This is a genomic window from Rhizobium sp. 01N48, assembly GCF_056399145.1.
Window position 1 is genome coordinate 1 of sequence record NZ_JBFTQT010000006.1, and the last position, 54,722, is coordinate 54,722.

Below are 54,722 nucleotides of genomic sequence, written 5' to 3' on the forward strand. Positions count from 1 at the left end.
TCGCTGACCTGGTGGTTATGGCGGGGCGGCTGCACCCGTTCCCATTCCGAACACGGCCGTGAAACGCCCCTGCGCCTATGGTACTTCGTCTTAAGACGCGGGAGAGTCGGTCGCTGCCAGGTCTGCTAAACGCAACATAAAATCTTCTCTGATCGAAACTTCGGCCCAGCCGAAAACATCGGGCCGCGCAAGCGGCCTTTTGCTTTTGAAGGGCCAATTGAAATTTAAGGGAACCAACGCCAAATATATGGTGCGTCCCTTACAGGAACAAAACCCAATAGGGTTTTGCTCCTGATGTAAGAGCAAACCGCTTCGCGGTTTACTCAAGCGCGATAAAACCCAAAGGGTTTTACGCTGGCGCGGGGTGGAGCAGCCCGGTAGCTCGTCAGGCTCATAACCTGAAGGCCGCAGGTTCAAATCCTGCCCCCGCAACCAATCTTTCCCCCACGCAGACCAACATCTATCGATGACGCCAAGACTTCAGCTTCGCTGGCGCATGGTAGCTCGTCGTCTGCAGGACCATCACCTGAACGCCGGACGACTGTTCAAAGCCCGACAGCGCGCCTAAATTCTCCCGGAATGATATAAGACAAGTACGAACCAAGCCCGCTTCACGCGGGCTTTTTGGCGTTTGCAGCACACACATTGACAACGCCGCACGAGGCGCCACGATTGGAGCAGATTCCCAGCTCGATATGAGTTCTCTGGCGACAGTTCTGACGTCTGAGATCAGGCCCAGCGACCACCAGCGTCACTGCGTCAGCTGCTGTTCCCTGAGGTCGCCCTGCAGCGTCTCGTCGGCTGTGGTCGGCTTCTTCTTCTTCTTCGGTTGGTGCATCATCGGCGCCTCGATGATCGTAGCCGGCACCGCCACAGCGGTGGCGGCCACGGTGCCGATATTGGTGACCGTTCCGCCGACCACCGCCGTGATGCCCTGTCCGAGCGTCACGTTGCTGTCGGTGAGCGGCTGGCCGGTCATTAGGCGTTGGCCGATCAACTGCACGATCTCCGGGCTCTCGGCGAACTTACCGTGGTTCAGCCGGTCGTTGCTATTGACCTTGGTGAGGTCGATGGCGGTGATGCCAGCCTCTTCCAGCTTGGTGCGATAGGGTTCGACCGTCGGGTCGATCGCGCCCAGGCGCGAGACGCGGCCGGTGATGAAGCTCGAGAAGGCGAGCGCCCGGTCGTCCTGCGAGACGAAGATCGTGAACTTCGGCCGCGGCGTGCCCATCTCGGCATATTGCTTCGCGAAGACCTGGATGTCGATATCTGGCGAGGCCAGGATGACGTCGCGGATCTTGCTGTTCAGATGTCCGTCGCGAATGCCCATCTGCCTGAGCGATTCCATCGTCAGCCAAGTGCCCATGGAGTGCGCGAGAATCGTGATGTCCTTGACATTGGGATCGTTGACCAGTGTCCGGAGCGCCTGCTCGAGCGCCGTGCGCGAATAGTTGGTGCTTTCCTTGTCGTATTCGTAAGCGGTGATCTGCGCGCGCGACGGCCATGTGAAGAGGATCGGCGTAGCGTCCATCTTGCTGTCGTGGACGATCTGCGCCAGGCGGAAGACCGAATCCTCGTACTTGTTGTTGAAGCCGTGGATGAAGACCAGCGCGTGGCCGTTGTGCATGTGCTGGCTGAGCCATGAGCGCCCCTCCTTCACAGTGCCGATCTGCTGGACGCCAGTGACGGCGAAGTCGGTGGCCGGGTTCGGCGGCAGGCGCTTTGGCCATTGCACGGTGCCTGATTTGCGGTTCGGCGGAATGGAGACTTCGACGGCCGTCAGCGATGGCTTTGGGCTGCGCTCGCCGTTAAACAGCGTCGCCGGATCGCCCGAGGGTTCGCGTGTGGTTGCCACCAGCATGTCGACCCGGGTCGTCTTCGGGGTCGCCGCCGTCAGCGCCACGGGCGTCATCACGCCGCTTGGGTGGCCACAACTGGTCAGCAGCAGCATGACAACGAGAAACCGTACGCGCATGAACCCCTCCGGTCTGATGGACGCACCATAGAGCAACCGGCGCCGGAGGGAAGCCCGCAACACTACGCAGTGACCACAGTATGGTGCTTGAGCAGGTGATGATATGCGCGCTGTTGCAGGACGCACACGGTTTGCGGGAAGCGGGCGGCCACGCACCAAGGTCGTGGCCGCCCGGATATCAACGCTCGATATGATAGCAGGCGGCCGTCTGGCCGGGCCTGACCTCTTCGCTGAGTGGCATCTCGGTCCGACAGATGTCGGTCGCCTTCCAGCAGCGTGGCGAGAAGACGCAACCCTTCGGCGGGTTCAGCGGCGATGGCGGATCGCCCTGCAGGCGGATGCGCTGGCGTCCTCGCGCCAGTTTCGGATCCGGGATCGGTGCCGCCGAAAACAGCGCCTGCGTATAGGGATGCGCCGGCTTGTCGAACACCGTCGCGCAGTCGCCGGCTTCGACCACCTTGCCGAGATAAAGCACCAGCACGTCGTCGGAGATCAGCCGCACGACCGAGAGATCGTGGCTGATGAAGATCAGCGTCAGGCCGAACTCCTTGCGCAGCTTGCGCAACAGCGTGATCACCTGGCCCTGGATCGACACGTCGAGGGCCGAGACCGGCTCGTCGCAGATGATCAGCTTCGGCCGCGTGATGACGGCCCGGGCAATGCCGATGCGCTGCGCCTGGCCGCCCGAGAACTCGTGCGGATAGCGGTTGATCATTTCAGGCACGAGGCCGACGGCGGCCATGATCTCCTGCACCCGCTCGGCGCGCTGAGCGCGGTTGAGCTTCGGTTCGAACACCGTCAGCGGCTCGGCGATGATATCGCCAACCGTCATGCGCGGGTCGAGCGAGGCGATCGGATCCTGGAAGATGATCTGCATGTCGCGGCGTGCGGCCCGCATCTCCTCGTCCGAGAGGTCGAGCAGGTTGCGACCCTGCCAGAGAATGCGGCCCTTCTGCGCCTTCAGGAGCCTGAGGATCGAGCGCCCGAGGGTCGACTTGCCGCAGCCAGATTCCCCGACGATACCGAGCGTGCGGCCCTCGCTGAGATCGAAGCTGACATTGTTGACCGCAGTCAGCGTCAGCGGCGGCTTGAAGAACCCCTTGGTGGGAACGTCGAACTGGGTCGTCAGGTTCTTGACCCTGAGAAGTGATCGTTCAGCCATTGGTCAGAACCTCCTCGAGGCGTGGAAAGGCATGGAAACAGGCCGCGAGATGGCGCGGCGCCTGCACGTCGAGGCGTGGCGCCGCGTCGATGCAGTCGTTCTGCACGAGCGGACAGCGCGGCGAGAAGCTGCATCCTTTCGGCAGATGCTGCAGGTTCGGCGGCCGGCCGGGAATGACGGCGAGCTGGTCGACGTCCTGGTCCGGGCGCGGGATCGAGGCGTGGAGTGCCGCCGTATAGGGGTGCGCCGGGTTCTCGAACAGCTCGTCCACCGGCGCCTCCTCGACGATGCGGCCCGCATACATGACCGCCACGCGGTCGGCGAGCCCGGCGACAACGCCGAGATCGTGGGTGATCATCACCAGCGCCGTGTTCATCTCGGCCGTCAGATCGTTGAAGAGATCGAGGATCTGCGCCTGGATCGTCACATCGAGCGCGGTGGTCGGCTCGTCGGCGATCAGGAGCTTCGGCTTCGTCAGCAGCGCCATGGCAATGACGATGCGCTGGCGCATGCCGCCGGATAGCTCGTGCGGATAGAGGTTGAAGCGCCTGGATGGGTCGGGGATCCCGACACGCTTCAGCATGTCCAGCGCTTCGGCCGAGGCCGCACGCGCGGTAAAGCCCCGATGCACCTCGAGCTGCTCCGTCAGCTGTCGGGAGATCTTGAGCGAGGGATTGAGCGCGGTCATGGGGTCCTGAAACACCATGGCCATGTCCTTGCCGCGCACATGGTCCAGCTCGCGCGGCTTCAGCGCCAGCACGTCGCGCCCTTCGAGAAGCGCCTGTCCGCTGGTCCGGCCGTTTTTCGCCAGCAATCCCATGATGCCGAGAAAGGTCTGGCTCTTGCCCGAGCCGCTTTCTCCGACGATCGCGATGCGCTCGCCGCGCTTGACGGTGAGGTTCATGTTGGAAACGGCCTTCACCTCGCCCTCGGGCGTGCGAAAGCTGATCGAATAGTCCTTCAGTTCCAGAAGGGTGTCGTTTTTGATGTCTTTTTGCATGTCAGCGATCCCTTCAGCGGTCCCTTGGGTCGAATGCATCGCGCAGCCCATCGCCGATAAACAGCAGGCTGAGCAGCAGGGCGACGAGGAAGCCGGCCGGGAAGACGAGCAGCCAGGGCATGCTCTCCATGGCGTCCGTGCCCTCGGAGATCAGCGTTCCCAATGAGGTCAGTGGTTCCTGAACGCCGAAGCCGAGATAGGAGAGGAAGCTCTCCGTCGCGATGATTTCGGGCACGGTCAGCGCCGCGAAGATGACGACGGGGCCGACGAGATTGGGAATGATGTGCCGGGTAATGATCTTCAGCGGCTTCTGGCCGGAGGCGCGCGCCGCCTCGATGAATTCGCGCTGCTTGAGCGACAATGTCTGCCCTCGCACGATGCGCGCCATGGTCAGCCACTCGAGCGCGCCGATCGCCGCGAAGAGCAGATAGACGTTACGGCCGAAGATCACCATCAGCAGGATGACGAAGAGGATGTAGGGGAAGGCGTACATGATGTCGACGAAGCGCATCATGACGGCATCCACACGTCCACCCATATAGCCCGATATCGCGCCATAGAGCACGCCGATGACGACGGAGACGAGCGTCGCCGTCAGCGCCACAGCCAGCGAGACGCGGGTGCCGTAAAGCACGCGGGCAAGCAGGTCGCGGCCATTCGGATCAGTCCCGAAATAATGGCCGTCGGCAAACGAAGGCGGCGAGCGGAAGGCGGCCCAATCCGGATCTTCGTAGCCGAAGGGAATGAGGTAGGGGCCGATAAAGGCGACAAGCACGAGCAGCGTCAGCACGATGATCGAGGCCACGGCCGCCTTGTTGCGACAGAGGCGTCGCAGCGCGTCACGGGTGAGCGAACGGCTGACGGGGCTGAGACCTTCAGCCTCCAGCAGTTCGGCCGCGAGCAGCTCTCTCTTTGCGGGGTTGAGGATCATCGGTTTCTCACTTTCGGATCGAGCCAGGCATAGGCGATGTCGACGAGAAGGTTCAGGAACACGATCAGCACCATGTAGAAGATGACCGTGCCGAGAACCATGCCGTAGTCGCGGTTCAATGCGGCGTTGACGAAGTAGCGGCCGATACCGGGCAGGCCGAAGACGCTTTCGACGACCAGCGAGCCGGTCAAGAGATAGCTGGCCGCCGGGCCGAGATAGGAAACGACGGGCATCATCGCCGGCCGCAGGGCATGGCGCATGACGGTCAGTCGCGGGCCAATGCCCTTGGCCTTGGCGGTGCGGATGAAGTTCTGGCCCATCACCTCGATCATCGACCCGCGGGTGATGCGCGAGATGCGCCCGGCATGCGGCAGTGCCAGCACGACGACGGGCAGCACCAGGAACTTCAGCGATCCATTGCCCCAGCCGCCGACAGGCAGCCATTGCAGGTGAATGCCGAAGACCAGCTGCAGGATCGGCGCGATCAGGAAGTTCGGCAGCACGACGCCCACCAGGATCAGCGCGCCCAGAATGTAGTCCGGCGCCTTGTTCTGGTAGAGCGCCCCAAGACAGCCGACGGCGACACCGATGACGATCGCCAGCAGAAAGGCCGCCGTGCCGATGATGAAGGTGTAGGGCAGGCCGATCATGATCTGCTGCGCGACGGTGAAGTCCTCGGACGCGAAGGAGGGACCGAGATCGCCCTTCAGGAGGTCGCCGACGTAATAGAGATATTGCTGGATCAGCGGCTTATCGAGATTGTAGTGGGCCGCCAGATTCTGGAGGATCACCGGTGGCAACGGTCTTTCGCCATCGAACGGCCCGCCTGGGGCCAATCTCAAAACGAAGAAGCAGGCTGTCACGGCGATCCACATAACGGGGATCGTCGACAGCAATCGACGGAATGCATAATTGATCATGGTGGTGACGGTCTTTCCTGCGCCGGGTCTTTCGCATCATCGTGATCAGTCGAAACTGGTTCGGGAGCATGCGAAGGCAATAGTGTGGGAAAAGACCCCCTCTGGCCTGCCGGCCATCTCCCCCACAAGGGGGGAGAAAACCTGCCGCGCCCGCCTGCCCCAATGTGGCTCGGCGGTTTGGCTGGGTTAAGCCCTCCCCCTTGTGGGGAGGGTTGGGAGGGGTCTTGACCTGTTGCAATCACCCCCGGGCAGGGTGAAGACAATGCCTCTCTTTATTCCTTGATGGACAGCCAGCGGGTACGGTGGATGTCCTGGATGTTGTCGACGAAGCCTTCGATCTTCGGCGAGACCACGTTCTTGGAAACGTAGTAGTAGATCGGCAGCGCGGCGCTGTCGTCGAGTGCGATCTGCTCGGCCTTCTTGAACATCTCCGCACGCTTCGTCAGATCGGTTTCGGCATTGCCGTCCTTGATCAGCTTGTCGTAGTCGGCGTTCGACCAGCGGCCATAGTTCATCTGCACGCCGGTGACGAGCAGGTTCAGGAAGTTGTCCGGATCGTTGTAGTCGGCGAGCCAACCGGCGCGGCCAACCTGCACGTCGCCGCGCTGCAGCTGGTCGTAGTGCACCTTGGTTTCGGCGTTGATGAGTTCAACATTGACGCCGAGCGGCTTCCACATGGCGGCGATCGCAACGGCGATACGCTTGTGGTTGTCGTTGGTGTTGTACTTGAGCTGCAGGGTGAGCGGCTTGTCGGGTCCGAATCCGGCTTCCGTCAAGAGCTTCTTGGCCTCTTCGACCTTCTGCTTGTAAGGCTCATCCTTCCAGGAGATATAGGCCGGCTCGCCGTAATTGGCGGTGCCCGGCGGTACCCAGGAATAGGCCGGCAGTTCGCCGGTGCCGAGGATCTGCGGTCCGATGACTTCGCGGTTGATCGCCATGGAGAGCGCCTGGCGCACGCGCTTGTCGGCGGTCGGGCCCTTCTGCGAGTTGATGACGTAGTAGTAGAGGCCGGAGAACGGCGCGACATGCGCCTGGCCCGGCAGGTTCTTCTTCATCCACTCGTACTGGTCGGTCGGAAAGTCTGTGAGGATGTCGAATTCGCCGGCGCGGTAGCGCTTCAGCGCGGCTTCCTGGTCTTCGAGCACGAAGAACTTGGCGCCGTCGATCTTGACGTTCGCGGCATCCCAGTACTTGTCGTTCTTCTTGGTCGTGACGTGCGAGCCGGGAATCCATTCCGTCGGCGTGTACGGACCATTGGTAACGATGTTGCCGATCTTCACCCAGTCGGCGCCCTTGGCGTCCACGACGTGCTTGGGCAGCGGATAGGCCGTGTAGTGCATCAGCGCGTTGAGGAAGTAGGGGGTCGGGTTTTCAAGCGTGATCTCGAGCGTCTTGTCGTCGATCGCCTTGACGCCCAACTGGCTGAAATCGGTGATCTCGCCCTTGTTGATCTTCTCGGCGTTCTTGATGGTGAACTGCAGATAGGCGTAGTCGGCGGCGTTCTTCGGGTCCATCAGGCGCTGGAAGGCGAACACGAAGTCGCCTGCGGTCACCGGGTGGCCATCGGACCACTGGATGCCGTCGCGCAGCTTGAAGGTATAGACCTTACGGTCGTCCGAGATCGTCCAGCTCGCGGCCTGGCCGGCGACAGGATTGTCATGCGCGTCCTCGGTCACCAGACCTTCGAAGATGTCACCGGCAATGCGGTTTTCCCAGTCGCCGGAGAGCTTCTGCGGATCCAGCGATTGCGGGTCGCCGCCATTGTGGATGTTGATCGTCGCCGCGTGGGCGGAGAATGCCAGCAGCGAGCCAAGCACTGCGGAGGCAAGAATTTTCTTTGTGGGGAAGTTCATGTGGGGGCCCACCTTTCTAGGCTTTTTAGCGCCTTTTATTCGTCGTTGTTCCCTTGGTGACCTGTTACGTGCAAGTCAACGCGCAACCTATCGTAAAGGTCGGCCGTTGCAAGCCCCAAAACGAAAGCTGCGAATGGCGGGGAAAACCGGACGAAAACGGCGCCAATTAGCCGGTTAAATGTCGACATATCGCGCCAAGCATAGCGTCGATTTGAATAAATCGGTCGCAAATTCGACCATGTCTAAGTTAGAGAGAAGGCAATTAGGGGTTGAGTATGCCTTTGTTGTCGCCAATGTTCCCCGTCGGTACGGATATGTCGCGGGCACGACAGATTATTTCGCGTTTTCAATGGGGCGGGATGGGCAGCATGCCAACCACCGTCTCGTCCCGCAGGTTGAGAATTTGCAGCAAAGCCGCATTTGTTCGAACGAGCCCCTTCATCTCCGCGCGCCGGGCGCTATCATCTCAACGGGAATAAGGGAGATGGAAATGAGCCAGTTGAATTTGCCGAGCGAGGGCGGCTGCCGCTGCGGTCGCGTGCGATTGAAGATCAGCGCCAAGCCGCTTTTGACCATGGCCTGCCACTGCACCGGCTGCCAGACGATGTCCTCAAGCGCCTATTCGCTGAGCGCCGCGATCCCCACCGATGGCTTCGAGATCACCAGCGGCGAACCTGTCATCGGCGGCCTCCACGGCGCCATGTCGCACCACTATTTCTGCCCGCACTGCATGACCTGGATGTTCACGAAGACGGAAGGCATGGAGTGGTTCGTCAACCTGCGCCCGACCATGCTCGACGATGTCAGCTGGTTCACACCCTTCATCGAGACCTGGACCCGCGAAAAGCTGCCCTTCGCCAAAACCGGTGCCGTGCACAGCTACGAAGCGCTGCCGGAGATGCAGGATTACGAACGGCTGACGAACGACTATATGACGCAGGGCTAGAAGGTATTCGAAGACAGCGAGCGGTTATACAATGCACGACATCGGTTTGAGGCAGTGCGCCTCACGACGGATAGCGTCAAGTAATAGCCTGGAAATATAAACGATGGACTGGTTCCTCATAATCTTCCTTCCGTTCAAAATCATCGTGCTGGGAACGGGCATGTTCTTCGCCATCAAGTGGCACCGCGATCAAGAGAAGAACAAAAAATAACAAGACCGGCGGACCTTAAGCGTCCGCCGACCTGCTGCCGATGCAGGATCACGAAAGATATATCGAAAACGACGCCTAGAAGCCCTGGAAGAGGAAATCCAGCGCTGCCGTGATGTCGTCGCTTCGCGACGAGAGATCAGCCACTTCCGCGCCGATCTCCGACAGCGGAATGGACGCCATGCGCTGGGTCGCCATCACATAGGTTCGGCCATTGACTGTAACGCGTGGATTGAGCCGCGAAATCGCCCAGGACATGCCTTCGATATTGTGAAGCGGTGCCATCACGCGCGAGGGAAGGCCCTCAAGAAAATCGCTTTGCAGATCGATCGCAAGAGCGTCGTACTCCTTGAGCCGGTAGACGCGGAAGCGCGCCATTCAGAACTGCCGGTACTTGGCAAAGGGCAGACCGTGCTTCTCGACATAGGCGTTTTCTTCCGCGATCGCGTCGGCGTTCTCGATCAGCCACAGCCGTTCGCGCTCGCTCTTGATGGCGAGCCTGAGGCCGTCTTCGGCGGCCTTGGAAACATTGAGGTTCAGTTCACGCGCCTGCGAGACGAGCTCGCTGTCGAGCGACAGGTTGGCGGCCTTGCGACGGGTCTGAGGCATGATCGGTCTCCTGATATGCGCATATGATATGCGCATATCAGGCAGAAGCAAAGAGCCTCAGTCGTCCTTCATCTTCAGTGCGGCAATGAAGGCTTCCTGCGGGATATCGACCTTGCCGAACTGCCGCATGCGCTTCTTGCCTTCCTTCTGCTTGTCGAGCAGCTTGCGCTTGCGTGATGCGTCGCCGCCGTAGCACTTGGCGGTCACGTCCTTGCGCATCGCCGAGATCGTCTCACGGGCGATCACGTTGCCGCCGATCGCAGCCTGGATCGGGATCTTGAACATGTGCCTGGGGATCAGGTCCTTCAGCTTCTCGCACATGTCACGGCCGCGCTTTTCGGCCGCCGTGCGGTGCACCAGCATGGAGAGCGCGTCGACCGGCTCGCCATTGACCATGATCGACATCTTCACGAGGTTGCCCTCGCGGTAGTCGGCCAGGTGATAATCGAACGAGGCATAGCCCTTGGAGATCGACTTCAGGCGGTCGTAGAAATCGAACACCACTTCGTTGAGCGGCAGCTCGTAGGTGAGCATGGCGCGCTTGCCGACATAGGTAAGTTCCGTCTGGATGCCGCGACGGTCCTGACAGAGCTTGAGGATACCGCCGAGATAATCGTCCGGCGTCAGGATGGTGGCCTTGATCCAGGGTTCGCGGATCTCGGAAATCTTGACGACATCGGGCATGTCGGCCGGGTTGTGCAGCTCGCGCTCCGAACCGTCGGTCATCGTCAGCTGATAGACGACCGAAGGGGCGGTGGCGATGAGGTCGAGATCGAACTCGCGCTCCAGGCGCTCCTGGATGATTTCGAGGTGCAGCAGGCCGAGGAAGCCGCAGCGGAAACCGAAGCCGAGAGCCGCCGAGCTTTCCATTTCAAACGAGAAGGACGCGTCGTTGAGGCGCAGCTTGCCCATGGCAGCGCGCAGGTCCTCGAAGTCGGCCGCATCGACAGGGAAGAGACCGCAGAACACCACAGGCTGCGCCGGCTTGAAGCCCGGCAGCGCCGTCGCCGTCGGCTTCTTGTCTTCTGTGATGGTATCGCCGACGCGGGTATCGGCCACTTCCTTGATCGAGCCGGTGAAGAAGCCGATCTCGCCCGGGCCGAGTGAATCGACCGCCAGCATCTTCGGCGTCAGCACGCCCACGCGCTCGACCTGATACTTGGCATCAGTGCCCATCATGCGGATGGTCATGCCCTTGGAAAGTACGCCGTCGAGAATGCGCACCAAAACCATGACGCCGAGATAGGTGTCGTACCAGCTGTCGACGAGCAGCGCCTTCAGCGGGCCCTTCTCGCCGGCTTCGCTCTTCGGCGCCGGCAGCTGGTGCACGATCGCTTCGAGCACGTCGGGAATGCCGAGACCGGTCTTTGCCGAAATCAGCACGGCCTGGGAAGCGTCGATGCCGATCACTTCCTCGATCTGTTCCTTGATTCGGTCGGGCTCGGCTGCCGGCAGGTCGATCTTGTTGAGGACCGTGACCAGCTCGTGATTGTTGTCGATCGCCTGGTAGACGTTGGCAAGCGTCTGCGCCTCGACGCCCTGGGAGGCGTCGACGACGAGCAGCGAGCCCTCGCAGGCCGACAGCGAACGCGAGACTTCATAGGCGAAGTCGACGTGGCCGGGCGTGTCGATCAGGTTCAGGATATAGGTTTCGCCGTCATTGGCCTTGTAGTGCAGGCGAACGGTCTGTGCCTTGATGGTGATGCCGCGCTCGCGCTCGATATCCATCGAATCCAGCACCTGCTCCGACATGTCGCGCTCGGCAAGGCCGCCGGTCGACTGAATCAGGCGGTCGGCCAGCGTCGACTTGCCGTGGTCGATATGGGCCACGATCGAGAAGTTGCGGATATGGTCGAGGGGCGTGCGGGTCGAATTGGTGCTCATGCGCCGCATATAGCAGCGCATCCCCTTGCCGCAAAGCGGAAAAGCAGGGTTTCGTTTACGATAAGTCGCTCCGTCAGGCGGCGAAAATAGCGCTTGATTCCACGATTGAACCATGCATTTCTATTATAGTAGAAATTTGGATCGGACAATGGAACAGGAACTCGAAACCGCGATCGGCATTAGGATTCGCAGGCTCAGAACCGACAGAAACCTGAAGCTCGACGATCTCGCGACCGCCTCGGGTGTCAGCCGGGCGATGATCTCGCGCATCGAGCGTGGAGAGGCGAGCCCGACCGCGGCCCTGCTTGCCCGCGTCTGTGCAGCACTCGGCCTGTCGCTCTCGGCCTTCTTCGCCGAGGAGGGCGAGGCCGCGCCGCTGCTGCGCCGCCAAGACCAGCAGGTCTGGCGCGATCCAGAAACCGGCTACATCAGGCGCGCCGTCTCGCCGCCGGGCACCACATCGGATGTCGATATCGTCGATGTCGAATTCCCGGCCGGCGCCCGCGTCAGTTTCCCGCCGCATGCGGCCGCCAGCGGCATGACCCAGCATATCTGGCTGTTCGATGGCGAGATGGAGATGACGACGGGCGACAACACCGTGCATCGCCTGCTCCCCGGCGATTGCCTGTTCATTCCCGTTGCCGAAGGCCATGTCTTCCATAACCCCGGCCCCGCGCCGGCCCGCTATTGCGTCGTGCTCGACCGCCGCCGTCACTAGCGCATCGGCCCGAAAATCGGAATCGATTTTCGGAAAGCTCGATGCGTAGATTCAAAGAGTTAGAGCGTCCTTTGTGCTTCCATTCGGGCGCAAGGCGCTCCAGTCAATCTCAGGAGACCCCATGACCACCATCCGCCTGCTCGACGCGACAGAGGCGCGCGCCGCAATACCCGATCTTTGCGATGTGCTCGTCGATTGCGTCGACGGCGGCGCCTCCGTCGGCTTCATGCAGCCCTATACGCGTGAGGATGCAGAACCCTACTGGCAGGCCGTCGCCGAGAGCGTCGCCTCAGGAGCCACCCTACTGTTTGTGGCAGAGATTGAGGGCAAGGCGCTCGGCACCGTGCAGATCGGCGCCGCCCAGATGCCGAACCAGCCGCACCGCGCCGATCTGAAGAAGCTCCTCGTCCACCGCGCCGCCCGCGGCAAGGGCCTCGCGCGCCTCCTGATGCGCGCCGCCGAAGAGGAAGCCGCGCGTCGCGGCAAGACCATTCTCGTGCTGGACACAGCGACCGGTAGCGATGCCGAGGCGATCTATCCCCGGCTTGGCTGGGAGCGCGTCGGCGTCATACCGGATTACGCTCTCTGGCCGGAAGGCGGCTTCTGCGCCTCCACCTTCTTCTACAAGCGCATCGCCTGATCTCGGGCAGGCCCGTCGATCTCAGCCCTTCTTCAGCCTGGGATCGTCGAGCGCTGGATTGTAGAACAGCGACAGCGTCAGGCTCCGGGCAATCCGCTCAGCCGTCGCCATGAACCAGGCCTTCGCCTCGTCGGAAGGAGCGATATCGTCAAGCGTCGCGGAAAACAGCGCCAGCCATTGCGGAAAGAGCTCCGGCGTCATGTTGGCCACGCCGACATGCGCCTGCACCGGCTTGCCGCCGTATGCGCCGCTGCGAAAGGCGACGGACGACCAAAAACTCTTCATCTTCTCCATATGCTCCGGCCACCGCCCGGAAAGCCTGGCGTCGAACACCGGCCCAAGCGTGGGATGCGCAAGCACACGCCCATAAAACGTCTCGACCAGAAGATCGATAAACGCCGCATCGACCCCCATGCCCGCCATCTCCGCCTCGGCCCGCTCCCTGATCGCCGCCGAATGCGCCGCCCGTCCCTGTATCTCGCTATCCATCGCAAAATCCGTTCCGCCGCTTCTTGCGGCACGCCTCATATAAGCGCTCGCCCGCTGCCGCGAAAGCCGCTGCGACGCAATGCCCTCGCCGTGTATGATGCGGCTTCGAGCGAGGGGATGTCGGAGATGATGCGAGCATTGACGATCAACCACTTACGCAAAATCCAGGCGCTGATTTTCCCCGCGTCGAACCCCCCCCTACACTATCGGCGTCCCGTCATCGGATACACCGGCAGGCGTGCCGGCGAGGCGGGATCGGCGCGGAGCGTGAGGGTAAGACGCAAAACCTCGCGATCCGGGTCCGCGGAAAATGATCTCCCTCCGGTGACGGCGGGTTCTGTCGCAAGACGGGCCTGAGTTGAGCCCGGACGTGCCTGTGAGGCACACATGGTCTCGCCGCGAAGTTGGGCGAGAAGGCAGAGAGATCGGAGTCGCGGATAAAAACCGCCGAACGGGGCGCTGGGGAGCGCCATATTCTACTTACTCAATCGAGGTGATTTCCAGCGCCCCGTCCGAGTGAAGTGCATGGTGGAGACACGGGCTTTCGGGCGGCGTGGGGTTTTGGTGTGTCTTTCAATTGCGGCCTGACGGTCGAGAGATTGTGCCGTGTGTTACCCCCCTCTGCCCTGCCGGGCATCTCCCCCACAAGGGGGGAGATCGGCAAGCGGCTTGCTCCCCAATCAAACAATGAAGGTAGAGCGAGCGGTCGCGCCCAGCCAATCTCCCCACCGGTGGGGGAGATGCCCGGCAGGGCAGAGGGGGGTAAACCACGGCACGACGCTCAATACCTGACCGCCACACTACAGGCCGCCAACATCACCTCTCACTCCGCGCCACATCCCACGCACCGCACCCCCCACCCTTGCCATCCGCGCCCATAGCGCTTAGCTCTCAGCCGTCACGAATCCGGATAAAGCATGCCCCACAAGGTTTCCCTGTTCCGTCTCAAGCTCACCGACTTTCGCAATTATGCGTCGGCCGGTTTGCAGCTGGATGGCCGGCATGTGGTGCTGGTGGGGGATAACGGCGCCGGCAAGACCAATCTGATGGAGGCGGTGTCGTTTCTGTCGCCGGGCCGGGGCATGCGCCGCGCCACCTATGGCGATGTCACCCGCGTCGGCGCCCATGGCGGCTTCACGATCTTCGCGGCGCTCGACGGCATGGACGGCGAGGTCGAGATCGGTACCGGCGTCGACGGCAACGACGAGAGCACGTCGCGCCGCCTGCGCATCAACGGCACGCCGGCCAAGACCGCCGACGAACTCACCGATCACCTGCGCCTTCTCTGGCTGACACCCTCGATGGACGGCCTCTTCACCGGCGGTTCGTCCGAGCGCCGCCGCTTCCTCGATCGCCTCGTGCTGTCGCTCGATCCCGCCCATGGCCGCCGCGCCAGCGATTTCGAGCGCGCCATGCGCAGCCGCAACAAGCTGCTCGACGAGCGCCGCTTCGATCCCTCCTGGCTGTCAGGCATCGAGGAACAGATGGCAACGCTCGGCATCGCCATGGCCATGGCCCGCCAAGAGATGCTGGGCCTCCTCGTTCGCCTCATCGAGGAAACCCGCGAGACCTCGCCATTCCCCTCGGCCTCGCTCGATCTCGCCGGCTTCATGGATGGCCAGTTCGATCGCCCCGCTGTCGATCTAGAGGACGAATACGCGGCACAGCTCGCCGAAAGCCGCTATCGCGACGCCGCCGCCGGCCGCACGCTGGAGGGCCCACACCGCGCCGACCTGCTCGTCCGCCACCGCGACAAGCGCATGGAAGCGGCCCGCTGCTCGACCGGCGAGCAGAAGGCGCTGTTGGTTGGCCTCATCATGGCCCATGCCCGCCTTGTCGCCAATCTTACCGGCCATGCGCCGATCCTGCTGCTTGACGAGATCGCCGCCCATCTCGACGAAAACAGGCGCGCCGCGCTTTTTGATCTGATCGATGCGCTCGGCGGCCAAGCCTTCATGACCGGCACCGACCGCTCGATGTTCTCGGCCCTCGGCGACCGGACGCAATTCTTCACCGTTGCCGATGGAAAGATATTCGAATGAGCGACACTTTCCCCGCCGCCAAGGGCCATGCTAGCATCGCGCCCATGGAACCGTTGAGCCCGGAAGAAATCGCCCGCTACCAGCGCCACATCCTGCTGCCGGAGATCGGCGGCGCCGGCCAGCAGAAGCTGAAGGCAGCGCGCGTGCTCGTCATCGGCGCCGGCGGTCTCGGCGCCCCAATCCTGCAATATCTCGCGGCAGCCGGCGTCGGCACGCTCGGCATTTCAGACGACGACCGCGTATCACTCTCCAATCTGCAGCGCCAGGTCATCCATGATTCCGGCACGATCGGCGAATTGAAGACGGAAAGTGCCGCCTTCGCCATCGCGAGGCTCAATCCGCATGTCCGCGTCATCCGCTTCGAGGAGCGCTTCTCCTCAGACAGCGCCCGCCGCCATCTCTCCGGCTTCGATCTCGTCATCGATGGCTCCGACAATTTCGACACGCGCTATACCGCGGCCGATGCCGCCGWAGCGGCGCAACTGCCGCTGGTAACCGGTGCCGTCGGCCGGTTCGATGGTTCGGTCACCGTGCTGAAGCCATATGAGGCCGCCGCCGATGGCGTGCTCAACCCCACTTACCGCGACCTCTTCCCGGAAAAGCCGCCGGAAGGCCTCATCCCGGTTTGCGCCGAGACCGGCGTCATCGGCGCGCTCACGGGCGTCATCGGCACGCTGATGGCGATGGAAGCGATCAAGCTCATAACCGGCACCGGCGAGCCGCTGGTCGGCCGTCTGCTGCTCTATGATGCCCTTGCGGCGCGCTTCGACACCATCCGCTACAAGCGTCGGCGCGCCCGAGAGAGTCAAAGCCAGAGCCAGGCATCGTGACCATCCTTCGTCTCGGTGCCGGTTTCTCCCGCTGGGACGAGCTTCTCGCGCTCATCCTGTCGTCCTTCGCTTACATGAACGGCCGCATCGACCCGCCATCCTCGGCGCTCGGGCTGACGGTTGACTCGCTGGCCGCCAAGGCGCAAGCCGAGATCGCCTATGTCGTGATCGAAGAGGGCGCGCTTGTCGGCTGCATTTTCCTGCGGCCCGAGGCGGATTGCCTCTATGTGGGCAAGCTGGCGGTAGCGCCGACTGCCGAACGGCGCGGCATCGGTCGGAAACTGCTTGGCATCGCGGAGGACACCGCGCGCGCACTTTCGCTGCCGGCGCTGCGGTTGGAAACGCGCATCGAGCTCACCGAAAACCACGCGGTCTTCGCCCGCTGGGGCTTCGAAAAGACCGCGGAGAACGCCCATCCGGGCTTCACCCGCATAACCTCGATCGAGATGCGCAAGCGACTCGCTTCTTAACGCCCCGGCAGAACGCGGTTCGGCGGGCGGTGGCCGTCCATGAAGGCGCGGATGTTGATGATCACCTTGTCGCCCATGTCGATGCGGCCCTCGATCGTGGCCGAGCTCATATGCGGCAGAAGCACCACCTTGCCCTCGTTGGCGAGCTTGATCAGCTTCGGATTGACCGCCGGCTCGTTCTCGAACACGTCGAGCCCGGCGCCGGCAAGCTTGCCTTCCCTGAGCGACTTGATCAGCGCCGCCTCGTCGATCACGTCGCCGCGCGCGGTGTTGACGAGATAGGCCGTCGGCTGCAGCAGCGCGAGGCGCCGTGCCGACAGCAGATGGAAGGTCGCCGGCGTCGACGGGCAGTTGACCGAGACGATATCGACGCGCGCCAGCATCTGGTCGAGGCTTTCCCAATAGGTCGCTTCGAGCTCGTCTTCCGTCGTCGCCGTCACCCGCTTGCGGTTGTGATAGTGAATGGAGAGGCCGAAGGCCTTGGCGCGGCGGGCAACGGCGGTGCCGATCCGGCCCATGCCGACAATGCCGATCCGCTTGCCGTGAATGCGCCGTCCGAGCATCCAGGTGGGCGACCATCCGGCCCATTCCCCGGGCCTGTCGGTCAGCACACGCGCACCTTCGCCCAGCCGGCGCGGCACGGCGAGGATCAGCGCCATCGTCATGTCGGCGGTATCCTCGGTGAGCACGTTGGGTGTGTTGGTCACGGTGATGCCCTTGCGGGCGGCCGCCTCCACATCGATGTGATCGGTGCCGTTGGAGAAGCTGGCGATCAGCTTCAGCTGCGGCCCCGCCTCTTCGATCAACGCGGCGTCGATCCGGTCGGTCACCGTCGGCACCAGCACGTCGGCGGTCTTCATCGCAGCGGCAAGTTGGGCTGCGCTGCGTGGCGTGTCGTCGATATTGAGCTCGGCGTCGAACAATTCGCGCATGCGCGTTTCGACGGCATCCGGCAGCTTGCGGGTAATGTAGACCTTCGTTTTTTTCTTTGTCGTCATATCCTGGAGCTGCTGCCTTGTTCAGAGGTCCTTAACCAAGACGCGGGATAATTTTCCCGTTCCGGGGAATTTCTACCAGACCCGTACGCGAAGACAAACAAAACTCGTTGAGCGTACGCGGGAATGTCGAGGTCCGGAAATCAGGCGGAGGAACCGCCTGGGTCATAGCGAACGGAAATCGTCATGCGCAGCACAGTCCTGAAATCATGCCTCGCCCTCGCGTTGGGCTTTGTGCTTTCGGCCGGCACCGCCGAGCTTGGCTATGCCCAGGCGGCGAAGGGTCCGAGCGGCCTGCCGCTGCCGCGCTTCGTCACGCTGAAATCCAAGCGCGTCAATCTGCGCATCGGCCCCGGCACCGATTATGCCGCGTCGTGGATGTATCTGAAAGCTGGGCTGCCGGTGGAAATCATCCAGGAATATGACAACTGGCGCCAGGTGCGCGATGCCGATGGCACCGAGGGCTGGGTCAACCAGTCGCTGCTGTCTGGTTCCCGCGCCGCCATTGCCGCCCCCTGGATGAAGGGCAAGGGCAAGAGCGTCTTCGTCAACGTGCGCCGCGAGGCCCAGCCATCCGCGACTGTCGTCGCCAAGCTGGAGCCCGGTGTGATGATGAACATCGGCGAATGCACCGGCGACTGGTGCCTCGCCAAGATCGACGGCGCCGAAGGCTGGGTGGCGCAGTCGGAAATCTGGGGCGCCTATCCCGGAGAGGCCTTCAAATAAGAGAAGCCTTCAACGAATTGAAGGCTTCCAGATAAGTCAGAGGTAAGTCAGGATTTAGAGAAGACCCGCCTGCTTGCCGGCCTCGGTGAGCGACTTCATCGGACGCGGTCCGATCTGCTGGATGACGATGCCTGCCGCCAGGCAGCCGAGCTTGCCGCAATCCTCAAGCGTCCGCCCCTGCGTGTAGCCGTAAAGGAAACCCGCCGCGAACAGATCGCCGGCGCCGGTCGTGTCGACAAGCTCCTTGATCTCGATGGCGCTGACATAGAAGCGCTCGCTGCCCTTCAAGATGACGGCACCTTCTTCGCTCATCGTCACCGCGGCGATCTTGCAATCCTGCGCGATCTTGATGAGCGCCTCTTCGAAATCCTCGGTCTCGTAAAGCGCCAGCGCCTCCTGCTTGTTGGCGAAGACGATGTCGACGGTGCCCGAGCGCATCAGGTCGAGAAACTCGTCGCGATAGCGGCCGACGCAGAAGCTGTCGGAGAGCGTCATCGACATTTCGCGGCCGTTCTCATGGGCGATGCGGGCGCAGTCGCGGATCGCTTCCTTGGCGCGCGGCGGGTCCCAGAGATAACCTTCGAAATAGGTGACCTTAGACTGGGCCACGACCTCGGGCTCGACATCCTCGGGTCCAAGTTCGACGCAGGCGCCGAGATAGGTGTTCATCGAGCGCTCGCCATCCTCGGTCACGAAGATCATCGAGCGGGCGGTCGGCGGGAACTTGCCTTTCGGCTGCGTCTGGTAGTGCACGCCCTGGGCGCGGATGTCGTGGGCGAAGATTTCACCGAGCTGGTCTTCCGCGACCTTGCCGAAATAGGCGGCCTTGCCGCCGAAATTGGCGATACCGGCCGCCGTGTTGCCGGCGCTGCCGCCCGAGGCTTCCAGCGCCGGGCCCATGTGGTTGTAGAGCAGTTCGGCGCGCTCGGCATCGATCAGGTTCATCGCTGCCTTGGTGATCTTGTGATCAATGAGGAACTGGTCGTCGCAACGCGCGATAATATCGACGATGGCGTTGCCGACAGTCAGTACATCGAATTTGGTCATGAAATGGGAGGTCCCGGTTTTGGTGATAGCCGGTAGTCGGTCTTATCGGATTTTCAGCTCATGGGAAGCAGAAATCCCGGATTTGCGGCCAATCCTTTCGCAAAAATGCCGCGTGGACGTCATTCGCCTGTCATTTTGCCTGGCTATATCTCTCATCAACAAGATCGGCATGGACGGCTTTAGAGCAGTCGCCGATCGAGAAGGGCCCCACAAACAAAACGATGCCCTTCGACGATACCGGTGCGACGCTGACCACGGATGAACTGGCAGCATGACCAACCGGCAATCCGGCAGGACCGGATGCGGAAAAGCGGGCCGAACCCCGCTTTTTTTGCGTTTGCGCCTTGGCCCGGTGTCATTCCGGTTTGTCAGCGCGAACGGTTTGCTGTTAGACCTTTGATATTCCATGCAATAGGCAATCCGTCCCCGATGTCCGCCATCTTTCTCGACGTTCTTCCCATCTTCGTGATGATCCTGATCGGCTGGCTGATCGTCAAAGTGGGGTTGATGAAGGCGGAGGTCGGCGATGCGCTGAGCGACTTCGTCTTCAAGATCGCCGTGCCGTTGCTGCTCTTCCGCACGATCGCCGAAGCGGACTTCAAGGGCGCCTCGCCCTTCCGGCTCTGGATCGCCTATTTCTCCGGCGTCGCCATCACCTGGACCGCCGCCCATATCGCCGCCACGCGCTTCTTCGGTCGTGACGACCGGATCGGCGTGCTTGCCGGCGTGTCGTCAGCCTTCGCCAACACCATCTTCATCGGCCTGCCGCTCGTCCAGCGCACCGTCGGCGACAAGGGCCTCGTGCCGCTGTCGATCCTGATCGCCGTGCACCTGCCTGTTATGATGATCATCGGCACCATTTTGATGGAGCGTGCCGAGCACAAGATCGCCGGCGGCAAGGGCCGCAGCATTGTCGCGGTGCTGCGCCAGATCGCCAGCAATCTCGTGCGCAATCCGCTGGTGATCGGGCTCGCCGGCGGCGCCCTCATGCATCTGCTCGGCTGGACGATGCCGATGCCTGTCGAACTGGTGGTCGATCAGATCGCCGGCGTATCCGGCCCCGTCGCCCTCATCTCGCTCGGCATGGCGCTGCAGCAATACGGCACCTCGGGCAATGTCGGCATCGCCAGCGTCACCTCCGCCTTCAAGCTGCTGCTCTTGCCTGCCTGCGTCTGGACGACCAGCCACCTGCTCGGTCTGGAAAGCGATTGGACCGCCGCACTCGTCCTGATCTCGGCGGTCCCGACAGGCGTCAACGCCTGGCTGATCGCCAACCGCTTCGGCGTCGGCCATAGCCTTGCCGCTTCGACGATCACGCTGACGACCGCGCTCGGTGCCATCACCGTGTCCTTCTGGGCCTACCTGCTCGGATAATCGAAATACCCGAAACGAAAAAGCCCGGCGCATCGGCCGGGCTTTCGTTATTTCATGCAATGCAAGATCTCACTGCGTCGCCGAATCAGGCGCGTTCGGATCCGGCAGCGGCACCGGCGAATCGGCCAGCGTGTGCAGATAGAGGATCACGTTGGCGCGGTCGGTGTCCTTTTGGAGACCGGCAAAGCCCATTGCCGTTCCGGCAATGTACTTCTTCGGCGCGGCCAGGAAGTGGTTCAGGTGATCGAAGGTCCACTTCTCGCTGGCGCCCTTGGAAAAATCCTTCATGGCGGCGGAATAGGCGAAACCTTCATGCGCGCCGATGGGACGATCTACGACACCAAAGAGGTTCGGCCCGACCTTGTTCGGTCCCCCTTTCGTGCCGTCATGACAGGCCTGACACTTCTTGAAGACCGTTTCGCCGGCCTTGGCGTCGGCCTTCGCAAGCAGCTGCGCGATCGGCACGGCGGCAGCCGGAGCAGCGCCACCGGCATCGGCGGCCGAAGCTTCCTCGGCTACAATGGCAAAGCCCTCTTTCTCCGGATTTTCCGAATGAAACAGGCTTTCCGAAGCGATGGATACGGACATCAGGACGAAAACCGTCCCAAGTAGCGCTCCCACCGCCGTATTCACGTAAGAATTCATCTGTGATGCTCCCCCCTCACAGCCGGCAGACATAAAACCGGTCTGTCACTTGAAATCGAGCGAAACCTATGTCTTTTGGCTAGTTCTTGCAACAGCCGAACGCCTCGGCAGCATGAGACTTTTTGACACCTTTCCGCCCGGAAATGAAGGCCTGAGCAATGGCAAGTCCAAATTTAGACAACGTACTCGTCCTCATTCCGGCCCGCATGGCATCCACCCGACTGCCCGGAAAGCCGCTCGCCGACATCTGCGGCAAGCCGATGGTCATCCAGGTGGCTCTTCGAGCGAAGGAGGCCGCGATCGGCCGCGTGGTCGTAGCCGTCGACGAGCAGGAAGTGTTCGACGTGGTCGCCGCCGCCGGTTTCGAGGTCGTCATGACCGCCAAGGCGCATCAATCCGGCTCTGACCGCATTTACGAAGCGCTGACCAAGGTCGATCCCGAAGGCCGCATCGAATATATCGTCAACGTCCAGGGCGACCTGCCGACGATCGAGCCGGAAACGGTGCGCGCATCGCTGCGCCCGCTGGAAGACGCCGTCGTCGATATCGCCACGCTGACGATCGCGATCGACAACGAGGAAGACAAGACGGCGCCGCATATCGTCAAGGTGGTCGGCTCGCCGCTGTCGGAAACCCGCATGCGGGCGCTCTATTTCACGCGGGCAACGGCCCCTTATGGCGAAGGCCCGCTCTATCATCACATCGGCCTCTATACCTATCGCCGCGCGGCGCTGGAGCGCTTCGTATCGCTCGGGCCCTCCACGCTCGAAAAGCGCGAATCGCTGGAGCAACTGCGGGCGCTGGAAGCCGGCATGCGCATCGATGTCGAGATCGTTGACACCGTTCCGCTCGGTGTCGATACTCCCGCCGACCTTGAAAAGGCGCGGCGCATTCTTTCCGCACAATCGAAGTAACGGATCTCTCATGAGCATCAAGACCAACAAAATCGCCTTCCAGGGCGACTTCGGCGCCAATTCCGACATGGCCTGCCGCGACATGTTTCCTGATATGGATCCGCTGCCGTGCCAGACCTTCGAGGATGCCTTCGTGGCGCTCGAAAGCGGCGATGCCGATCTGGCGATGATCCCGATCGAAAACACCATTGCCGGCCGTGTCGCCGACATTCACCACCTGCTGCCGGAATCGCGCCTGCACATCATCGGCGAATATTTCATGCCGATCCGCTTCCAGCTCATGGTGCTGCCCGGTGTGACCAAGGATGAGGTCCGTACCGTCCACAGCCACATCCACGCGCTTGGCCAGTGCCGCAAGATCGTGCGCGCCAATGGCTGGAAGGCCGTGGTCGCCGGCGATACGGCGGGCGCCGCCAAGCTGGTGCAGGAAACCGGCGACCGCTCGATGGCAGCGCTCGCGCCGCGTCTGGCCGCCGACCTCTACAAGCTCGATATCATCGCCGAAAACGTCGAGGACACGGAAGACAACGTCACCCGCTTCGTCATCCTCTCGCGTGATGAGAAGTGGGCCGAGCGCGGGGCGGCCGAAGAGAAGCTGGTCACCACCTTCGTCTTCAACGTCCGTAACATCCCGGCAGCGCTCTACAAGGCGCTCGGCGGTTTTGCCACTAACAGCATCAACATGACCAAGCTGGAAAGCTACCAGCTCGGCGGCAAGTTCGTCGCCACCCAGTTCTACGCCGACATCGAAGGCCACCCCGGCGACGCCAATGTCCGCCGCGCGCTGGAAGAATTGCAGTTCTTCTCCGAGAAGGTCCGCATCCTCGGCGTCTACAAGGGCCACCCGATGCGGGGCCTGTTGCAGAAGTAGGATTGAGGGCGCTTTTCGGTTGCTGCCAATATCGCGAGAAGCCGAGGGCCTGTCATACTCCCCTCATTCCTGTGCTTGTCACAGGAATCCAGCCAGCCCAAGTCCTTGGGCTGGAAGACTCTTTTCGCCTCGCAGACGCGAGGCGGCTGGATCCCTGTGACAAGCACAGGGATGAGGGCGGAGAGGGGCGGCGCAGGGTGCTAACGCGCCAGCGTTGCGCCCCAACTTCGCTTACTTATCCGGCTCACAAACCCGCAGCCGATGCCCATCGGGATCGAGCACCACGAAGGTCGGGCCGAAGTCGAGATCCGTCAGATCCTGGGCGATCGGCAGGTGGCGGTCGCGCCAGTCGCGGTAGAGATTGGAGACGCCGTTTTCGCCCGGAACCATGAAGGCGATCTCGGCGCGGCTGCCGATCGCCGATGGTTGCGGCACGACGCTGCTCAGCCGCCACAGCCCGAGCGTGAAGCCGCCGTCGAGCGCGAAAGCCACGAAATTGGGGGCGGCAGCGACCGGCTCGCGATTGAGTAGCGCCTTGTAGAAGCGGGCACTCTCGGCGGGATCGCGGACATAGAGAATGATGAGATTGGGGCTATTCATGATGGTGTCCCTCTGCGTGAAAATGACGTGATGATGCGAACGCCGCCGGGTTTTCCGGCAGCGGTCAAAAGCGTGATTGAAATGTTAGAGTGTCGGTTACCGCTCGCGGTCGCGGCTGCCCCAGTCGATGACGCCGATATCGCGTCTCAGGTTTTCCGACATCGATTGCGGGTCGAGACGCGGAGCGCCAGTCCGTCCCATGCTATGCGCCATGCCGCGCGATGCATTCTGCATCATTCTCAGCATCAGCGATTGCGGATACCAGGTGTCGGAGCTGGCCTCGTCGGAACGGTGGTTGCCGCGTGTCGTCTGGCCCATGGTGTGGCATGTGTTCAGGCTCGTCATGGCAGGTCCTCCTGTTTCGATAGGACCCATACTAGACTCATATGCTGTCAGTTTATGGCAGTAGTGATTGCCGTTCGCGCGGCACGATTTCGCGGTCACTCCACTCTTGCAGCAGCACGGCGCGGCGGCGCGGATAGCGCGTCTCCTGCGGTATCATCTCGACGATGCGATCGGTGCGGAAATGCCGGTAATCCTGCCTGAGCTCGCACCAGGCAACGATCATCCGGACCTGCTCGGTATAGCTGATGGCGAAGGGCCAGACATTGCGGATGGAGACGGTGCCGCCCTCATCGGTATAGGTGAGCTTCAGCACCCGCTCGCCGCGGATCGCCTTGCGGATCACGCCCATGTCGGCCTTGCTCGATATCGGCGGGCGCATGTGGATGAGGAGTGGGGAGGTCTCGATCTCGTCGCGGATCTCGCGCGGCAAAACGTCGGCGATCTTGGCGAGCGCGTCGGCGCCCGCTGCCGCAAGCCTCGGATCGGCCGCCCGCGCCACCCAGCGCGATCCCAGCACCAGCGCCTCGATCTCGTCTTGCGAAAACATCATCGGCGGCAGCATGAAGCCGGGCCTCAGGATGTAACCAAGCCCCGGCTCGCCCTCGATCAGTGCCCCCTGCGCCTGCAGGCTGGCGATGTCGCGGTAGAGCGTGCGGATACTGACGCCGGTTTCCTCGGCCAGCACCGCGCCGCTCACCGGCCGCCTGTAGCGGCGCAGCGTTTGCAGCAGGGTCAGCAACCTCTCGGAGCGTGCCATTCTATTGGCCTACTTTTTCCACTCCACCCAGTCGCGCATCAGGCGGTGAGCGATCGCGCCCTTCGGCGGCGGGGCGCTGCCGTTGGCGCCGGGACGCTCGAGCATCTCGATCGTCTCCTCGCGGGTAAACCAGCGGCAGTCCTCGAGCTCCTGCTCGTCACGGGTGATGTCGCGTGACTTGGCCTCTGCATAGCAGCCGATCATCAGCGTGTGCGGCATCGGCCAGGGTTGCGAGGCGTGGTAGCGGATGCGGCCGGTGCGGATGCCGGATTCTTCCAGCGTCTCGCGGCGCACGGCATTCTCAATCGTTTCGCCGGGCTCCACGAAGCCGGCGAGACAGGAATACATGCCCGGTGCGAAATGCGGACCGCGCCCGAGCAGGCAGAGATCGCGCTCCTCATCGATGGTGAGCATGATGACGACAGGGTCGGTGCGCGGGAAGATCGTGTGCTGGCAGGCGGAGCAGACGCGCTTGTAGCCGCCGATATGCATGTCCATGCCGGAGCCGCAGCGGCCGCAGAACCGGTTGTCGCTGTTCCAGCGGATCAGGCTGGCGCCCTGCGCGAATTCGCCGAGCAGCACGTCGTCGAGCAGCATGTCGCGATAGAGCGAGCGGCCGTCGGCGGGCTTGTATTGGCTCGAAAGCTGTTCTTCCGGCACGGCGACCGGCACCGCCAGCCTCGGCTCGCCGGTCTTGCGGTAGCCGAGCAGGATCGTCTCGTCCCAATTGGGCTTGAGATCGGTCAGCTCGTAGCGCGCAAACAGCGGGTCGAGCACCTGGCCGTCATGCTTCAATACAAGCTTGTCGCCGGTGAAGGCGAAAATATGGGTTCCATCCTTGGCGAGCGCCTCGTCCACCGAGTTTTCGTTGCGATGCTCGGAATCGCGGATCAGGTCGTTGGCGGCAAATGCCGTCAGATTGCTGGGCTCGGGATGGGGTACATCCGTCTCGAAAAGCGAACGGCTCATGATGAAAGGGCTTCCCGCATCGTCTCTATGAATTGGTCTCGTTTCGCGTCCTCATAGGCCTCCGCCTTGCCGTAGCCCCAGATCGGACCGGGCCAGTTCGGATCACCTTCGAAGCGCGCGACGACATGAACATGAAGCTGGCGGACGATATTGCCAATAGCTGCGACATTGATTTTTGTCGCCCCGGTCACCTTCTTCAGGGCCGTCGATGCCAGTTCCGTCTCGAAGGTCAGCATCACCTGGTCGAGCGGCGTCAGCTCGAAAATCTCGGTGATATCGGCGCGTTGCGGCACGAGGATCAGCCATGGCCAGCGACAGTCCCTGGCCAGCCGGAAGTCGCAGAGGCCCGTTTTCAGGATACTGATGCTGTCATTGGCCAGCCGGTGGTCGAGTTTGAAAGCGTCCAACGGGTATTCCTCCAGAGTTTTCCATAGGCTAGCAGTTTTTTCGGAGCTTGGCTTGCTTTTGATCGCGATATTGCCGATATGTGCCTTCGGGAGGTTGGTGGTGGACGAGCCACTCGCCAACCGGGTCAGGTCCGGAAGGAAGCAGCCCTAACGAGCCAGGCACGGGTCATCGTGCCAGCCTCCCACCCTTCTCTCCATCCTTTGCCCGAAGAGTTCGGGCGTTAAGCAGGGCGATGAGCGACACCGAGCGACAATCACCAGATGCCGCCTCGACGGGCACCGGATACCGGGTGCTGGCACGCAAATACCGCCCCAAGGATTTCACGGATCTGATGGTCGGCCAGGAGCCGATGGTCCAGACTCTGACCAACGCCTTCGAGACCGGCCGTATCGCGCAGGCCTACATGCTGACCGGCGTTCGCGGGGTCGGCAAGACGACGACCGCCCGTATCCTGGCGCGCGCGCTGAATTACAAGACAGCCGAGATCGACAAGCCGACGATCGATCTGCGCATCCCCGGCGACCACTGCCAGGCGATCATGGAAGGCCGCCATGTCGATGTCATCGAGATGGACGCCGCCTCGCATACGGGTATCGACGATATCCGCGAGATCATTGAGCAGGTGCGCTACCGTCCGGTTTCGGCGCGCTACAAGGTCTACATCATCGACGAAGTGCACATGCTCTCGACGCAGGCCTTCAACGGCCTGCTGAAGACGCTCGAAGAGCCGCCGGAGCATGTGAAGTTCATCTTCGCCACCACCGAAATCCGCAAGGTGCCGATCACGGTGCTGTCGCGCTGCCAGCGCTTCGACCTGCGCCGCATCAGCGCGTCCGATCTCGTCGGTCTGTTCACCACGATCGCATCGAAGGAAGGCATCGAGGCCGAGCCCGATGCGCTGGCGATGATCGCCCGTGCCGCCGAAGGCTCGGCGCGCGACGGCCTGTCGCTGCTCGACCAGGCGATTGCCCATGGCGGCGGCGCGGTGCTGGCCGAATCGGTGCGCGGGATGCTCGGTCTTGCTGATCGCGCCCGCATCGTCGATCTCTTCCAGCACGTCATCAAGGGTGACGTCGCCGCAGCCCTCGGCGAATTCGAGAGCCAATACGAGGCCGGCGCCAATCCGGTGGCGGTACTCACCGATCTCGCCGATTTCACCCATCTGGTAACGCGCCTGAAATACGTGCCGGATGCCGCAAACGACCCATCGCTCAGCGAAATCGAGCGCACCAAGGGCGCGGAATTCTCGCAAGGCGTCGCCGTCACGGCGCTGTCGCGCATCTGGCAGATGCTGTTGAAGGGCATTCCCGAGGTGGAGGCATCCTCGCGACCCTCAGGTGCCGCCGAAATGGTGCTGATCCGCCTGGCACATGCCGCCCACCTGCCGGCCCCCGAGGACGCAGCCCGCCGGCTTGCGGAATTCTCTGAAAACAACGGTGGCGGGCGTTCGCCTTCATCGTCGGGCAATGGCGGTGGAAATGGCGGCGCGACCGTCAGCTACCAGGGCAATGTCATGGCCCGTGCTGCCGAAGCAGCATCGCCGCGCCCGCAGCCGGCTGGCCCGACCGCCATGCTGCGCGTCGTGCAGAACTCTGATCCTCAGAGCCTGGCCGTCGGACGCGCGGAGGCGAAGGCCGCCGATGCGCCGCAGCCGCTTGTGCGGGTCAATTCGGTCAGCGATATCGCCAACCTCGCTGGCGAAAAGCGCGATGTGAAGATCAAGGCGCTGGTGCGCAATTTCGTGCGCCCGGTTCGCGTCCAGCCCGGCATCCTGGATGTCAACCTGACGGAAGGCGCGCCGGGAACGCTGCTCAACGAACTTGCGCTGAAGCTCAAGGAATGGACCGGCATTCACTGGATCGTCAGCCTCAGCCGCGAGGCCGGCCAGCCGACCATGGTGGAAGCCGAGGCCAACGCCAAGGCGCAGCAGGTGAGCGACGCCAGGCAGGATCCTGACGTGGCGGCCATCCTCTCGCAGTTTCCGGGCGCCAAGATCATCGACGTTCGCGTCCGTGCGCCGGAACCGGAAGAAGAGGAAGGTCCCGTGCAGGCGCCGGCGACTGCCGAATCCGAAGAGGGCGATATCCTGCCCGGCGACGACATAGAATTCTGAGACACCAAGAAGGAGCAAGACGATGCGCGACATCATGGGCATGATGGGCAAAGTCAAGGAAATGCAGGCCAAGATGGAGCAGATGCAGGCGGAAATCGCCTCGCTCACGGCCGAAGGCAAGTCTGGTGGCGGTCTCGTAACCGTCGTCATCACGGGCAAGGGCGAAATGCAGAGCCTGAAGATCGATCCCTCGCTCTTCAAGGAAGACGACGTCGAGATTCTCGAAGACCTGATCGTCGCCGCCCACAAGGATGCCAAGGAAAAAGCCGACGCGGTTGCCGCCGAAAAGACCAAGGCGCTGACAGCAGGCCTGCCGATCCCGCCCGGCTTCAAGATGCCGTTCTGATCATTCGATCCAATTTGGATTTTGCAAGCGCCGGCGCCCATCGGGTGGCCGGCGCTTGTCGTTTGAGAACGCTTATTTCGTGTGCTTCTGCGTGTGGTGTTTGGCGGGCTTTGCCATTTTCGGCGGAACGAAGGTCAGTTTCATGTTGGCGATGCCGGCCGCGACGTTGAGGCCGGATGTGCCCTCGACAGACAGCGGCTGCAGCGCCACCGATCCCTCCAGGCCGCCGACCAGCGCGTTCGCCCCGAGACCGAGGCCGACGGTCGCATTGGCCGCCACACCGGAATAGCTGCCCTGCAGCGCGCCTTCGGGGTGGTTCGCCGGCGCATAGACGTACCAGATCAGCGTTCCACCCTTGAGCACGCCGATATCGACGCCGATCTTGGTGATCGCGCCGCGATAATGCTCCACATGCCCGGGCTGCGAGGGCGTGAACATGCAGTCCACCTCCCGTTTCGAGCCGATGATCATGCCGATTCCCGCCGAGATATCGCAGGTCAGCGACCCCGCATGCACATTGGCCGCCGCCGCCGGCTGCGGAGCGGAAAGGGCCGTCGCGGCGGCAACGGCAAGGGCGATCGAAGTAGACTTGAAGACGGACATGCAGGCCTCCTTGGATTGGCACACCGTCAGAAGGAAATTAGGAGACGTCCTGATATCAGCAAGTGATCATAAAGGCGGAATCTCGGTGCCGCGACCCGCGCGGGCTTACCTCTCCGCGAGAAGGCTGTCGCGCAGCTTGTAGTGGATCGGCGCCGCCAGATAGCGGGCGCGGTCTTCGACTGACAGCCGCCTGCCGAATGTCGCCATCATCTCCGGCATCGTCACCCGCGCTCCCTCGAACCGCCGCCATTCCACCCGCTCGCCTGCTGTCACCGTGCCCGGCTCGATCACCCGGCAATAGATGCCCGGCCGGCCGGCGCGGGTGTAGCGCTTGACGAACAACGGATCGCCCATGCGCGCCGCGAAGGTGGCGCAGGGAATGCGCGCGGAGGTGACCTCGAGCACAAGATCGCCGGCTATGAAGCGATCGCCAACGGCAACCATCGTATTGTCGAGCCCTTCGATGACGAGGTTTTCGCCGAAGGTGCCGGGCTCAATCGTCTGCCCGAGTTCCGCCGACCACCAGTCGAGCGTCAGCGATCCCTCGACATAGACCGCCTGGTCGACGCCGCCATGATGCTTGCGGTTGCAGATCGCGTCGCCGAGCAGCCCTTCGGCGTCGACGAGCACGCCGCCGCTGATGGCGTGCTTGTTGATGCCGGTCTTGTAGCTCTTGCCCGGCAGCCTCTCGGCGTTGCCGATGCAGACGGCGAGGATTTTCATAAGGCCCGCTTTTCTGTCCGTTTCCGTTTTTCAAACATATGGGCTAAGAACCCGATATGGCAAAGCGAGTCACCGGCCCCGAAATCGAAAAACTCATCCAGCTGCTGGCGAAGGTGCCGGGCCTCGGCCCCCGCTCCGCGCGCCGCGCCGCGCTGCATCTGATCAAGAAGAAGGATCAGCTGCTCGGCCCCCTCGGCAGCGCCATGGGCGAGGCCTATGACAAGGTCAAGATCTGCTCGCGCTGCGGCAATGTCGATACCTCCGATCCCTGCACCGTCTGCACCGATGATCGCCGCGATCAGTCGGTCATCATCGTCGTCGAGGATGTTTCCGACCTCTGGGCTCTGGAGCGCGCAGCAGCCTTGAACGCCGCCTATCATGTGCTCGGCGGCACGCTCTCGCCGCTCGATGGCGTCGGCCCTGACGATCTGAACATCAAGGGCCTGATCGAACGCGTCACGGCCGGCGGCATCAAGGAACTGATCATCGCCGTCAACGCCACCGTCGAGGGGCAAACCACAGCACACTATATAACCGATCAGCTGGCCGGGCTCGATGTGAAGATCACGCGGTTGGCGCATGGCGTGCCGGTTGGCGGTGAGCTTGATTATCTCGACGAGGGCACGCTGACCGCGGCGCTCCGGGCGCGGACGTCGATATGAGGGGAGATGTGATGCCGTCGGAGACCCGCGATACCCCCCTCTGCCCTGCCGGGCATCTCCCCCACAAGGGGGGAGATCGACTCGTGGCGGGCTTCCAGTCAAACAATGAGAGTGGAGCGAGCGGTCGCTTCCAGCCAATCTCCCCCCATGTGGGGGAGATGTCCGGCAGGACAGAGGGGGGTATCGCACGGTACGCCCTTGCCGCGTTCTGCTTCCTCCTCGCAACCTCACCTGCAGCCCACGCCGCCCCCTCGAAAGCCGAAGTCGAAGCCCAGTTCGAGCGCTGGGTGCAAACCGACCTCTGGCCGGAAGCACAAAAGGGCGGCATATCCGAAAAGACCTTCAAGGCCGCATTCGCAAGCGTCACGCTCGATTGGTCGCTGAACGACCTCGCCCCTCCCGGCTTCCCGCCGCCGAAGGAGGTGAAGCAGACGCAGGCCGAGTTCTCCTCGCCGGCGCCCTATTTCAACGATGACCGGCTGAAGCGCCTGGCCGTCACCGGCCGTAGCTTCCAGACGCAATACGCCTCGACGCTGAAGAAGATCGAGAAAACCTATGGCGTGCCCGGCTCGATCGTGCTTGCCATCTGGGGCCGCGAGACCGGCTTCGGCGCCGCCAAGATCCCGAATTCCGGCATCGAGGTGCTGGCCACCAAGGCCTTCATGTCCACCCGCAAGGAGATGTTCCGCACCGAGCTGATCGCCGGGCTGCACATCATCGACGGCGGCGATGTCACGGCGGCCGATTTCAAGGGATCGCCGGCGGGCGCGCTCGGCCAGCCGCAGTTCATGCCGACGAGCTATCTGAAATACGCCGTCGACTTCGATGGCGACGGTCACCGCAATATCTGGACCTCGGTTCCCGATACGCTGGCCTCGATCGCCAACTTCCTGGTCAAGAAGGGCTGGCAGGCAAACCGTAGCTGGGGCTACGAGGTGACGATCCCCGAAAACGTCTCCTGCGCGCAGGAAGGGCCCGATCTCGGCAAGCCGATCGCCCATTGGAATTCGCTCGGCATCGACCGCATCTCCGGCAAGGCCTTCCCCTCGGGAGAAAAGAACGCCACGGGCATGATGATGGTGCCGGCCGGCCGCGACGGCCCGGAATTCCTGGTGACGCCGAATTTCTACGTCATCAAGGAATACAACAATTCCGATCTCTACGCGCTCTATATCGGCAATCTAGCGGACCGCATCGCCTACGGCTCCGGCGCGTTCGAGGGCGCCTGGGGCGATGTCGGCAAGATGCTGCGCTCGGATGTCGCCACCATGCAGAAGGCGCTGGAGAAGAAGGGCTACGACGTCGGCGGGTCCGATGGTCTGCCCGGCTACAAGACGCGCCGTTCCATCGGCCAGTGGCAGGAGAAAAACGGCATGAAGCCGACCTGCTATCCCGAGGCCCACATGATCGGCAAGCTGAAATAGACGCTAGTGGTGCAGGTCGATATGCGCCTTGAAGAATAGGTCGTCGCTGGGCGGAATGGCCTGCCGTTCGATCATCCGGTGCACATGCGGCCCCGCTTCGCCGCGATGCAGCGCCCTTAGCCGGTCGGTGTTTTCGCCATCCACCTGGGTCCGCCGCTGGTTGTGGCGGATATACTCGACCCAGGTTGGCGTGTGGTAGGTCTCGGTCCACGAGCCCGGCTTTTCCAGGTCGCGCATCAGCGCCCAGTTGCGGGCGCCGTCGCGGATGCGGATACGCCGCCGCTCGCCCATCAGCTTCAGGAACTCCGGCACGTCGTGATCGTCGATCTCGTAGTCGACCTGGATGACGACAGGCCCGCTGCGCGGTGTTATATCGAGGCCGAGCGCCGGCTCGGTGAAGCGGTTGAGCGGATCGAGATTGAGCGTCTCGAAGGCCGGCATGGCGAATTTCAGCCCGATGACGATGCCGAGCAGCATGACCACGGCCGATAGCAGCAGCGCGTTGGCGACGCCGTAATTGTCGGCGGCGATACCCCAGATCCAGCTGCCCCCGGCAATCCCGCCGAAGGTCACGGTCTGGTAGAGCGACAGCGCCCGGCCGACCACCCAGCGCGGCGTCGAGAGCTGCACGATGGTGTTGAACAGCGACAGCGCCAGCACCCAGCAGGCGCCCGAGATCACCAATCCCAAACAGGTGACCGCCGAAATCGGGCTGAAGGCGGCAATCGCGGCGCTGAGCGCGAAGCCGGCAAACGACAGACGCACGATCGTCTCGCTGGAGAAGCGCTCGCGCAGCCTTGCGTTCAGCACCGCCCCGCCGATAGCGCCGATGCCGAAGGAGCCAAGCATTAGGCCGTAGGTGAGGGGTCCGCCGACCACCAGTTCCAACGCCACGATCGGCAGCAGCGCGAGGATCGAGCTGGCGCTGATGCCGAAGATCAGCCCGCGCAGCATGACTTTCTGCAGGTTGGGCGACATCGAGATGTAGCGCAGCCCGGCGAAGATGGCGCTGCCGAGCGCCTCGCGCGGCAGCGTGGTCGCGGGGTAGGTTGGTTTCCAGCGCATCAGAGCGTAGATCAGCGCGAAATAGCTCATCGTATTGACGGCAAAGGCCGCTGCCGCACCGGCGGCAGCGACGATGATGCCGCCGATCGCCGGCCCGAGGCTGCGGGTAATGTTGAAGCCGACGCTGTTCAGCGTGACGGCGCCGGGCAGATCGGCGCGCGGAACCATGTCGCCCACCGAGGCCTGCCAGGAGGGATTGTTGAGCGCCGTGCCGCAGCCGAGCAGGAAGGTGAAGAACAGGAGCAGCCAGGGCGAGAGGATACCGAAGAAGGCGAAGATGCTGAGCAGCGCCGAGACCGCCAGCATGAAACACTGCGCCGTCAGCATCACCCGCCGTCTGTCGAAGCTGTCCGCCAGCGCGCCCGAGACCAGCGAGAAGAGCATGATAGGCAGCGCCGTGGAGGTCTGCACCAGCGCCACCATGTCGCCCGACGCGGTGATCATCGTCATCATCCACGCGGCGCCGACCGCCTGGATGAGGCCGCCGAAATTGGAAGCGATGCTGGCGAACCAGATGGTGCGGTAGGTCTCGTGCCTGAGTGGTGCCAGTGTCGAAGAAGTATAGGCCACGATTCCTCCCGTCGAATGCCATGCGCTGCGCCAAGCTATATAAGCGAAACGGCGATCAAGGCCACCGACCGCCCGCCGCAACCGCGCTGCACCGCCGATGGAGCTTGCTATTTCGCGGAAACGGGCCTATATGGCTCTCAAATCTTGATCGCATTGATGAGGAGTGGGCCGCAAGGACCCGCTCTTTTTTATTACCGCGATCGCCCGAAAATATCGCTTAGGAGCGCATCGCTTGTCGGATTCGACGAACGCAGACAATCAACTTGAGCCGCGGCTGATCACCGAGACTGGCCTCGACCAGCGCCTCGCCGCCATCATCGAGCCCGTCCTTATCGACCTCGGCTACCGCCTGATCCGCGTGCGCATGCTCAACCAGAACGGCGCCACCATGCAGATCATGGCCGAGCGCAACGACGGAACCATGGACGTCGAAGGCTGCGAGGAGGTCTCGGTGGCCGTTTCTCCGGTACTCGATGTGGAAGATCCGATCGATAAAGAGTATCATCTGGAAGTTTCGTCGCCCGGCATCGATCGCCCGATGGTGCGCAAGTCCGATTTCGTGCGCTGGCAGGGCCATTTTTTGAAGTGCGAGACCTCGATCATCGTCGGTGGTCGCAAGCGCTTCCGCGGCAAGATCGTTTCCAGCGACGTCGAGGGCTTTACGCTCGAGCGTGACGAGGCTCCGGCCGGCGAGGAAAAGGCGATCGTCATTCCGTTCACGGCGCTTGCCGATGCGAAACTCATTCTGACCGACGATCTGATCCGTGATGCCCTGCGCGCCGACAAGCTGGCGAAGGCAGAGGCCGCGAACCAGAACGAAGCGGAAGACGAAGAATAAACCGATCAACTTGTGGCGCCGGGCAAGGGAAAGCCTGGACGCCTAGACGGAGACAAAACACATGGCAGTCAGTGCGAACCGGCTCGAACTTCTGCAGATCGCAGATGCAGTCGCCCGCGAAAAGGTCATCGACCGCGAGATCGTGCTCGCCGCGATGGCGGACGCGATCCAGAAGGCGGCGCGCTCGCGCTACGGCACTGAATCCAACATCCGCGCCGACATCAACCCGAAGACCGGCGAAATTCGCCTGCAGCGTCTTCTCGAGGTTGTCGAGGCTGCTGAAGACTACTCCACGCAGATCCCGCTCGAGCTGGCCCGCGACCGCAACCCGGACGCAGCCCTTGGCGATTTCATCGCCGATCCGCTGCCGCCGATGGATTTCGGCCGTATCGCTGCCCAGTCCGCCAAGCAGGTCATCGTCCAGAAGGTTCGCGAAGCCGAGCGTGATCGCCAGTTCGACGAATTCAAGGATCGCGTCGGCGAAATCGTCAACGGCACCGTCAAGCGCGTCGAATACGGGAACGTCATCGTCGATCTCGGCCGTGGCGAAGGCATCATCCGTCGCGACGAAATGATCCCGCGCGAAAACGTCCGCTATGGCGATCGCGTCCGTGCATACGTATATGATGTTCGTCGCGAACAGCGCGGCCCGCAGATCTTCCTGTCGCGCACGCATCCGCAGTTCATGGTCAAGCTCTTCACCATGGAAGTGCCTGAAATCTACGACGGCATCATCCAGGTGAAGTCGGTTGCCCGCGATCCGGGTTCGCGCGCCAAGATTGCCGTGATCTCGAACGACAGTTCGATCGATCCGGTTGGCGCCTGCGTCGGTATGCGTGGTTCGCGCGTTCAGGCCGTTGTCGGCGAGCTCCAGGGCGAAAAGATCGACATCATTCCCTGGTCGCAGGATCCGGCGACCTTCGTCGTCAACGCCCTGCAGCCGGCTGAAGTCGCCAAGGTCGTTCTCGATGAAGATGCCGAGCGCATCGAAGTCGTGGTTCCGGACGAGCAGCTGTCGCTGGCCATCGGCCGCCGCGGCCAGAACGTTCGCCTCGCATCGCAGCTGACCGGCTGGGATATCGACATCATGACGGAAGCCGAGGAATCGGAGCGCCGTCAGAAGGAATTCAACGAGCGCACCAACCTGTTCATGGATTCGCTCGACGTCGACGAAATGGTCGGCCAGGTTCTGGCCTCCGAAGGCTTCGCGGCCGTTGAGGAGCTCGCTTACGTCGAACTCGACGAAATCGCCTCGATCGACGGTTTCGACGAAGACACCGCGCAGGAAATCCAGACCCGCGCCCGCGAATATCTCGAAAAGCTCGAAGCCGAGATGGACGAGAAGCGCAAGGCGCTCGGCGTTTCCGACGAACTGCGTGGCATCGACGGCATGACCGCCCAGATGATGGTCGCCCTCGGTGAGGACGGCATCAAGACGATGGAAGACTTCGCCGGCTGCGCAGCCGACGATCTTGTTGGCTGGAGCGAGCGCAAGAACGGCGAGACCAAGAAGTTCGAGGGCCTGTTCTCGAAGTTCGACGTCTCGCGCGTCGAAGCCGAACAGATGGTCGTTCAGGCCCGCCTCGCGGCTGGCTGGATCACCGAAGAGGACCTTGCGAAGGAAGCGGAAGCTGAAGAAGCTCCCGAGGCCGAGCAGGAAGTTTAATGTCTGCGCGTGAGCCTACCGTTTCTCCTGAGGACGACGATCTTGCAGGTTATGACGTGAATGGTCGCATGTGCATCGTGACGCGCGAAAGCGGATCGCCGGACGAGCTGATCCGCTTCGTCGCCGCTCCCGATGGGACGGTGGTGGCCGACCTGAAGCGTCAGCTTCCGGGTCGCGGCTGCTGGGTGAAGATCGACCGCGCTCTGGTCGACAAGGCGGTGGCGAAGAAATCCTTCGCCCGCGCCCTGAAAACTGATGTGAAGGCGGCCGCCGATCTCGGCGAGACCGTCGACAAGCTGCTGATGCAGCAACTGATGCAGATGATGAACATGGCCCGCAAGGCCGGACAGTTCATCACCGGCGCCTCGAAGGTGGATGCCGCGATCCGCAGTGGCGCGGCGCTTGCCGTGTTCCATGCAACGGACGCGGCGGCCGACGGCGTGAGAAAGATCGACCAGGCCCGCAAGGCCTGGCACCTCGGAATGGAGACCGAGGAGGAAATACCTTCCTACAAACTCTTCTCGGAGAGCGAAATGGAAGGCCTGATGGGTCAGAACGCTTTTATCCATGCTGCAGTGCTTGCAGGGCAGGCGGGTGAGGGTGTAGTGAAGCGCGCAAAGATGCTCGAACAGTACCGCAATGGCGGTCAGTCCCGGGCAGCGGGCGGCGCTGGCCGGCAAAAACAATGATACGGTCACCGGACTTGTCCGGCCCGATGTCATTGATCGACATTTTGATTGACAGGGACTGATGACGTCATCGCTCCCTGTCCGAAGGAACGGGAACGAATGACCGATAGCAATGACGACAAGACACTGAACGGCCCGGGCAAGAAGACTCTGACCCTGAAACCGTCGGGCGTAAGCCAGGGCACCGTGCGCCAGGATATGGGCCGCGGTCGCACCAAGGCGGTCGTTGTCGAGACCCGCAAGCGGCGCCCGATGCGCCCTGAAGACGAACAGCGCCCGATCACCCCGGTGGCGGCACCGGCAGCGCCCGTACGCGCCGCCGAGCCCGCTCCTGCGCCCGCAGCACAGGCAGCGGCAGCACCGGCGCCGGCGCCTGTTCAGCAGGCCCGCCCGCCGCAGCCCCAGCCGCCGCAGCGCTACAACCAGCCGAGCGGCCAGCAGTATAACCGTCCGCAATCCCAGCAGCCTTCGCGCCAGCAGGATCGTCCGCGCCCGGTGGTTCTGAACCATCTGTCGCCGGAAGAAATGGACGCGCGCCGTCGTGCGCTCGCCATGGCCCAGGTTCGTGACGCCGAGGATGCGGTTCGCCGCGCCGAGGAAGAAAAGCGCCGCGCCGCCGAAGAGATCGTACGCCAGGCTGCTGCCGCTGAAGAAGCCAAGCGCCTTGCCGCCGAAGAAGCAGAACGCGCCGCTGCGGCCGCTGCCGCTCCGCCGGCACCAGCCGCTCCGGCCGCTGCCGAAGCACCGCGCACCCAGGCTGCGGCTCCCGCCGTTCGCCGCACCGATGCGCCGTCTTCCGCCCGTCCGGCTCCCGGCGCTGCGCCTGCGGGCGCTCCCGGCGTCCGTCGCCGCGAAAATGATGAAGATGATCGCGGCGGTGCACCGCGCGGTGGCGCTCCGGCGCGTGGCCGCGTCGTGCGTCCCGAACCGGCAAAGCCGGTTACCGCGCGTCCGAAGGGTGACGATGGTCGCCGCCAGGGCAAGCTGACGATCACGGCTGCCAGCACGGATGACGACGGCAACAACCGTGGCCGTTCGATGGCCGCCATGCGCCGTCGCCAGGAAAAGTTCCGCCGCAGCCAGATGCAGGAAACCCGCGAAAAGGTTATTCGCGAAGTCATCCTGCCTGAGACCATCACCATTCAGGAACTGTCGCAGCGTATGTCTGAACGCGCCGTCGACGTCATCAAGTATCTGATGAAGGAAGGCCAGATGATGAAGCCGGGCGACGTCATCGACGCCGACCTCGCTGAACTCATCGCCGGCGAATTCGGCCACACCGTCAAGCGCGTTTCGGAATCCGACGTTGAAGAAGGTATCTTCGACCGGGCCGACGATGCCGGCGAAATGGTTTCGCGTCCGCCGGTCGTCACCATCATGGGTCACGTCGACCACGGCAAGACCTCGCTGCTCGACGCCATCCGTCAGGCAAACGTCGTCTCGGGTGAAGCCGGTGGCATCACCCAGCACATCGGTGCCTATCAGGTCGAACAGAACGGCCAGAAGATCACCTTCATCGACACCCCCGGCCACGCCGCCTTCACGGCCATGCGTGCCCGTGGTGCGCAGGCAACCGACATCGCGATCCTCGTGGTCGCGGCAGACGACAGCGTCATGCCGCAGACGATCGAATCCATCAGCCACGCCAAGGCGGCCGGTGTTCCGATCATCGTGGCGATCAACAAGATCGACAAGCACGAAGCCAACCCGGACAAGGTCCGTCAGCAGCTTCTGCAGCACGAAGTCTTCGTTGAATCGCTCGGCGGTGAAGTGCTCGACGTCGAAGTGTCGGCGAAGAACAAGACCAACCTCGACAAGCTGCTCGAAGCCGTCCTGCTGCAGGCCGAAATCCTCGACCTCAAGGCCGACCCGACGCGTACTGCAGAAGGTATCGTGATCGAAGCCCAGCTCGACCGTGGTCGTGGTGCGGTTGCGACCGTCCTCGTCCAGAAGGGCACGCTGAAGCCCGGCCAGATCATCGTTGCCGGCGATCAGTGGGGCCGCGTTCGCGCGCTCGTCACCGACAAGGGCGACCATGTCAAGGAAGCGGGTCCGGCCATGCCGGTCGAAGTGCTCGGCCTGTCCGGCACGCCTGCTGCCGGTGACAAGTTCGCCGTCGTCGAAAACGAGAGCCGTGCTCGCGAGATTTCCGAATATCGCCAGCGTCTGGCCCGCGACAAGGCGGTTGCCCGCCAGACCGGTCAGCGCGGTTCGCTCGAACAGATGATGAGCAAGCTGCAGAACACCGGCTTCAAGGAATTCCCGCTGCTCATCAAGGGCGACGTGCAGGGTTCCATCGAAGCGATCATCGGTGCTCTCGACAAGCTCGGCACTGACGAAGTGCGGGCACGTATCGTCCATTCGGGCGCCGGTGCCATCACGGAATCGGATCTGGCGCTTGCCGAATCCTCCGACGCCGCGATCATCGGCTTCAACGTCCGTGCCAACGCACAGGCACGCGTCGCCGCCGAACGCGCAGGCATCGAGATCCGCTACTACAACATCATCTACGATCTGGTGGATGACGTTAAGGCAGCGATGTCGGGTCTGCTCACGCCGGAGCGCCGCGAAACCTTCCTCGGCAATGCCGAGATCCTCGAGGTGTTCAACATCACCAAGACCGGCAAGGTCGCGGGTTGCCGCGTTACCGAAGGCAAGGTCGAACGTGGTGCTGGCGTCCGCCTCATCCGCGACAACGTCGTCATCCACGAAGGCAAGCTCAAGACGCTCAAGCGCTTCAAGGATGAAGTATCGGAAGTTCCTGTCGGTCAGGAATGCGGTATGGCCTTCGAGAACTACGAAGACATCCGCGCGGGCGATGTCATCGAATGCTTCCGCGTCGAGCATATCACCCGTACGCTCTGATCGTGCGAGACTAGAGTTGTGGACGGGCGCCGGATCATATGAGGCCGGCGCCCGAACCTTTTGAGGCAAAGAACAATGGCAACGAAAACCTCGACAGCACAGTCGCAGCGCATGCTGCGCGTCGGCGAGCAGGTGCGCGCCGCGATCACCCAGGTCCTGCAGCGCGGCGAAGTGCGCGACGACCTCCTGGAAAAGACCGTCATCTCCGTGTCCGAAGTGCGCATGTCGACCGACCTGAAGGTCGCGACCGCCTTCATCACGCCGCTCGGCGTGTCGGATCACGAGACGGTCATCACGGCGCTCAACCGCCACGCCAAATTTATCCGCGGCCGTCTCGGCCCGCATCTCCGGCAGATGAAATTCATGCCCGAGATCCGCTTCCGCGACGATACGAGCTTCGACAATTACAAGAAGATCGACGAGCTGCTGCGCTCGCCCGAGGTCATGCGCGACCTTGAAGACGGCGATACCGACGAGAAATAACAGAAGAGCCTTATGTCCAAACCACGCAAGCCCAAAGGCCGCCCGATCTCGGGCTGGCTTATCCTTGACAAGCCCGTCGACTTCGGCTCGACCGAAGCCGTCTCCAAGATCAAGTGGCTGTTCAAGGCGCAGAAATGCGGCCACGCCGGTACGCTCGATCCGCTGGCTTCGGGCATGCTGCCGATCGCGCTTGGCGATGCGACCAAGACCGTTCCCTACGTCATGGACGGCCGCAAGATCTACGAATTCACCGTGACCTGGGGCGAACAGCGCTCGACCGACGATCTCGAGGGCGAGGTTATCGAGAGCTCCGACAAGCGTCCGACCGAAGACGAGATCCTGGCGCTGCTGCCGAACTATACGGGTGTCATCAGCCAGGTTCCGCCGCAGTTCTCCGCGATCAAGATCGCCGGCGAGCGCGCCTATGACCTTGCCCGCGAGGGTGAGACGGTCGAGATCCCGTCGCGTGAGGTCGAGATCTATCGCCTGACGCTGCTTGAATGCGAGAATGAAAGCACGGCGCATTTTGAAGTCGAGTGCGGCAAGGGCACCTATGTCCGCGCGCTCGCGCGCGATTTCGGCCGTGACCTCGGCTGTTTCGGCCACATCTCCGGCCTGCGCCGCAGCTTCGTGGCGCCCTTCGCCGAAGAGACCATGATCCCGCTCGCCGAGCTCGTCGCGCTGGAAGAAATTCAGGATGACGAAGAACGTCTGGCGGCACTCGATGCGCTTCTGATCGACACCAGCGAAGCACTGTCCTCGCTGCCGCATCTGATCGTCAACGACGACCAGGCCCACCGCTTGAAGATGGGCAACCCCATCCTGGTGCGCGGCCGCGATGCGCCGGTGGAAGAAAGCGAAGCCTATGCCACGGCCCGCGGCAAGCTGATCGCCATCGGCGAAATCGGCCAGGGCGAGTTCCGCCCAAAGCGCGTCTTCGGTTAAAGATCAGCGCGCGGTCCGAACCGCGCGCATCTCTTGTAATCAGATCAGGCCTTCGGCCTTCATCGTCGCCTGGACCGACGGGCGGGCGGCAATGCGCGCCACGTAATCCTTCAGCTTCGGYCAGGCGTCCAGCGAAACGCTCATCGGCTTCGTCCAGCTGGTCACGACGAATGCATAGGCATCGGCCACGGTGAAGTTCGGGCCGGTGAGATAATCGCGGCCGTCGGCCAGAAGCGATTCCAGCCATGCGAATTTCTTCTGCAGCACTTCGCGCGCCGCGTCCTTTTCCGCATCGGTCTTGCCGGGATGGAAGAGCGGGCTGAACGACTTGTGCAATTCGGAGCCGACGAAGCTCAGCATTTCCTGAACGCGGGCGCGGGCAAGCGTGCCGGCCGGAGGTGCGAGGTCGGTGGCGCCATTGCTGTCTGCGACATACTGCAGGATCGCCGGACCTTCGGTCAGGACTTCGCCGCCGTCGAGCTGAAGAGCCGGCACGGCGCCCTTGGGGTTGATCGCAAAGAAGTCGCCGCCGCTTTCCATGACCTTCGTCTTGGTGCTGACCTTCTCGATCTCGAAAGGCTTGCCGATTTCATGAAGGACGATGTGGGATGCCATGGAGCAGGCGCCGGGGGCATAGAAGAGTTTCACGCAAATTCCTTTCTGGACATAGACTTGGCTGGCGCAGGTGATAGTCGATCGCTCTCTCCGCGCAACAAACATTTTGCGTGATCGTGCCTTTGTGATCGCGGCGCCAAATCGCTGATCGGGCGTGAAAAACTCCGCTCTTCCATTCATGTGCCGGATATTGTATAGGCAGCGCCAGCATCAGGCTCGCTTGAATGCATTCGCGGCCAAAGCTGGACGACATCCCGGCTTTTGGCGACCTTATCTCCTCTCATCGAAAGGAACATCCGATGTCGATTACTGCTGAGCGCAAGACGGCACTTATCAAGGAATACGCAACGTTCGAAGGCGACACCGGTTCGCCCGAAGTTCAGGTTGCGATCCTCACCGAGCGCATCAACAACCTCACGGAACACTTCAAGGGCCACAAGAAGGATAACCATTCCCGCCGTGGCCTGCTGACGATGGTTTCCAGCCGCCGCTCGCTTCTTGACTACCTCAAGAAGAAGAACGAAGGCCGTTACACCAAGCTGATCACCAGCCTGGGTATCCGCCGCTAAGGCTTTGCCGGCGGGCGCTCCTTGTGGACGCCCGCCGCATTTGTTTCCGGGGAACGTTTCTCCGACACCGCAGGACGCCCTAGGCGTTTGCGGGACTGCCCGCGGACCCGGATGGGCCGGATCCGCAAAACCAACCGTTGACCTGTCATGGGGCAGGATTGCCGGATGCTTTCGGCCAAGGCGCACACCTTGGCCCGATTTTCTCGACGAGGAAATCGAGACCGCAAAGCCTCCCGTTGTCTTGCCCATGATGCGTCATCAACAATTGCGGTCGTCTGCGCCGTGCCCTAGGGCCAATGGCGCGCCTCCGCATTGAAGGACAAGACATATGTTCGACACTCATTCCGTGGAAATCGAGTGGGCAGGCCGCCCGCTGAAGCTCGAAACCGGCAAGATCGCCCGTCAGGCTGACGGCGCTGTTCTCGCGACCTACGGCGAAACCGTGGTTCTCGCCACCGTCGTTTCCGCCAAGGCGCCGAAGCCTGGCCAGGACTTCTTTCCGCTGACCGTAAACTACCAGGAAAAGACCTACGCAGCCGGCAAGATCCCCGGTGGCTACTTCAAGCGCGAAGGCCGTCCGTCGGAAAACGAAACGCTGGTTTCGCGCCTGATCGACCGCCCGATCCGCCCGCTCTTCCCTGAAGGCTACAAGAACGACACGCAGGTCGTCGTCACCGTCGTCCAGCACGATCTGGAAAACAACCCGGACGTTCTGTCGATGGTTGCTGCTTCGGCTGCTCTGACGCTCTCTGGCGTTCCCTTCATGGGCCCGGTCGGCGGCGCACGCGTCGGCTACATCAACGGCGAATACGTCCTGAACCCGCATCTCGACGAGATGGACGAGTCGATCCTCGACCTCGTTGTCGCCGGTACGCACGACGCCGTTCTGATGGTTGAATCCGAAGCCAAGGAACTGAACGAAGAAATCATGCTCGGCGCCGTCATGTTCGGCCATCGTGGTTTCCAGCCGGTTCTCGACGCGATCATCAAGCTCGCCGAAGTGGCTGCCAAGGAACCGCGCGACTTCCAGCCGGAAGACTTCTCCGAACTCGAAGCCGAAATGCTGAAGCACTTCGAAGCCGAGCTGCGCACCGCCTACAAGAACACGCAGAAGGCTGAACGCTACGCTGCCGTCGACGCCGTCAAGGCCAAGGTCAAGGCGCACTTCTTCCCGGAGGGCGAAGAGCCGAAGTACACCGCCGAAGTCATCGGCGCGATCTTCAAGCACCTGCAGGCCAAGATCGTTCGTTGGAACATCCTCGACACCAAGAGCCGCATCGACGGCCGCGACCTCGAGACTGTTCGCCCGATCGTATCGGAAGTCGGCCTCCTGCCGCGCACCCACGGTTCTGCTCTCTTCACCCGCGGTGAAACGCAGGCGATCGTCGTTGCCACGCTCGGCACCGGCGAAGACGAACAGTACGTCGACAGCCTGACGGGCATGTACAAGGAGCGCTTCCTGCTCCATTACAACTTCCCTCCCTACTCGGTTGGCGAAACCGGCCGCATGGGTTCGCCGGGCCGTCGCGAAATCGGTCACGGCAAGCTCGCATGGCGCGCTATCCGCCCGATGCTTCCCTCGGCTGAACAGTTCCCCTACACGCTGCGCGTCGTCTCCGAGATCACCGAGTCCAACGGCTCGTCCTCGATGGCAACCGTCTGCGGCACCTCGCTCGCTCTGATGGATGCCGGCGTTCCTTTGGCTAAGCCGGTTGCCGGTATCGCCATGGGCCTGATCCTCGAAGGTGATCGCTTCGCCGTTCTCTCCGACATTCTCGGCGACGAAGACCACCTCGGCGACATGGACTTCAAGGTTGCAGGTACTGCCGACGGCATCACCTCGCTGCAGATGGACATCAAGATCGCCGGTATCACCGAAGAGATCATGAAGGTCGCTCTCGGCCAGGCACAGGGCGGTCGTACGCACATCCTCGGCGAAATGTCGAAGGCGATCTCCGAAGGCCGTTCGCAGCTCGGCGAATTCGCTCCGCGCATCGAGGTCATGAACATCCCGGTCGACAAGATCCGTGAAGTCATCGGCTCCGGCGGCAAGGTCATCCGCGAAATCGTCGAAAAGACCGGCGCCAAGATCAACATCGAAGACGACGGCACCGTGAAGATCGCATCTTCCTCGGGCAAGGAAATCGAAGCGGCCCGCAAGTGGATCCACTCGATCGTTGCCGAGCCTGAAATCGGCGTGATCTACGAAGGCACGGTTGTGAAGACCGCCGACTTCGGCGCCTTCGTCAACTTCTTCGGCGCCCGCGACGGCCTCGTCCACATCTCGCAGCTCGCTTCCGAGCGTGTTGCCAAGACCCAGGACGTCGTCAAGGAAGGCCAGAAGGTTTGGGTCAAGCTCCTCGGCTTCGACGAGCGCGGCAAGGTCCGCCTGTCGATGAAGGTTGTCGACCAGGCAACCGGCCAGGAAATCCCTGCCGACAAGAAGAAGGAAGAAGCAGCCGAGTAAGCTGCGCCTTCCGAAGACTTCATGGGCGCGGGAATCTTCTCGCGCCCTTTTTCTATTCAAGATCGAGATAAAACGATGAGCAGCGAGACGCTGAAGACACTGTTCCACCCCTTTGTAAGCGGCACCGTCGAGGCGCCCGGCGAGGGCGAGCGCGTGCTCTTCCTCGGCGCCGAGGCAGGCTTTGCCCTGCCGCAGGGCTTTGCCGCCGCGCTGAGCGCCGTACAGGGCTTCCGGCCTCTGTACCGGCAGCTGCTCGCCCAGCGCATCGAAACCACGCCTGAGGTCGAAGGCGAGGATTATGATGCCGTTCTGGTTCTCTGCAACAAGCACAAGGGCGAGAACGAGGCGAATATCGCCGAAGCGCTCACCCGCGTGAAGATGGGTGGCCTCGTCGTCATCGCCGGCGGCAAGGAAGACGGCATCCAGCCGCTGCGCAAGCGCATGGAAGCCTTCGGCCTGTCGCTCGAGCACATGCCGAAATACCACGGCGTCGCCTTCTGGTTCGGAGCGCCCGCCGATCCGTCCGAAATCATCGCCAAGTTTGCCAAGCCGGCCGCGCGCGTCGACGGCCGTTTCGAGGCTGCCGCCGGCATGTTCTCGCACGACCGCATCGACGACGGCTCCGAGCTGCTCGCCTCGCGCCTGCCAGTCGATTTCACCGGCGACGTCGCCGATTTCGGCGCAGGTTGGGGCTATCTCTCCGTCGAGATGGCGGAACGCTCCCCCGGTGTCAGCCGCCTCGACCTCTACGAGGCGAATTACGCCGCGCTGGAGGCCGCCAAGGCCAACATCGAGGAGAACTGCCCGAATGTACCGGCACGCTTCTTCTGGCACGATCTGGCGGGCGAGCCGGTCAAGGACAAGTACGACCTCATCATCATGAACCCGCCCTTCCACGAAAGCCACGCCGCCGAGCCGGCGCTCGGCCAGGCAATGATCAAAACCGCGGCAGCTTCCCTCCGCTCCGGCGGCCGCCTGCTTCTGGTCGCCAACCGCGGCCTGCCCTACGAGCCGGTACTGGCGGCTAGCTTCCGCGAAAGCGGCGAAACCTGCCGCAACGCCCGCTTCAAGGTCTTGTGGGCGAAGAAATAAGGCCTAGGGTGCCTCGTCCGCATAGTCGCGTCCGAGGTACCCTTGCCTGTTTCAGAGCGTCATCATGACACTGCCGGCCACCTTGAGCGGCAGCTTCTGCGCAATATCGTTCTGCTGAAGCAGCTTTCGCTCTTCCCCGAAGATACCATTGCGCATCGCGTCTCGGATCGCACGGGATCGGGATCGCTCGTGCTCCTCAAGGTCTCCGCCAGCCCCTATGATCGGGACGTTTATCCCGAGGCGGATTGGGTCGCTTTCATCTCAAGCGACGCTGCCACCCTTACAGAACGGCTTCTCGAGTACGTTCCAGAGAATATCGGCGTCGTGTTCAAAGTGGCCAATGATGCCGACCGGCGGGTGATTTCAACACGCTACGCAACAGAACAGAAAGCCTGCTATCTATCCTACACCGGGAAGGGCAGCGTCGGGCGCGATATCGATGTGGCTGTCACCGTCGCGCCTGGAAACGCCGTTCTCGACGCGCTTGAGAAGCAAGGGCACGCCAGCAACTGGCTGCAAGCCCTGCTCGATGCCAACGAGGCTTTTGTCTGCATCCTCGGTCCCGAAAACGAGCCGCAATCGCTGTGCTTCGTCTTCCGGAACTATGGGGCGGTCTGGGAGATTGGCGGCGTCTATACCGCCGAGAATTTGCGGGGCCGAGGCCTCGCGGGCAAAGTCGTCCGCACGGCCCTGGCCGAACTTGCCAAGAGAAACATGCTCTCGCGCTATCAAGTCAGCGCCGACAACAGCGCATCAATTCGCGTTGCCGAGAAGCTTGGCATGCAATGCTTCATGACGCTTACGCACCACCTGCGTTTGCCGAGCACTTGACCGCAATCCGCGTCAGGAAGGCGCCTGACGCAAGCTCACTCCGCACCTCCGGCCGCGCGCTGATCTCGTCGAAGGACGACGGTATCGGCAAAGTCTCGTCTTCCGCCCACAGCCGCAGCGCTTCGATCGCATTGGCAGTCAGATCATCCTCGACGTCGGCTGCGGAAAACACGGACGGCAGATCGGGAAAGCTGATGCCGAAGGCGCTATCCGGCTCCTTGTGCACCAGCGCGAAGAAATATCTCATCATCGCTTTCCCTACTCGCTCAGCCTCGAAGGCTGGGCCTGCGTTGATTTGCGTGTCCGCAGAATAGTATCCAAAACAAAAAAGGCCATGCGCAATATAATGCGCATGGCCTTGCATTCGGTTCTGGCTGGCTGCCGTTTACTCGGCGTCCGCCTTGCGCAGCGTGTCGAGCGCCGGCATCGAGGTGATGTTGAAGCCGGCGTCGACGAAGTGGATTTCGCCGGTGACGCCTGCCGCCATGTCGGAGAGCAGGTAGAGTGCCGAGTTGCCGACGTGATCGATCGTCACGGTCTTGCGCAGCGGCGAGTTCTGCTGGTTCCACGACAGGATCGCGCGGGCGTCCGAAATGCCGGCGCCGGCGAGCGTGCGGATCGGGCCGGCGGAGATCGCGTTGACGCGAATGCCGCGTGGGCCGTAATCAGCCGCCAGATAGCGTACGGAGGCCTCGAGTGCCGCCTTGGCGACGCCCATGACGTTGTAGTTCGGAATGACGCGCGTCGAGCCGTTGTAGGTCAGCGTCAGCATCGAGCCGCCTTCGTTCATCAGGGGCGCCAGGCGCTTGGCGATCTCGGTGAACGAGAAACAGGAGATCACCATTGTGCGGCTGAAATTCTCGCGCGTGGTGTCGGCGTAGAGGCCCTTCAGCTCGTTCTTGTCGGAGAAGCCGATGGCGTGCACGACGAAGTCGAGCGTGCCCCAGCGTTCCTTGATCGCGTCGACAGTTGCGTCGACGGAAGCGATGTCCTCGACGTCGCAAGGCAGTACGAAGTCGGAGCCGGCTTCGGCGGCAAGCGGCTTGACCCGCTTGCCCAGCGCGTCGCCCTGGTAGGTGAAAGCAAGTTCCGCGCCCTGTGCCGCCAGCGCCTTGGAGATGCCCCAGGCGATGGAGTGGTTGTTCGCGACACCCATGATAAGCCCGCGCTTACCCTGCATGATTCCCGTCATGTTATTATCCGTTATAGCGCTGGAAGACGAGCGTGGCGTTGGTGCCGCCGAAGCCGAAGGAGTTGGAAAGCGCGATGTCGATCTTGGCGTCGTCGATGCGCTTGCGCACGATCGGCACGCCGTCGAACTCAGGGTCGAGCTCGGTGATATGAGCGCTTTCGCCGATGAAGCCGGCCTGCATCATCAACAGCGAGTAGATCGATTCCTGCACGCCGGCAGCGCCGAGCGAGTGGCCGGTGAGCGACTTGGTCGACTGGATGTGCGGGATCTTGTTGCCGAACACTTCGCGGATCGCGCCGATTTCCTTGCTGTCGCCAACTGGCGTCGAGGTGCCGTGCGTGTTGACGTAGTCGACATCGCCCTTCACCGTCGAGAGCGCCTGGCGCATGCAGCGGATCGCGCCTTCGCCCGACGGAGCGACCATGTCGTAGCCGTCGGAAGTGGCACCGTAGCCGACGATTTCGGCGTAGATCTTGGCGCCGCGAGCCTTGGCGTGTTCCAGCTCTTCGAGAACCAGAACACCGGCGCCGCCGGCAATCACGAAGCCGTCGCGGGTCGCGTCATAGGCACGCGATGCGGTCTCGGGCGTGTCGTTGTACTTCGAGGACATGGCGCCCATGGCGTCGAACAGGTTCGACATCGTCCAGTCGAGATCCTCGTGGCCGCCGGCGAACATGATGTCCTGCTTGCCCCACTGGATCATTTCGGCGGCATTGCCGATGCAATGCGCCGACGTCGAGCAGGCCGACGAGATCGAGTAGTTGACGCCGTGGATCTTGAACCAGGTGGCGAGCGTGGCCGATGCCGTCGACGACATTGCCTTCGGCACGGCGAACGGGCCGATGCGCTTCGGGCTGTTGTTCTTGATGGTGATCTCGGCGGCTTCGATCAGCGTGCGGGTCGAAGGGCCACCCGAGCCCATGATGATGCCGGCGCGCTCGTTTTCGCTGTAGTCCTTTTCCTCAAGACCGGAATCGGCGAGCGCCTGCTTCATCGCGACATGGTTCCACGCGCCGCCCTGCGACAGGAAGCGCATGGCGCGACGATCGACCAGATCCGTCGGATCGAGCGAAGGGCGACCCCAGACCTGGCACTTGAAGCCGTGCTCGGCGAAATCGTTGGAAAAGGAAATGCCGGACTTGGCATCGCGCAGCGAAGCGGTGACCTCGGCGGCGTCATTGCCGATCGAGGAAACGACGCCCAGACCCGTGACAACTACCCGTCTCATGTGTTTCGACCTTTTCGTTTTTTCTAACTTGGAAAACCGGGCACGGATGCCCGGTGCAATCAGGCGTCTTTGTCCTTGGACAGGCCGACGCGCAGGTCGGAGGCCTGGTAGATGGTTTCGCCATCGGCCTTCAGCCAGCCGTCGGCGGTGCCGAGCACCAGGCGGCCGCGCATGACGCGCTTGAAGTCGATGCCGTATTCGAGGAGCTTGGTGGTCGGGCGGATCATGCCCTTGAACTTCACCTCACCGGTCGAAAGCGCCATGCCGCGACCAGGCTCGCCGAGCCAGCCGAGGAAGAAGCCGGTCAGCTGCCACATGCCGTCGAGGCCGAGGCAGCCCGGCATGATCGGGTTGCCCTGGAAGTGGCAGGGGAAATACCAATCGTCAGGCTTCACATCGTACTCGGCGCGGATATAGCCCTTGTCGAAGGCGCCGCCGGTTTCGGAGATGTCGGTGATGCGGTGAACCATGAGCATTGGCGGCAGAGGAAGCTGCGCGTTGCCGGGGCCGAAAAGCTCGCCGCGGCCGCATGCCAGGATTTCCTCATAGTTGAAGCTGGATTGTTTCGTCGCCATGAAAACTCTAATTCCCCCCGCAACTAAGCTGATGGATGTGAACGTTTAATCCAAGTTCGACGGAAAATGAAGCATAAGCATGACTGAGCTTCACCCACGTCCAAGGACCGGCTGCGCGCCTTATTTGGTGGTCGCATACAGGAAGGCCAAGCCCCCGACCAGCACTAATTACGCGAAAAGCCCGATTTCGCGGCGCTTTGACACCTGTTGTCCCCATTGAAACTATTGAAAGCCATTCGTGCAAAAGTTATATGGCTAATAGAAACATGATTGCGAGACGCTAGATTAGCGGGAGTTGTTGATGGCGGCTGAAGCCCCTCTTACCATTGAAGCAAGGTTGCGGGGCGCTGGCCTCAGGCCGACGCGCCAGCGCGTCGCGCTCGGCGACCTGCTCTTTGCAAAGGGCGATCGCCACCTGACCGTCGAGGAACTGCACGAAGAGGCTGTTGTCGCCGGCGTGCCGGTATCGCTCGCCACCGTCTACAACACGCTGCACCAGTTCACCGAGGCCGGCATGATCCGCGTTCTCGCGGTCGAAAGCGCCAAGACCTATTTCGACACCAATGTCTCCGATCACCACCACTTCTTCGTGGAGGGTGATAACGACGTGCTCGATATTCCTGTCAGCAACCTCACCATCGACAATCTGCCGGAACCGCCTGAGGGCATGGAGATCGCCCATGTCGACGTGGTGATCCGCCTGCGTCCGAAGCGCTCCTGATCAGCACCTGATCCAGATCGATTTTCACATCACATCGTCAGGATGCCGGCCGGGCTTTGCCTTGTAGGTCGGAAACGTCCAGCCGTAGTAAAGCGCGCCGCCGCGCACCGCGAATGCCGCAAGCACCCCCGCGGCCGATGCCACATAGAGCGGTAGCCCGAATTCGTTGGCACCGGTGAAGATCGCCGCGCCGACCAGCGCCGCGCTGATGTAGATTTCCGGCCTGAGCAACACCGAGGGCTCGTTGGCGACGAGATCGCGCAACACGCCGCCGAAGGTCGCCGTCAGCGTGCCGGTGACGATCGCGATGGTCGGCGAGCCGGTGGCCGCCAGCCCCTTGGCCGCCCCCATGGCGCAATAGGCCGACAGTCCGACCGCATCGAGCCAGATCAGCAGCCGGTAGCGCGATTCCACCATATGCGCGGTGAAGAACACCAAGACGCCGGCGGCACAGCAGACCAGGATATAGGTGGGGTTCAGAACCCAGAAGACCGGCACGCGACCCAAAACGATATCGCGCACCGTGCCGCCGCCGATGCCTGTGATGACCGCGAAGAACAGGAAGCCGATCAGATCGAGCTGCTTGCGCGAGGCGGCAAGCGCGCCCGTTGCCGCAAACAGGGCAACGCCGGCATAGTCGAGATAGACGAATGGCGACATCGCGTGCTCCAATGGCGATCTTTCCCTCGAATAATCATGGCCGCAAGGGCGGCGCAAGGCGGATCAGCCAAACTCACGAACCAATGCCGTCCTTATCCGACGAAAAGAGAACCTGTGAAAACGCTGCTGATCGCCTTGAACCTCGTTGCGGCTCTTGCCGTATCCACCGCGGCCCACGCCCAGCAGTCGCTGCTTCCCGATCCTGAGATTTACGAGAAGGATCATTTCAAGAAACAATGCACCGAGGTCGAGTTCTCCGACGGCTTCGTCACCCATCAGGACATCAACAATGACGGGCTGGTCGACGTCGTCGTCAACGAGGGCGAAATGACCTGCGACGGCACCAAGGGCCCGCAGTGCGACGAAGACGGCTGCGTCTACAATTTCTATCTGCAGGTGGCCGAGGGCGGCTATTTCATGATCGCCACCGCCAAGACCTACGGCTACGATTTCGTGCAGCGCTTCGGCAACAAGGTGCTGGCCATGAAGATGCATCCGCGCTTCTGCGACCGGCCCGATGGTGATCCGAAGACCGATCCCTGCGTCATCACCACCCGCGTGCGCGGCACCAAGTTCGTCACCATCTCCAAGAAGTAGCCGGAAACAGCCGGGCTCAGCGCGGGTAAAACTCCGAGGTGCGCCCGGCGAAGTAATATCCGACAAGGCCGAACCATTCGCGGATCGCCGTTGTCATGTTCTGCGCGTTCCGGTTCGGCTGGGTGAAGTCGAGCGCCAGACGCTCGTGGCCATCGGTCCTATAGTCCGTCGGCCAGGGCGTCACGTCGATGCCGAGCTTGCGGAAGATCCCGACCGAGCGCGGCATGTGATAGCCGGATGTGATCAGCAGGCAATTGGAAAGCCCCTGGCTCGCAAGCAGGTCCTTGGTGTTGACGGCGTTTTCGAAGGTGGTCCGCGAAGTCGTCTCCTGGACCAGCCGCTCCTTCGCCACGCCGAACAGCGGGAAGAACCGCTCCGCCATGACCGCGTCGCCCTCGTAGACACCAGACATCGACCCATCGCCGCCCGAGACGAGAATGCGCGACTGCGGATATTTCTGCGCCAGCCTCAGCGTCTCGATAAACCGGTCGCCGCCGGCATTCATCTCGATCCCGTGCCTGGATGTATTGACCTCGTTCTCGAAACCGCCGCCGAGCACGATCATGCATGTGAGCTCGGCCGGATCCTGCGGTTTGGCGAAGCGGTCCTCCAGCCCCTGCAGCAGATAGTTGCCTGCTGTCGTGTAGAGCGTGATGAAAAGCACCAGCGCGGCGCAGGCGGTCGCGAGCACGCTGATGATGCGAAAGCGGATCAGCCCCGCGATCAGCGCGGCCAAAATAAGCAGGAAAGCCAGCGATAGCGGCTGGCCGAAAATCCAGACGAGTTTCGAGAAGACAAACACGCGGGGCCTCCGTTCCTGCATCGGTTCTGGAACGACGTCTAGCTGATTCGCAGACAGGATGATGCGACGATCACTTCGCGCGCTGGGCCGACGCGCGGGCGGCAGCCGACTGGTTGAACCGCCGCTGCAGCGGCTTCGGGATGAGAAGCGCGGCCAGCGCGATCAGCATCGCGAAGGCGGCGACCACCCACAGCGCCGACGCACCCGCAACCTGCGTCAACAGCGCGCCGGCTATGGCGCCGAGCAGCATGCCGAGCCAGGGGACGATCTGGATCGTCCAGTCGAGCCGCCGGTCGCCGATCAGAAAGCGGCCAATGCCGCGCCCGAAGCGCGACAAAGCGCCGGTCACATAGGTAAGCCCGATCGGCAGCCCCTCGATATGCTCCACCGCGGCGTTCACCACCCCCATGGAGGCGACGATCAGGTAGAAGCGGGGGAGCGCAAGGCCGGGCTCGCTCATCAGCGAGGCGCCCGCCAGCATCACCCCGACGCAGCCGAGCACCACGAAAACCCGCCGCTCGGCGAAATGCGCAAGCACGATCCCGGCCGCGTTGCTGAGCACGAAGACGATGATCGCCGCAATCAGCACGGCCGCATGCCCGAAGTTTCCTGCCCCAAGCGAAAGTGCCGCCCGCGTCGTATTCCCGGTCATGAACGACACAAAATCGCCGCTCAGCACCAACCCCGTCGCATCCGTCATTCCCGCCAAGAACGAGATCGCCCCGGCGAGGGCAAGCCCCGTCGCGGTGCGGCGCGTGTGGATGATGCGGCGTCGTCTTTGTCGTGTCATGGGTGGGGTCCCGGAAGGTCGATTACGTCACTTGAAGTTCGAAACTGCTCGACAGTTAAGGTGTGGCAGGTGGTGTCGCCCATGCTGGCTGGCTGCGCCAATCTGGCGGAAATCCCATGACAGTCTCGTCGGCAAGCGGGCAGGAATCGATAAGGTCCGCCAGCTGCTGTCGCCATGTTGTTGCTGGGGCTATGATCCCCATCAGATATCCAAGTGCCGCGAGCGTATTATAAATGCGCCGCTCCGATGCCGGATTGATTGCAAGCTGCAAGGGAGTTGGAGAGTTCGGCATCATCATCGTCACGGTGAACTGCTTGTTCCAAAGCCGCCCGTGATGGGCGCATATGTTGCGTATGTAGGTGAGATGGTGCGTGAGCGAGATGAGCACCTTTTCGTCAATCTGATACGGCTTGGCGATCGCCTGCCGATCGGAGCGGAGCTTCAAATTGCTGTACCATTTGGAAAGTTGCCCGAGGGAAATGACCTCCGCGATCATCCATATCGGCGGATGCCGAGGCTCGTCGTATTTTTCCAGATAGTGCACGATGAACGTGTCCTTGGACCGGTCGATTTCGTTTGTGAGGGTCCGGCAGGCGCGATCATAATGGTCTGCGCGAGCGTATAGCGCCGGATCAAGATACCCGTGCGGGCCATATTTCATCGCCAGATGGTGTGCCCAACTGCCGCGCAAGGAAACCTCGACGCGCTCGACAGCGTCCATGATATGCAGGCGAAGGCGACGATCGAAAACGTAAAGGGCAAGCACGTCGTCAAACGAGGTTTCCGGTTTGAACTTGTGTTCACCCGTCCCGGCAGTGATCTGTTCGAAAGGAAGCCAGTAAGCGCGTAGCCGGTAGTAGCTTATGTGCTGTAGGCAATGCAGCGCATGGCCAACATCAGGGACGACCATGCCCCTGGCTTGCAGCAGCGCTAACTGATCGACAATTGCAACCGAGGGCTTTGTGAATCTCATCCCTAATTCATAGGTGGATTCTGCAAGCCAGAAAAGAGAAACCCGCCGGGGTGCGCAGTTCGAAACAGAGTTTCGTCCGAGGCGTGGCGGGTCTTGTTAGAACGAGATATGGCCTACGGAGGTTAGCAAAGCAATAAGGTACAAAGGAATATTTTGCTATTTTGAATATAGCCGCTTGGTCAGCCCATAGGCGACACTCGCAATTCCATCGCTTAAATCTAAGAGAAGAAAATTTGGTGGAGCTAAGCGGGATCGAACCGCTGACCTCTTGCATGCCATGCAAGCGCTCT

General features: G+C 62.3%; 56 protein-coding genes, 2 tRNA genes, 1 rRNA gene and 1 other RNA gene (1 of these 60 running past the window's edge). 29 read left to right on the top strand and 31 right to left on the bottom strand.

The features are described from left to right. Nucleotides 1-7 precede the first annotated feature (7 nt). Nucleotides 8-122, top strand: a 5S ribosomal RNA gene (gene rrf / locus AC1DOG_RS13150). Between the two features lie 236 nt (nt 123-358). Then, a tRNA-Met gene (locus tag AC1DOG_RS13155) sits at nt 359-435 on the top strand. 316 nt (nt 436-751) lie between these two features. Here the strand turns inward: AC1DOG_RS13155 and AC1DOG_RS13160 are convergent. The 6 genes from AC1DOG_RS13160 to AC1DOG_RS13185 all read right to left on the bottom strand — a co-directional run bounded on the left by AC1DOG_RS13160 (nt 752) and on the right by AC1DOG_RS13185 (nt 7,841). Next, on the bottom strand, nt 752-1,975 hold the full coding sequence (locus AC1DOG_RS13160; protein WP_477928547.1) for an alpha/beta hydrolase: 1,224 nt from the start codon (nt 1,973-1,975) through the stop codon (nt 752-754). A 178-nt stretch (nt 1,976-2,153) separates the two neighbouring features. Beyond that, nucleotides 2,154-3,137, bottom strand: a complete 984-nt coding sequence (locus AC1DOG_RS13165; RefSeq protein WP_477928549.1) for an ABC transporter ATP-binding protein — start codon at nt 3,135-3,137, stop codon at nt 2,154-2,156. After that, entirely contained in the window at nt 3,130-4,137 is a 1,008-nt protein-coding gene (locus tag AC1DOG_RS13170) for an ABC transporter ATP-binding protein (protein ID WP_047506489.1), read from the bottom strand. Before AC1DOG_RS13170 ends, AC1DOG_RS13165 begins: the two co-directional genes overlap by 8 nt. Nucleotides 4,138-4,150: 13 nt before the next feature. Further along, nucleotides 4,151-5,068: an ABC transporter permease gene (locus AC1DOG_RS13175; protein WP_047506491.1), complete on the bottom strand. Its 918-nt coding sequence runs from the start codon at nt 5,066-5,068 to the stop codon at nt 4,151-4,153. Continuing rightward, complete coding sequence (locus AC1DOG_RS13180; RefSeq protein WP_113238653.1) at nt 5,065-5,988, bottom strand: ABC transporter permease subunit; 924 nt, start codon at nt 5,986-5,988, stop codon at nt 5,065-5,067. Before AC1DOG_RS13180 ends, AC1DOG_RS13175 begins: the two co-directional genes overlap by 4 nt. Nucleotides 5,989-6,260: 272 nt before the next feature. Further along, nucleotides 6,261-7,841 carry a peptide ABC transporter substrate-binding protein gene (locus AC1DOG_RS13185; protein ID WP_112945008.1) on the bottom strand — a complete coding sequence of 527 codons (1,581 nt, stop codon included), beginning with the start codon at nt 7,839-7,841 and terminating at the stop codon, nt 6,261-6,263. A gap of 490 nt (nt 7,842-8,331) precedes the next feature. Between AC1DOG_RS13185 and AC1DOG_RS13190 the strand changes: the two genes are divergently transcribed. Continuing rightward, the gene (locus AC1DOG_RS13190) at nt 8,332-8,787 is read left to right on the top strand and encodes a GFA family protein (protein ID WP_477928553.1); all 456 of its coding nucleotides are present in this window, start codon (nt 8,332-8,334) and stop codon (nt 8,785-8,787) included. A gap of 286 nt (nt 8,788-9,073) precedes the next feature. Here AC1DOG_RS13190 and AC1DOG_RS13195 read toward each other — a convergent pair whose 3' ends face one another. The 3 genes from AC1DOG_RS13195 to lepA are packed head-to-tail and all read right to left on the bottom strand — an operon-like array spanning nt 9,074 to nt 11,497. After that, complete coding sequence (locus tag AC1DOG_RS13195) at nt 9,074-9,373, bottom strand: CcdB family protein (protein WP_477928555.1); 300 nt, start codon at nt 9,371-9,373, stop codon at nt 9,074-9,076. Continuing rightward, nucleotides 9,374-9,604 (bottom strand): type II toxin-antitoxin system CcdA family antitoxin, encoded by a 231-nt coding sequence (locus AC1DOG_RS13200; protein ID WP_477928557.1) that lies wholly within the window; start codon nt 9,602-9,604, stop codon nt 9,374-9,376. A 57-nt stretch (nt 9,605-9,661) separates the two neighbouring features. Further along, on the bottom strand, nt 9,662-11,497 hold the full coding sequence (gene lepA, locus AC1DOG_RS13205; RefSeq protein WP_026283110.1) for a translation elongation factor 4: 1,836 nt from the start codon (nt 11,495-11,497) through the stop codon (nt 9,662-9,664). A gap of 139 nt (nt 11,498-11,636) precedes the next feature. On the opposite strand from lepA, the gene AC1DOG_RS13210 reads away from it, so the two are divergent. Further along, the gene (locus AC1DOG_RS13210; RefSeq protein ID WP_477928559.1) at nt 11,637-12,206 is read left to right on the top strand and encodes a helix-turn-helix domain-containing protein; all 570 of its coding nucleotides are present in this window, start codon (nt 11,637-11,639) and stop codon (nt 12,204-12,206) included. A 121-nt stretch (nt 12,207-12,327) separates the two neighbouring features. Further along, nucleotides 12,328-12,846: a GNAT family N-acetyltransferase gene (locus tag AC1DOG_RS13215; RefSeq protein ID WP_289728330.1), complete on the top strand. Its 519-nt coding sequence runs from the start codon at nt 12,328-12,330 to the stop codon at nt 12,844-12,846. Between the two features lie 21 nt (nt 12,847-12,867). Here AC1DOG_RS13215 and AC1DOG_RS13220 read toward each other — a convergent pair whose 3' ends face one another. Then, on the bottom strand, nt 12,868-13,335 hold the full coding sequence (locus tag AC1DOG_RS13220) for a group III truncated hemoglobin (RefSeq protein ID WP_477928561.1): 468 nt from the start codon (nt 13,333-13,335) through the stop codon (nt 12,868-12,870). 917 nt (nt 13,336-14,252) lie between these two features. Between AC1DOG_RS13220 and recF the strand changes: the two genes are divergently transcribed. Genes recF through AC1DOG_RS13235 form a run of 3 tightly spaced genes read left to right on the top strand, consistent with a single transcriptional unit; the run spans nt 14,253 to nt 16,677 of the window. Further along, entirely contained in the window at nt 14,253-15,377 is a 1,125-nt protein-coding gene (gene recF / locus AC1DOG_RS13225) for a DNA replication/repair protein RecF (protein ID WP_477928563.1), read from the top strand. Next, complete coding sequence (locus tag AC1DOG_RS13230) at nt 15,374-16,207, top strand: molybdopterin-synthase adenylyltransferase MoeB (protein WP_477928565.1); 834 nt, start codon at nt 15,374-15,376, stop codon at nt 16,205-16,207. Before recF ends, AC1DOG_RS13230 begins: the two co-directional genes overlap by 4 nt. Next, nucleotides 16,204-16,677, top strand: a complete 474-nt coding sequence (locus tag AC1DOG_RS13235) for a GNAT family N-acetyltransferase (RefSeq protein ID WP_477928567.1) — start codon at nt 16,204-16,206, stop codon at nt 16,675-16,677. Before AC1DOG_RS13230 ends, AC1DOG_RS13235 begins: the two co-directional genes overlap by 4 nt. Here AC1DOG_RS13235 and AC1DOG_RS13240 read toward each other — a convergent pair. After that, complete coding sequence (locus AC1DOG_RS13240) at nt 16,674-17,675, bottom strand: 2-hydroxyacid dehydrogenase (protein ID WP_477928569.1); 1,002 nt, start codon at nt 17,673-17,675, stop codon at nt 16,674-16,676. The two genes, AC1DOG_RS13235 and AC1DOG_RS13240, sit on opposite strands and share 4 nt — an antisense overlap. A 183-nt stretch (nt 17,676-17,858) precedes the next feature. Here AC1DOG_RS13240 and AC1DOG_RS13245 point away from each other — a divergent pair, with 183 nt between their 5' ends. Beyond that, a complete protein-coding gene (locus AC1DOG_RS13245; RefSeq protein ID WP_018899091.1) occupies nt 17,859-18,398 on the top strand; it encodes an SH3 domain-containing protein in 540 nt (179 codons plus the stop codon). 54 nt (nt 18,399-18,452) lie between these two features. On the opposite strand, the gene AC1DOG_RS13250 is transcribed toward AC1DOG_RS13245, so the two are convergent. Further along, nucleotides 18,453-19,445: an adenosine kinase gene (locus AC1DOG_RS13250; protein ID WP_477928571.1), complete on the bottom strand. Its 993-nt coding sequence runs from the start codon at nt 19,443-19,445 to the stop codon at nt 18,453-18,455. 429 nt (nt 19,446-19,874) lie between these two features. Here AC1DOG_RS13250 and AC1DOG_RS13255 point away from each other — a divergent pair, with 429 nt between their 5' ends. After that, nucleotides 19,875-20,819, top strand: a complete 945-nt coding sequence (locus AC1DOG_RS13255) for an AEC family transporter (RefSeq protein WP_047506515.1) — start codon at nt 19,875-19,877, stop codon at nt 20,817-20,819. Between the two features lie 69 nt (nt 20,820-20,888). On the opposite strand, the gene AC1DOG_RS13260 is transcribed toward AC1DOG_RS13255, so the two are convergent. Beyond that, complete coding sequence (locus AC1DOG_RS13260; RefSeq protein ID WP_112982896.1) at nt 20,889-21,464, bottom strand: c-type cytochrome; 576 nt, start codon at nt 21,462-21,464, stop codon at nt 20,889-20,891. A 158-nt stretch (nt 21,465-21,622) separates the two neighbouring features. Between AC1DOG_RS13260 and AC1DOG_RS13265 the strand changes: the two genes are divergently transcribed. Both AC1DOG_RS13265 and AC1DOG_RS13270 read left to right on the top strand, forming a co-directional pair. Next, nucleotides 21,623-22,378 carry a 3-deoxy-manno-octulosonate cytidylyltransferase gene (locus AC1DOG_RS13265; RefSeq protein ID WP_477928574.1) on the top strand — a complete coding sequence of 252 codons (756 nt, stop codon included), beginning with the start codon at nt 21,623-21,625 and terminating at the stop codon, nt 22,376-22,378. A 10-nt stretch (nt 22,379-22,388) separates the two neighbouring features. Continuing rightward, nucleotides 22,389-23,249 carry a prephenate dehydratase gene (locus AC1DOG_RS13270; protein WP_047506519.1) on the top strand — a complete coding sequence of 287 codons (861 nt, stop codon included), beginning with the start codon at nt 22,389-22,391 and terminating at the stop codon, nt 23,247-23,249. A gap of 231 nt (nt 23,250-23,480) precedes the next feature. On the opposite strand, the gene AC1DOG_RS13275 is transcribed toward AC1DOG_RS13270, so the two are convergent. From AC1DOG_RS13275 to AC1DOG_RS13295, 5 genes are all read right to left on the bottom strand, one after another. Beyond that, on the bottom strand, nt 23,481-23,849 hold the full coding sequence (locus tag AC1DOG_RS13275) for a VOC family protein (protein WP_477928576.1): 369 nt from the start codon (nt 23,847-23,849) through the stop codon (nt 23,481-23,483). Between the two features lie 96 nt (nt 23,850-23,945). Next, entirely contained in the window at nt 23,946-24,194 is a 249-nt protein-coding gene (locus AC1DOG_RS13280; protein WP_477928578.1) for a hypothetical protein, read from the bottom strand. A 52-nt stretch (nt 24,195-24,246) separates the two neighbouring features. Then, nucleotides 24,247-24,951, bottom strand: coding sequence for a helix-turn-helix transcriptional regulator (locus AC1DOG_RS13285; RefSeq protein ID WP_113009675.1), 705 nt, complete (start codon nt 24,949-24,951; stop codon nt 24,247-24,249). 9 nt (nt 24,952-24,960) lie between these two features. After that, nucleotides 24,961-25,920, bottom strand: a complete 960-nt coding sequence (nudC, locus tag AC1DOG_RS13290; RefSeq protein ID WP_477928580.1) for an NAD(+) diphosphatase — start codon at nt 25,918-25,920, stop codon at nt 24,961-24,963. Continuing rightward, on the bottom strand, nt 25,917-26,327 hold the full coding sequence (locus AC1DOG_RS13295) for an HIT family protein (protein WP_111563253.1): 411 nt from the start codon (nt 26,325-26,327) through the stop codon (nt 25,917-25,919). Before AC1DOG_RS13295 ends, nudC begins: the two co-directional genes overlap by 4 nt. Nucleotides 26,328-26,416: 89 nt before the next feature. Here AC1DOG_RS13295 and ffs point away from each other — a divergent pair. The 3 genes from ffs to AC1DOG_RS13310 all read left to right on the top strand — a co-directional run bounded on the left by ffs (nt 26,417) and on the right by AC1DOG_RS13310 (nt 28,787). Next, nucleotides 26,417-26,513, top strand: an RNA gene (ffs, locus tag AC1DOG_RS13300) — signal recognition particle sRNA small type. A 47-nt stretch (nt 26,514-26,560) separates the two neighbouring features. After that, a complete protein-coding gene (locus AC1DOG_RS13305; RefSeq protein ID WP_477928583.1) occupies nt 26,561-28,441 on the top strand; it encodes a DNA polymerase III subunit gamma/tau in 1,881 nt (626 codons plus the stop codon). A 22-nt stretch (nt 28,442-28,463) separates the two neighbouring features. Next, nucleotides 28,464-28,787 (top strand): YbaB/EbfC family nucleoid-associated protein, encoded by a 324-nt coding sequence (locus AC1DOG_RS13310; RefSeq protein ID WP_112944991.1) that lies wholly within the window; start codon nt 28,464-28,466, stop codon nt 28,785-28,787. A gap of 72 nt (nt 28,788-28,859) precedes the next feature. Here AC1DOG_RS13310 and AC1DOG_RS13315 read toward each other — a convergent pair whose 3' ends face one another. After that, nucleotides 28,860-29,390: a DUF992 domain-containing protein gene (locus tag AC1DOG_RS13315; protein ID WP_477928585.1), complete on the bottom strand. Its 531-nt coding sequence runs from the start codon at nt 29,388-29,390 to the stop codon at nt 28,860-28,862. Between the two features lie 105 nt (nt 29,391-29,495). Then, nucleotides 29,496-30,113: an MOSC domain-containing protein gene (locus AC1DOG_RS13320; protein ID WP_477928587.1), complete on the bottom strand. Its 618-nt coding sequence runs from the start codon at nt 30,111-30,113 to the stop codon at nt 29,496-29,498. 56 nt (nt 30,114-30,169) lie between these two features. Between AC1DOG_RS13320 and recR the strand changes: the two genes are divergently transcribed. Continuing rightward, entirely contained in the window at nt 30,170-30,775 is a 606-nt protein-coding gene (recR, locus tag AC1DOG_RS13325) for a recombination mediator RecR (RefSeq protein ID WP_018899107.1), read from the top strand. 158 nt (nt 30,776-30,933) lie between these two features. Then, nucleotides 30,934-32,199 (top strand): lytic murein transglycosylase, encoded by a 1,266-nt coding sequence (locus AC1DOG_RS13330; protein WP_477928589.1) that lies wholly within the window; start codon nt 30,934-30,936, stop codon nt 32,197-32,199. Nucleotides 32,200-32,202: 3 nt separating this feature from the next. Here AC1DOG_RS13330 and AC1DOG_RS13335 read toward each other — a convergent pair whose 3' ends face one another. Then, on the bottom strand, nt 32,203-33,834 hold the full coding sequence (locus AC1DOG_RS13335) for an MFS transporter (RefSeq protein ID WP_477928591.1): 1,632 nt from the start codon (nt 33,832-33,834) through the stop codon (nt 32,203-32,205). 232 nt (nt 33,835-34,066) lie between these two features. Here AC1DOG_RS13335 and rimP point away from each other — a divergent pair, with 232 nt between their 5' ends. The 6 genes from rimP (at nt 34,067) to truB (ending at nt 41,320) form a co-directional block, all read left to right on the top strand. Next, nucleotides 34,067-34,672, top strand: coding sequence for a ribosome maturation factor RimP (gene rimP / locus AC1DOG_RS13340; RefSeq protein WP_477928593.1), 606 nt, complete (start codon nt 34,067-34,069; stop codon nt 34,670-34,672). A 61-nt stretch (nt 34,673-34,733) separates the two neighbouring features. After that, on the top strand, nt 34,734-36,338 hold the full coding sequence (nusA, locus tag AC1DOG_RS13345; RefSeq protein ID WP_018899111.1) for a transcription termination factor NusA: 1,605 nt from the start codon (nt 34,734-34,736) through the stop codon (nt 36,336-36,338). Beyond that, complete coding sequence (locus tag AC1DOG_RS13350) at nt 36,338-37,027, top strand: RNA-binding protein (protein WP_047506545.1); 690 nt, start codon at nt 36,338-36,340, stop codon at nt 37,025-37,027. Before nusA ends, AC1DOG_RS13350 begins: the two co-directional genes overlap by 1 nt. Before the next feature lie 99 nt (nt 37,028-37,126). Continuing rightward, nucleotides 37,127-39,892 (top strand): translation initiation factor IF-2, encoded by a 2,766-nt coding sequence (gene infB / locus AC1DOG_RS13355; protein WP_477928596.1) that lies wholly within the window; start codon nt 37,127-37,129, stop codon nt 39,890-39,892. A gap of 75 nt (nt 39,893-39,967) precedes the next feature. After that, nucleotides 39,968-40,375: a 30S ribosome-binding factor RbfA gene (rbfA, locus tag AC1DOG_RS13360; RefSeq protein WP_018899114.1), complete on the top strand. Its 408-nt coding sequence runs from the start codon at nt 39,968-39,970 to the stop codon at nt 40,373-40,375. Between the two features lie 12 nt (nt 40,376-40,387). Further along, on the top strand, nt 40,388-41,320 hold the full coding sequence (gene truB / locus AC1DOG_RS13365; RefSeq protein WP_183900797.1) for a tRNA pseudouridine(55) synthase TruB: 933 nt from the start codon (nt 40,388-40,390) through the stop codon (nt 41,318-41,320). A gap of 39 nt (nt 41,321-41,359) precedes the next feature. On the opposite strand, the gene gstA is transcribed toward truB, so the two are convergent. Further along, complete coding sequence (gene gstA / locus AC1DOG_RS13370; protein ID WP_477928599.1) at nt 41,360-41,968, bottom strand: glutathione transferase GstA; 609 nt, start codon at nt 41,966-41,968, stop codon at nt 41,360-41,362. 266 nt (nt 41,969-42,234) lie between these two features. Here gstA and rpsO point away from each other — a divergent pair, with 266 nt between their 5' ends. The 4 genes from rpsO (at nt 42,235) to AC1DOG_RS13390 (ending at nt 46,894) form a co-directional block, all read left to right on the top strand. Beyond that, a complete protein-coding gene (gene rpsO, locus AC1DOG_RS13375; protein WP_026283114.1) occupies nt 42,235-42,504 on the top strand; it encodes a 30S ribosomal protein S15 in 270 nt (89 codons plus the stop codon). A 328-nt stretch (nt 42,505-42,832) separates the two neighbouring features. Next, nucleotides 42,833-44,971 carry a polyribonucleotide nucleotidyltransferase gene (pnp, locus tag AC1DOG_RS13380; protein ID WP_113197270.1) on the top strand — a complete coding sequence of 713 codons (2,139 nt, stop codon included), beginning with the start codon at nt 42,833-42,835 and terminating at the stop codon, nt 44,969-44,971. Nucleotides 44,972-45,046: 75 nt separating this feature from the next. Next, nucleotides 45,047-46,063, top strand: coding sequence for a class I SAM-dependent methyltransferase (locus tag AC1DOG_RS13385; protein ID WP_477928602.1), 1,017 nt, complete (start codon nt 45,047-45,049; stop codon nt 46,061-46,063). A 42-nt stretch (nt 46,064-46,105) separates the two neighbouring features. Beyond that, on the top strand, nt 46,106-46,894 hold the full coding sequence (locus tag AC1DOG_RS13390; RefSeq protein WP_477928604.1) for a GNAT family N-acetyltransferase: 789 nt from the start codon (nt 46,106-46,108) through the stop codon (nt 46,892-46,894). On the opposite strand, the gene AC1DOG_RS13395 is transcribed toward AC1DOG_RS13390, so the two are convergent. The 4 genes from AC1DOG_RS13395 to fabA all read right to left on the bottom strand — a co-directional run bounded on the left by AC1DOG_RS13395 (nt 46,863) and on the right by fabA (nt 49,889). After that, a complete protein-coding gene (locus tag AC1DOG_RS13395) occupies nt 46,863-47,141 on the bottom strand; it encodes a type II toxin-antitoxin system HicB family antitoxin (protein WP_477928606.1) in 279 nt (92 codons plus the stop codon). The genes AC1DOG_RS13390 and AC1DOG_RS13395 overlap by 32 nt on opposite strands. Before the next feature lie 138 nt (nt 47,142-47,279). Further along, nucleotides 47,280-48,086, bottom strand: a complete 807-nt coding sequence (gene fabI, locus AC1DOG_RS13400) for an enoyl-ACP reductase FabI (RefSeq protein ID WP_113009686.1) — start codon at nt 48,084-48,086, stop codon at nt 47,280-47,282. Between the two features lie 4 nt (nt 48,087-48,090). After that, nucleotides 48,091-49,314 (bottom strand): beta-ketoacyl-ACP synthase I, encoded by a 1,224-nt coding sequence (gene fabB / locus AC1DOG_RS13405; RefSeq protein WP_477928608.1) that lies wholly within the window; start codon nt 49,312-49,314, stop codon nt 48,091-48,093. Between the two features lie 59 nt (nt 49,315-49,373). Then, nucleotides 49,374-49,889 carry a 3-hydroxyacyl-[acyl-carrier-protein] dehydratase FabA gene (gene fabA / locus AC1DOG_RS13410; protein WP_018899123.1) on the bottom strand — a complete coding sequence of 172 codons (516 nt, stop codon included), beginning with the start codon at nt 49,887-49,889 and terminating at the stop codon, nt 49,374-49,376. A 301-nt stretch (nt 49,890-50,190) separates the two neighbouring features. Between fabA and irrA the strand changes: the two genes are divergently transcribed. Then, nucleotides 50,191-50,610, top strand: a complete 420-nt coding sequence (gene irrA, locus AC1DOG_RS13415; RefSeq protein ID WP_026283115.1) for an iron response transcriptional regulator IrrA — start codon at nt 50,191-50,193, stop codon at nt 50,608-50,610. 24 nt (nt 50,611-50,634) lie between these two features. Here irrA and AC1DOG_RS13420 read toward each other — a convergent pair whose 3' ends face one another. Next, nucleotides 50,635-51,270 (bottom strand): trimeric intracellular cation channel family protein, encoded by a 636-nt coding sequence (locus tag AC1DOG_RS13420; protein ID WP_111563053.1) that lies wholly within the window; start codon nt 51,268-51,270, stop codon nt 50,635-50,637. A 114-nt stretch (nt 51,271-51,384) separates the two neighbouring features. Between AC1DOG_RS13420 and AC1DOG_RS13425 the strand changes: the two genes are divergently transcribed. Continuing rightward, nucleotides 51,385-51,867, top strand: coding sequence for a hypothetical protein (locus AC1DOG_RS13425; protein WP_477928611.1), 483 nt, complete (start codon nt 51,385-51,387; stop codon nt 51,865-51,867). A gap of 16 nt (nt 51,868-51,883) precedes the next feature. Here the strand turns inward: AC1DOG_RS13425 and AC1DOG_RS13430 are convergent, their stop codons facing one another. The 4 genes from AC1DOG_RS13430 to AC1DOG_RS13445 form a co-directional block, all read right to left on the bottom strand. Next, entirely contained in the window at nt 51,884-52,669 is a 786-nt protein-coding gene (locus AC1DOG_RS13430; protein WP_477928613.1) for a YdcF family protein, read from the bottom strand. A gap of 70 nt (nt 52,670-52,739) precedes the next feature. Beyond that, a complete protein-coding gene (locus AC1DOG_RS13435) occupies nt 52,740-53,459 on the bottom strand; it encodes a YoaK family protein (protein WP_477928615.1) in 720 nt (239 codons plus the stop codon). A gap of 55 nt (nt 53,460-53,514) precedes the next feature. After that, complete coding sequence (locus AC1DOG_RS13440) at nt 53,515-54,432, bottom strand: Abi family protein (protein ID WP_477928617.1); 918 nt, start codon at nt 54,430-54,432, stop codon at nt 53,515-53,517. 234 nt (nt 54,433-54,666) lie between these two features. After that, nucleotides 54,667-54,722: transfer RNA gene (locus tag AC1DOG_RS13445), tRNA-Ala, on the bottom strand (it continues 20 nt past the right edge of the window).

Excerpts from the sequence above, each read along its gene's own strand:
- AC1DOG_RS13160 (WP_477928547.1), bottom strand. The coding sequence starts at position 1,975 with ATGCGCGTACGGTTTCTCGTTGTCATGCTGCTGCTGACCAGTTGTGGC.
- AC1DOG_RS13165 (WP_477928549.1), bottom strand. The coding sequence starts at position 3,137 with ATGGCTGAACGATCACTTCTCAGGGTCAAGAACCTGACGACCCAGTTC.
- AC1DOG_RS13170 (WP_047506489.1), bottom strand. The coding sequence starts at position 4,137 with ATGCAAAAAGACATCAAAAACGACACCCTTCTGGAACTGAAGGACTAT.
- AC1DOG_RS13175 (WP_047506491.1), bottom strand. The coding sequence starts at position 5,068 with ATGATCCTCAACCCCGCAAAGAGAGAGCTGCTCGCGGCCGAACTGCTG.
- AC1DOG_RS13180 (WP_113238653.1), bottom strand. The coding sequence starts at position 5,988 with ATGATCAATTATGCATTCCGTCGATTGCTGTCGACGATCCCCGTTATG.
- AC1DOG_RS13185 (WP_112945008.1), bottom strand. The coding sequence starts at position 7,841 with ATGAACTTCCCCACAAAGAAAATTCTTGCCTCCGCAGTGCTTGGCTCG.
- AC1DOG_RS13190 (WP_477928553.1), top strand. The coding sequence starts at position 8,332 with ATGAGCCAGTTGAATTTGCCGAGCGAGGGCGGCTGCCGCTGCGGTCGC.
- AC1DOG_RS13195 (WP_477928555.1), bottom strand. The coding sequence starts at position 9,373 with ATGGCGCGCTTCCGCGTCTACCGGCTCAAGGAGTACGACGCTCTTGCG.
- AC1DOG_RS13200 (WP_477928557.1), bottom strand. The coding sequence starts at position 9,604 with ATGCCTCAGACCCGTCGCAAGGCCGCCAACCTGTCGCTCGACAGCGAG.
- lepA (WP_026283110.1), bottom strand. The coding sequence starts at position 11,497 with ATGCGGCGCATGAGCACCAATTCGACCCGCACGCCCCTCGACCATATC.
- AC1DOG_RS13210 (WP_477928559.1), top strand. The coding sequence starts at position 11,637 with ATGGAACAGGAACTCGAAACCGCGATCGGCATTAGGATTCGCAGGCTC.
- AC1DOG_RS13215 (WP_289728330.1), top strand. The coding sequence starts at position 12,328 with ATGACCACCATCCGCCTGCTCGACGCGACAGAGGCGCGCGCCGCAATA.
- AC1DOG_RS13220 (WP_477928561.1), bottom strand. The coding sequence starts at position 13,335 with ATGGATAGCGAGATACAGGGACGGGCGGCGCATTCGGCGGCGATCAGG.
- recF (WP_477928563.1), top strand. The coding sequence starts at position 14,253 with ATGCCCCACAAGGTTTCCCTGTTCCGTCTCAAGCTCACCGACTTTCGC.
- AC1DOG_RS13240 (WP_477928569.1), bottom strand. The coding sequence starts at position 17,675 with ATGACGACAAAGAAAAAAACGAAGGTCTACATTACCCGCAAGCTGCCG.
- AC1DOG_RS13245 (WP_018899091.1), top strand. The coding sequence starts at position 17,859 with ATGCGCAGCACAGTCCTGAAATCATGCCTCGCCCTCGCGTTGGGCTTT.
- AC1DOG_RS13250 (WP_477928571.1), bottom strand. The coding sequence starts at position 19,445 with ATGACCAAATTCGATGTACTGACTGTCGGCAACGCCATCGTCGATATT.
- AC1DOG_RS13255 (WP_047506515.1), top strand. The coding sequence starts at position 19,875 with ATGTCCGCCATCTTTCTCGACGTTCTTCCCATCTTCGTGATGATCCTG.
- AC1DOG_RS13260 (WP_112982896.1), bottom strand. The coding sequence starts at position 21,464 with ATGAATTCTTACGTGAATACGGCGGTGGGAGCGCTACTTGGGACGGTT.
- AC1DOG_RS13265 (WP_477928574.1), top strand. The coding sequence starts at position 21,623 with ATGGCAAGTCCAAATTTAGACAACGTACTCGTCCTCATTCCGGCCCGC.
- AC1DOG_RS13270 (WP_047506519.1), top strand. The coding sequence starts at position 22,389 with ATGAGCATCAAGACCAACAAAATCGCCTTCCAGGGCGACTTCGGCGCC.
- AC1DOG_RS13275 (WP_477928576.1), bottom strand. The coding sequence starts at position 23,849 with ATGAATAGCCCCAATCTCATCATTCTCTATGTCCGCGATCCCGCCGAG.
- AC1DOG_RS13280 (WP_477928578.1), bottom strand. The coding sequence starts at position 24,194 with ATGACGAGCCTGAACACATGCCACACCATGGGCCAGACGACACGCGGC.
- AC1DOG_RS13285 (WP_113009675.1), bottom strand. The coding sequence starts at position 24,951 with ATGGCACGCTCCGAGAGGTTGCTGACCCTGCTGCAAACGCTGCGCCGC.
- nudC (WP_477928580.1), bottom strand. The coding sequence starts at position 25,920 with ATGAGCCGTTCGCTTTTCGAGACGGATGTACCCCATCCCGAGCCCAGC.
- AC1DOG_RS13305 (WP_477928583.1), top strand. The coding sequence starts at position 26,561 with ATGAGCGACACCGAGCGACAATCACCAGATGCCGCCTCGACGGGCACC.
- AC1DOG_RS13310 (WP_112944991.1), top strand. The coding sequence starts at position 28,464 with ATGCGCGACATCATGGGCATGATGGGCAAAGTCAAGGAAATGCAGGCC.
- AC1DOG_RS13315 (WP_477928585.1), bottom strand. The coding sequence starts at position 29,390 with ATGTCCGTCTTCAAGTCTACTTCGATCGCCCTTGCCGTTGCCGCCGCG.
- AC1DOG_RS13320 (WP_477928587.1), bottom strand. The coding sequence starts at position 30,113 with ATGAAAATCCTCGCCGTCTGCATCGGCAACGCCGAGAGGCTGCCGGGC.
- recR (WP_018899107.1), top strand. The coding sequence starts at position 30,170 with ATGGCAAAGCGAGTCACCGGCCCCGAAATCGAAAAACTCATCCAGCTG.
- AC1DOG_RS13330 (WP_477928589.1), top strand. The coding sequence starts at position 30,934 with ATGTCCGGCAGGACAGAGGGGGGTATCGCACGGTACGCCCTTGCCGCG.
- nusA (WP_018899111.1), top strand. The coding sequence starts at position 34,734 with ATGGCAGTCAGTGCGAACCGGCTCGAACTTCTGCAGATCGCAGATGCA.
- AC1DOG_RS13350 (WP_047506545.1), top strand. The coding sequence starts at position 36,338 with ATGTCTGCGCGTGAGCCTACCGTTTCTCCTGAGGACGACGATCTTGCA.
- infB (WP_477928596.1), top strand. The coding sequence starts at position 37,127 with ATGACCGATAGCAATGACGACAAGACACTGAACGGCCCGGGCAAGAAG.
- rbfA (WP_018899114.1), top strand. The coding sequence starts at position 39,968 with ATGGCAACGAAAACCTCGACAGCACAGTCGCAGCGCATGCTGCGCGTC.
- truB (WP_183900797.1), top strand. The coding sequence starts at position 40,388 with ATGTCCAAACCACGCAAGCCCAAAGGCCGCCCGATCTCGGGCTGGCTT.
- rpsO (WP_026283114.1), top strand. The coding sequence starts at position 42,235 with ATGTCGATTACTGCTGAGCGCAAGACGGCACTTATCAAGGAATACGCA.
- pnp (WP_113197270.1), top strand. The coding sequence starts at position 42,833 with ATGTTCGACACTCATTCCGTGGAAATCGAGTGGGCAGGCCGCCCGCTG.
- AC1DOG_RS13385 (WP_477928602.1), top strand. The coding sequence starts at position 45,047 with ATGAGCAGCGAGACGCTGAAGACACTGTTCCACCCCTTTGTAAGCGGC.
- AC1DOG_RS13395 (WP_477928606.1), bottom strand. The coding sequence starts at position 47,141 with ATGAGATATTTCTTCGCGCTGGTGCACAAGGAGCCGGATAGCGCCTTC.
- fabI (WP_113009686.1), bottom strand. The coding sequence starts at position 48,086 with ATGACGGGAATCATGCAGGGTAAGCGCGGGCTTATCATGGGTGTCGCG.
- fabB (WP_477928608.1), bottom strand. The coding sequence starts at position 49,314 with ATGAGACGGGTAGTTGTCACGGGTCTGGGCGTCGTTTCCTCGATCGGC.
- fabA (WP_018899123.1), bottom strand. The coding sequence starts at position 49,889 with ATGGCGACGAAACAATCCAGCTTCAACTATGAGGAAATCCTGGCATGC.
- irrA (WP_026283115.1), top strand. The coding sequence starts at position 50,191 with ATGGCGGCTGAAGCCCCTCTTACCATTGAAGCAAGGTTGCGGGGCGCT.
- AC1DOG_RS13420 (WP_111563053.1), bottom strand. The coding sequence starts at position 51,270 with ATGTCGCCATTCGTCTATCTCGACTATGCCGGCGTTGCCCTGTTTGCG.
- AC1DOG_RS13435 (WP_477928615.1), bottom strand. The coding sequence starts at position 53,459 with ATGACACGACAAAGACGACGCCGCATCATCCACACGCGCCGCACCGCG.
- AC1DOG_RS13440 (WP_477928617.1), bottom strand. The coding sequence starts at position 54,432 with ATGAGATTCACAAAGCCCTCGGTTGCAATTGTCGATCAGTTAGCGCTG.